Source organism: Marichromatium purpuratum 984 (assembly GCF_000224005.2).
Classification (GTDB): Bacteria; Pseudomonadota; Gammaproteobacteria; order Chromatiales; family Chromatiaceae; genus Marichromatium; species Marichromatium purpuratum.
The window spans coordinates 2256208-2313878 of the sequence record NZ_CP007031.1 but is presented as its reverse complement, the minus strand read 5'-3'; the positions used below and the strand labels follow the sequence as shown (position 1 = coordinate 2313878).

Sequence of the window (57671 nt, the reverse complement as noted above, 5' to 3'; positions counted from 1 at the left end):
TTGCCCGGCATCGGCCATGGATGATGACGGAGGCGTGCGCGAATGCGTTGGCTGCCGAATCGCGCCGGGCGCTGCGCTTGCCAGACACGCCCTCCCGTCCAGGCTGAGTGTAACAGCTTGGTCATGGATGGGGCGGGCAGGGGAAGGGGGCGGGCGGTGCCCGGCGTTTTCTCGCCGGACTCAGGCCGCGATCACTGGCGTGATGGCGGGACGGGTGCCGAGCAGCACGCCCTCGGCACGGAGACGCGCGAGGGTCGTGGCGCCGAATTCGATCACTCGCTCGGGCTCGGGGTGGCGCAGTTCGGCGGCGATGCCCAGCAGCGCTTCGCGTCCGCTCGACGATGGGGTGGTCTCGATGCGTTGCAGCAGGCGCTGGGTGACGGCGTTGATCTCGATGAAGCGCACTTGCTGGGTGCGGTCGCGCAGCACCACCAGTTGTACCGGCTCGGCGGCTGGGGTCTCGGGCTGGTGATCCGGGGCGATGCGATGGACGGGAAAGCGATAGCTCAGTGACCAGGCCAGGGGGCTGCGTACCGGCGTGGCGGCGAGCAGGTCGCCGTTGGGGTCGATGCCCTCGAGGTCGGCCTCGGCTTCGCTGTTGTGCAGCGCGATCTCGACCCATTCGTAGTGCGCCAGTTCGAGCAGGAAGGGCGGGTCGTCGGCGGTGGTGGGGCGCTGCCCGAGGAAGTCGACGAATTCGCCGGGGAGACGGTGGAACAATGGCGTGCGAGCGCGGTGTTCGACGAGAAAGGCGCGTACCAGCGCGTGCCAGTGCGCCGACTTGAGGATGCGGTGGAGCACCGGGAAGCTGCCGGCGAGCAGTGAGTCGAGGTTGTTGAAGATCAGCTCGCGATAGACGCGCATCCGCTCGGGTGCGACGTCAGTCGGCGCGTCGGCCCGTTCGGGGTCGCGCAGGTGGGCGCAGAAGGCCTGTTGGTGGGCGGCGAACTCAACCATGGGCGCGCTCCGGCAGGGCGCGGCGCTGGATCGTGGTGATCTGTGCGACCTCGTCGATGAGTTGCGCCAGGGGTGGGATGTTGAAGTCGCGCTCGAGCAGGGTGGGGAAGACGCCGAAGTGGTCGTAGGCTGCCGCCAGCAGCGACCAGACCGGGTCGATCACCGCGCTGCCGTGGGTGTCGATGCACAGCTCCGGGGAGGCGACATAGTGTCCGGCGACATGACCGTAGCGGATGCGCTCGCCGGGCAGGGCGCGGAGGAAATCGAGGGCGTCGTAGCCGTGATTGACGGCATTGACGTGGATGTTGTTGACGTCGAGCAGCAGCTCGCAATCGGCGCGTTCGAGCACCGCGCCGATGAAGTCGATCTCGGTCATTTCCTGGCCGGGCGCTGCGTAGTAGGAGACGTTCTCGACGGCGATGCGGCGCCCGAGGATGTCCTGCACCCGACTGATGCGGGCGACGACGTGAGCGATGGCTGCCTCGGTGAAGGGGATCGGCAGCAGGTCGTAGAGCTGGCCGTCGTCGCTGCAATAACTCAGGTGCTCGGAGTAGATCTCGATGTCGTGGACATCGAGGAAGTCGCCGATCGCACGCACCAGCTCCAGGTCGAGCGGCGCCGGTCCGCCGAGCGAGAGCGACAGCCCGTGACAGACGAAAGGGTGACGCTCGGTCAGGGCGCGCAGCCGTCGGGCGTTGGCCCCGCCCATGCCGACCCAATTCTCCGGAGCGATTTCATAGAAATCGACCGCCGCCGGAGGCGTGTCGAGCACGGCGCGCACGAACTCGCGCCGTAGCCCCAGACCGGCGCCGTGGATGCCCGCGGGTCCGGTGGTCATCGGCTAGCTCGCGCCGCCACACTTGCCTTCGCCGCACTTGCCTTCCATGCCCTTGTCGCCGCCGCAGTTGCCCTCGCTGTCCTTGTCGCCACCGCATTTGCCTTCGCCACACTTACCCTCGGCGTCGGCCGAGGCGAGCTGCATGTAGCCGCTATCCATCACCGTGGCGGCGAAGGGGTTCTGCTCGGCGCTGGCCGGGGCGACGGCGGCGAGGCTGCCAACCAGGGCGGCGCCGAGCAGGCCGGAGGCGGTGGTCAGGGTGGTCTTGGTCTTGATGTCGGACATGGTCTCGATCCTCGATAGTGAGTGAAGCGTCGCGTGTGCTGGTGGTCGGGCGCCTGTCGCACCGGGGACGACCGTCATATCCGACCTTTGAGGTCGGGATTAAGAGAGTGGCTGCGTTGAACGCGAATTCAACGCATGGATTTCGAGGAAATCGAGGGTGAGCGGCGCGTCTCCGCGCGAAGGCTCAGCGTGACTTGCGGGATTTTCGCGACTTGCCGGGCTTGGACGACCTGCCGATGCAGTCGAGATAGGTCGTCTCGTCGAAAGTGGCGCCGGGCTCGCGCTGCAATCGCCACATCGTCTGCGCGAGACACTCCATGACGCGGTGCTCGGCGGCGTGGGTGTCGCCGAGTCTGGCGACCAGCGTCTGGTAGCGCGCGCGAATGCCGCGCGGCTGGTCGGTGCCCAACTGGTCGAGCACCGCCATGTGCAGCCCCATGTGGAGGAAGGGGTTGGTCTCCCCGTGTTCGGGGAGGAAGTCGCGATCGAGCGCGTCGTCGCCGGCCTCGAGCAGGGCGTGGTACTCGGGGTGGGCGCGTGCGACGGCAACGATCTGCGTCTCGGTGGGGTCGAGCGGCTGCTCCTCGGCGGCCTTGCGCCAGGCGGTCACGAAGGCACTGCGATAGCTCTGTCGATCGTCGGAGAACATGGCGGGGTCTGTCCTGGCTCTTATGGTCCAACCAATAACTTTCACATAAGGACGAGGGTGAAGGGAAGCGGTCGGCCAGCCGCCAGCCGCCAGCCGCCAGCCGCCAGCCGCCAGCCGCCAGCCGCCAGCCGTCAGCCGTCAGCCGTCAGCCGTCAGCCGTCAGCCGTCAGCCGTCAGCCGTCAGCCGGAAAATTGAACCGCAAAGCCGCGAAGTGCGCAAAGACACCGATGCGTGATGACGGCGTGCGGTCGTGGACGGTGCGGGTCCGGTGCGGGTCCGCGCTGCCGTCGGATGATCGCGCCCACTGGTGGCTGGAGGCTGATCGCTGGTGGCTGGTCGCTGGTCGCTGTCGCCTGACCGCTCACCCCCCCTTTGCGTCCTTCGTGCCTTCGTGGTTCACCCCTCCCGATTTCTCCGGATACTCGCAGAGGTCGGCGATGGGGCAGGTCGGGCAGCGGGGGGCGCGGGCGGTGCAGGTGTAGCGGCCGTGGAGGATCAGCCAGTGGTGGGCGGCGTGCAGATAGGGCTCGGGCACCTGTTCGAGCAGGCCGTGCTCGACGGCGAGCGGGGTGCGCCCGGGGGCGAGACCGGTGCGGTTGGCGACGCGGAAGATGTGGGTGTCGACGGCCATGGTCGGCTCGCCGAAGGCGGTGTTGAGGACGACGTTGGCGGTCTTGCGCCCGACCCCGGGCAGGGCTTCGAGGGCGGGGCGGGTGCGTGGCACCTCGCCGTCGTGGTGCTCGATCAGCCGTTGGCAGGTGGCGATGATGTTGCGCGCCTTGGTGTTGAACAGGCCGATGCTGCGGATGTGCTCGCGCACCGCCTGCTCGCCGAGGGCGAGCATCGCCGCCGGGGTGTTGGCAGCGGCGAAGAGTCCGGCGGTGGCGCGGTTGACGCTCTTGTCGGTGGCCTGGGCGGAGAGCAGTACGGCGATCAGCAGCTCGAAGGGGCTGGCGTAGTTCAGCTCGGTGGTGGGGTGGGGGTTGGCGGCGCGCAGCCGCTCGAAGAGTTCGCGACGGGTGCTGAGGTTCATCGGGCGTGTCGGGTCGGGACGCAAAAGGCGGCCATTGTAACCGGATGCGTGACGCTGCCCGCGTGTCCGGGCTCTGTTAACCTAGCCGCATCCATTTGGCCGAGATCATCCGCTCGGGGGAGTTCCACCCATGCCGCTGCTGTTGGTGCTGTTGCTGATGCTGCCGTTCGCCGGCTGGTGTTCGGTGTCCGATGGTCAGCGTCTGCTGCCGGTGGCGCCAGACGCGCCGCGTCCGAGCCGCGCCGAGGTCGAGGCGATGGTCCCCGAGATCGCCGAGGCCCGCGGGGTCGAGGAGGCGCTGGTGCTGGCGGTGATCGCCGCCGAGTCGAACTTCAACGCCCATGCCGTCTCCCACGCCGGCGCCGTCGGGCTGATGCAGCTGATGCCGGCGACCGCCGCCGACTACGGCATCGGCTCGGTCGAGGCGCTGTTCGACGCGCGCACCAACCTGCGTGTCGGTACCCGCCACCTCAAGCGCTTGCTCAGCAAGTACGACAACGACTACGGGCGTGCAGTGATGGCCTATAACGCCGGCGAGGGCGTGGTCGACCGCACCAACAGCCGGGTGACCTATCTCGAGACCCTCAACTACACCGAGGCGGTGTTGTTGCAGTACGTCCGCAACGGCGGCCAGGCGCCGACCCAGGCGGCGCTGCGTCAGGTGCGCGCGCTGCGCGGGATGCGCAGCGCCGGGGGCGCGCGACGGCTGATGAAGCGCTATCTCGACCCCTCGCTGCTCTCGCTCAAGGTCAAGCCGACGCTCGACCTGCCCTCGCTCAGCCCCCGACTCCACGAGCCCGGCCCGGCCAGTCGGCCGATGTTTGAACTCGATACCGGGCGCTGAGTCGGCCCTCAGAGCACCGGGCCGAACATCGCCACGGCGTTGTTGACCAGATGGCGCGGCAGCGACCAGTCGGCGACCGCCGCGCGGGTGATCTCGCGCGACTGGGCGAGATAGTCCTGCTGGCGCGCGCGCAGCGCGGCGGTGAGCGTGGGGTCGTGGAAGAGGATGTTGTTCTCGTAGTTGAGTTCGAAGCTGCGGCGGTCGAGGTTGGCCGAGCCGATCAGCGCCACCGCGCCATCGAGGGTGAGCGACTTGGTGTGCAGCAGCCCGGGGACGAACTCGAAGATCCGCACCCCGGCCTCGAGCAGCCCGGCGTAGTAGCTGCGACTGGCCGCGCCGACGATCCGCGAGTCGTTGCGCGCCGGCAGGATCAGGGTGGTGGCCACGCCCCGATGGGCGGCGGCGCAGAGCGCGTCCTGCATCGATTCGTCGGGGACGTAGTAGGGGGTGGTGATGACCAGCTCGTGCCGCGCGCTGTGCATCAGCGTCTCGAACACCTCGGGCATGGCCGAGTAGCGCACCGTCGGTCCGGTGCCGATCACCTGCGCGGCGAAGCCGTCGGGGTGGGCCGGCGGCAGCGGTCGGGCGAGCAGCTCGTCGAGCGGGTCGTCGACATGGCTCATCCAGTCGCTGGCGAAGAGGTGCAGGTTGTAGCGGGCGATCGGTCCCTCGAAGCGGATCATGGCGTCGACCCAGGGGGCGTAGCGCGGTTTGACGCGGAACTCGGGGTCGGCGCAGTTCTGGCTGCCGCAGTAGGTGATGCGGTCGTCGATGACGACGATCTTGCGGTGGTTGCGCAGATCGATGCGGCCCTTGATCGGACGCATCAGCGGGTTGCCGATGGGCAGTGCCGTGGCCAGCCGTACCCCGGCCTCGCGCATCGCGCGCCAGTGGCGCGAGCGGATCATCGCACGAGACCCGAGATCATCGGCCATCGCCCGGCAGGTGACGCCGCGCGTCGCGGCGCGGGCCAGGGCGGCGGCCACCCGGGTTCCGTTGTGGTCGGGCAACCAGATGTAGAAGAGCACATGGACGTGCGCGCGTGCGGCGTCGATGTCCGCCACCAGGGTCTCGACGGTGCTGTCGGAGTCGGCCATCAGCTGGCCGCGGTTGCCGCCGACGGCGCGGTAGTTGCAGATCGACTCGCCGAGCCGGAACAGGTGGGCATGCTGCTCCGGTACCAGCGCTGGCGCGCCGGGCGGTGGGCTGGGCAGGCGCGCGAGCACCGCGCGCAGCCGGGCGACACGGCTGCGGCCGATCCCGACCTCGCCGAAGAACAGATAGGCGAGCATGCCGACCACCGGGAAGACCAGCACCACCACCACCCAAGCCACGCGCGAGGCCGGCTGGCGGTGCGGGCGCAGCAGCACGCGGCCGAGCACCGCGATCTGCAGCGACAGGTGCAGGAGATAGAGCAGGACGGTGACGATGGTGGCGGTGGTGCTCACGGGGTCCCTCGCGCGCTGTCCACGGATGAGGCGCCGGCGGGGCGCTCACGCAAAAAAGGCCAGACGACTGTCTGGCCTTTTTCGGAATCGGTCTGGTACCGGGAGCCGGACTCGAACCGGCACGGTGTTGCCACCGTCAGATTTTGAGTCTGATGCGTCTACCAATTTCGCCACCCCGGCAACGCAGCGGACAATTATAAGGCGCAATGCCCGCGGGCGCCAGTCCCTGTTAGCCGCGCTCCTCGAACCCCGCCAGCCGATAGAGCCGCTTGGCCTCCTCCGGGTCCTTGTCGACGCCGAGCCCCTCCTCGTGGAGCATCGCCAGTGTGGTCATCGAACCGACCAGGCCCTGGTCGGCGGCCTTGCGGAACCAGCGCGCCGCCTCGCCGTGGTTCTGCTCGGCGCATTCGCCCTGCATGTACATGAACCCCAGCCCGTGCTGGGCCAATCCCAGGCCGCTCTCGGCCGCAGCGCGCATATAACGATAGGCGAGTGCGCTGTTGGCGGCCATGCCAAGCCCGTTTTGCGCCATGATCGCCATCCGGTACTGGGCCTCGGGGTTGCCGCCCTCGGCCAGCGGGGCGAGCAGGCTGGTTGCGCTGGTGAACTGACGCGCCTCGAAGGCGGCGATACCGCTGGCCAGATCCATGTCCAGCCCTTGCGTGTCGTCTCGATCGCTCATGCTGAAAGACTCCGTGACTGTCCGAGCTCGGGGCCGGGACGCGCCCTGTGCTGGTTGGGCGCGTCCCCAAGGGGCAATGCTGACGCAAGCCGAGGCGTGATGCCAGCCCTGGAGACGCCTCGGTTACTGAGGATTCAGGTCTCGATCAAGGGGAGGGCGACGAAGTCGTGCCAGAGTGCGAGCAGTGGCCGATCGGCGGCTGCGAGGGCAACGCGTGGTTCGAGATCGAGCGTCTCGACCGGGGTGACGCCGCCGAGACGGTAGAGCCGCGCGGCCACGCCGGCCTCGTGTGCGATCAGTCGCCCGGCGGCGTAGTCCCACAGCTTCTGCCCACCGTGCAGATAGAGCTGGTAGCGCCCGCAGGCGAGCCAGCACCACTCCAGCGCCACCGCGCCGAGGTTGCGCTGCGAGCGGAAGCCGCCCGGGCGCAGCAGCGCCGGGATGCGCTTCGGCGGCAGGCGCTTGAAGTCGACCATGGCGATGCAGTCGCCCAATGCCGGACCGGGGGCGAAGGGGGCGATCGGGGTGCCGTCGAGCGTCGCTCCGGCGCCGCGCACCGCGCTGAAGCACTCGTCGCGCACCGGGTCGAGGACCACGCCGAGTTCCACCCGGGCGTGACGGACGAGCGCCAGGGAGATGGCGAAGCCGGGGAAGCCGCAGGCGTAGTTGCCAGTGCCGTCGATCGGATCGAGCACCCAAACGCCCTCGGGGGACTCGGTCAGGCGTGCTTGCTGCGCCGCCTCCGACATCTCCTCGCCGAGCAGCGGGATGCCTGGATACTCCGCTGCCAGCGCTTCGGTCAGGCGTTGCTGCACCGCCAGGTCGGCGCTGGTCACCAGGCTGCCGTCGCCCTTGGTGTCGGTCTCGATCCGTCCCCAGCGGGGCAGGATCTCGGTGGCGGCGACCTCGCGCAGCAGCGCGCCCAGTCGTGTCGGATCGGGACTCATGCGACCTCCTTCCTCCGTCCGTCGGTTTGGCCCGGTCTGGCCCGGATTGGTGTAATCTACGGGCCAAGTCCTTCAACTTCAGCAACAGGTACCCGTCGATGCTTCTGCAACCCGTCATCCTGTCTGGAGGCTCGGGGACACGGCTCTGGCCGCTCTCGCGCGAGGCCTACCCCAAGCAGTTCCTGCCGCTCACCGGCGAGCACACCATGCTCCAGGAGACGGTGCGCCGTCTCGACGGACTCGAGCGTGAGCATCCGCGCCACGGAGCGGGATTGGTCGATCCCATCGTCGTCTGCAACGAGGCGCATCGTTTCCTCGTCGCCGAGCAGTTCCGCGCCATGGAGCGCCGCGCCGCAGCGATCGTGCTCGAACCCGAGGGCCGCAACACTGCCCCGGCGCTGACCCTGGCCGCGCGCATCGCCACCGCCGAGGGCGCCGATCCGGTGCTGTTGGTGATGCCGGCCGATCACACCATCGCCGACGAGCCGGGGTTCCGCGCCGCAGTCTCCGATGCCTTCGCGCTGGCCAGCGACGGGGCCGTGGTCACCTTCGGTATCGTCCCCGGCAAGCCCGAGACCGGGTATGGCTATATCCGTCGTGGTCAACCCTATCACGGTGACGGGCTCGAGGGGGCGGCCTACCGGCTCGAGGCCTTCGTCGAGAAGCCCGACGCGGCCACCGCCGAGTCCTATCTGGCCAGCGGCGACTATCTCTGGAACAGCGGCATCTTCGTGCTCCGCGCCTCGCGCTGGCTGGCGCTGATCGAGCGCTTCCGCCCCGACATCGCCGAGGCGGTGACCCGCGCCTGCGCGGCGGTGAGCGATGACGGCGACTTCCAGCGCGTCGACCCGGCGCTGTTCGCCGCCTGTCCGAGCGATTCGATCGACTATGCGGTGATGGAGCGTCTCACCGCCGAGGGCGAATCGGTGCCGGCGGTGGTGCTGCCGCTCGACGTCGGTTGGTCGGACGTCGGCGCCTGGTCGGCGCTGTGGGAGGTGCGCGCGCGCGATGCCGAGGGCAATGTGTGCGACGGCGACACTTTCGTGCACGAGGCCGCCGACAACTTGCTGATCGCTCAGCACCGCATGCTCGCGGCCATCGGCGTCAACGACCTGATCGTGGTCGAGACCCCGGACGCGGTGTTGGTCGCCGACAAGGCGCACGCCCAGGATGTGAAGGCGGTGACCGAGTCGCTGCGCCGCGCCCAGCGCAACGAGTACCGCCATCACCAGCGGGTGCATCGCCCCTGGGGGGCCTACGAATCGATCGACCAGGGCGCACGCTATCAGGTCAAGCGGCTGACGGTGAAGCCGGGCGAGTCGCTCTCGCTGCAGATGCACCACCACCGCGCCGAGCACTGGATCGTCGTCTCCGGCACCGCGCGGGTGACATGCGGCGAGGAGACCTTCCTGCTCACCGAGAACCAGTCGACCTACATCCCCGTCGGCACCCGTCACCGTCTCGAGAACCCCGGCACCATCCCGCTGGAACTCATCGAGGTGCAGTCCGGCAGCTATCTCGGCGAGGACGACATCGTCCGCTACGAGGACCGCTACAACCGCGACGCCAGCGATTGCTGAGCCGGGCCGCCAGCCGTCGCCAGCCGCCGGCTTCCAGTGGAGCGCAACGCCGGCGCCGGAGTCTTGAATATCCCATTCCTTTGCGCACTTCGCGTCCTCGCGGTTCAATCCTCCCGGCTGGCGGCTGATCGCGGTTCAATCCCCTTGATCGCTGGTGTAAAATGAACGGTTTTCCAGCGAGACCTCGCCATGGGATTCAAATGCGGTATCGTCGGCCTGCCCAACGTCGGTAAGTCGACCCTCTTCAAGGCCCTGACCAAGGCCTCGATCGCGGCGGAGAACTATCCCTTCTGCACCATCGACCCCAACGTCGGCGTGGTGCCTCTGCCCGATCCCCGGCTCGACGTGATCGCCGGCATCACCAAGCCCGAGCGCGTCCTGCCGACCACCATGCAGTTCGTCGACATCGCCGGTCTGGTGGCCGGTGCCTCCAAGGGCGAGGGTCTGGGCAACAAGTTCCTCGCCAACATCCGCGAGACCGATGCCATCGCCCATGTGGTGCGCTGCTTCGTCGACGACGACGTGGTGCACGTCGCCGGCGGCGTCGACCCGCTGCGCGATATCGAGGTCATCGACACCGAACTGGCGCTCGCCGACCTCGAGTCGGTCGATCGCGCCCTCGACCGCGCCCAGCGCATGGCCAAGACCGGCGACAAGCAGGTGCTGGCGCGCAAGGCGCTGCTCGAGCGCGTGCGCGAACAGCTCGACAGCGGCGCGCCGGTGCGTGCGATGGGACTCGATGAGGACGAGCAGCAGGAGCTGCGCGACCTCTTCCTGCTCACCGCCAAGCCCACCATGTACATCGCCAATGTCGCCGAGGACGGCTTCGAGGCCAACGCCATGCTCGAGGCGGTGCGTGCTCACGCCACCGCCGAGGGGGCCGAGGTGGTGGCGGTGTGTGCCGCGATCGAGGCCGAGGTGGTCGAGCTGGAGGACGACGAGCGCGACGAGTTCCTCGCCGAGCTGGGTCTCGCCGAGCCAGGTCTCAACCGCGTGGTGCGCGCCGGCTACCAGCTGCTGGGGCTCGAGACCTATTTCACCTCTGGCCCCAAGGAAACCCGCGCCTGGACCATTCCCGCCGGTGCCAAGGCGCCGCAGGCCGCCGGGGTGATCCACACCGACTTCGAGCGCGGCTTCATCCGCGCCGAGGTGATCGCCTACGAGGACTTCGTCGCCTGCAAGGGCGAGCAGGGCGCCAAGGAAGCGGGCAAGCTGCGTTCCGAGGGCAAGGAATACGTGGTCAAGGACGGTGACATCATCCACTTCCGTTTCAACGTCTGAAAAAGTGTTGACACTCGGGATCGAGGTCTGTAACATTCTCGGTCTCTTGAGGCTACGTAGCTCAGTTGGTTAGAGCATCGCACTCATAATGCGAGGGTCCCCTGTTCGAGTCAGGGCGTAGCCACCATCTTCTGTACAGCGTGCAACGAGCCGCCCCCGTCTGTGGGGCGGCGCACCTGTTCTCACTCCCCAAGCAATCGGCGAATCCCGGCCTCGATCATAGGTCGTGAAATCGCGTGCGTCGTTCCCGATAGCGCCTCTCCTGTACGTCCAGACCGCATCCACTTGACCGCTTGACCGCTTGTTCCCTGAGCACCGGCGTGTCGGGCTCTTTCGCATCGCGTTCCATGCGTTGATCGTCGGTCCAGCGGTTTCTCTGAGGAGACAAGGCTCAGGGGATCTTCGGGGCAGGCTATGACTTGAACCAGTCCCAAATCCCAAGGGAAAACCCGGGAATGAGATCGACCCCCGCCGCCGACTTGGCGAGATAGAGCATCAGCAGTCCCATTAGGACGCTGAAGATCAGAAAGATGCCGAGAAAAGCCGCCTGGAACAACAGCCCGATCTGACGTTCGCCTCGCGATAGCTCGCGACGGTTGCGGCCCAATAGGATGACGAAGTAATAGCGGTAGTGGATGAACTTCAGGGTGCCGCGCCAATCGATCGAGTGATTGCCCCATTTGCGCCCGACAAGCGCCAATTTGAGATAGGAGAGTTGTTCCTCGGAGAAGCTCGTCTGTATCTTCGGCGGCATTCTTGCCATGAGGTGTTGCAATGCTGCGTCTTGACACAGCTCCTCGCGTCGCTGCTGGTCGGATGCTGTTTGATTCATGCGTGATCCCTTTTGCGATCTGCTTGCTGTTTCAGCGGTCATTCCTTTCCGGTCATGACAGCGGCCATTGCGCTCGATCTCTGTCGAGATGAGCCTGCCGCATGCTCGCCCTCTCTCCAGGCGCCGAGCATCCATTTGGTCGGCGTGACGGCTGGAGGTGCAGCGGTGTGTCTGTCGACACGGACAGGGATGCATCGCTCGGATCGAGGCCAACCGGAGCACAGGTCCCTCGGACTCCGATCCCTGGTGGCCAGCCATTGAGCAATGACGCATCCCCGGAATGGGCGAGTTGGCGGAGATCCTGGACAGACAGCCCCCTGGCGCGCGCCAAGGAATCTCCATGTCGGAGACGGGATGTGAGCGCCCGCGACCGATGTCCAATGACACCGATTCGTGCTGCTCGGTGGGCGTGGTGATGAACAGCGACGCTGCGGCTACTCAGGACAATCGGTTTCAGGCCTCGTGCATCCAAGGCGGTGTCGTTGACTCGCTGCCCGCGCTGGCGCACACGAGGCGATTGCGCCCGAGTCGCTTGGCCTGGTAGAGCGCCGCATCGGCGGTTGAGGTCAATACGATGCTGGAGTGATCGTCCTCGAGTTCGGCGAGTCCGGCACTGAAGGTGCACTGGAAATGGCCGCTTGCGTTGGGTAGACGCAACAGGGCGAATTGCTCGCGCAGGGCGTTCATGACCTTCTCGGCTGCGGCGATCGTGGTGTCGGGCATCAGCACCGAGAATTCCTCGCCGCCATAGCGTCCGGTGACGTCGTAGCGTCGCAGACGCTTGCGCAGCATCTGCGCCAGACTTCTGATGACCCGGTCGCCAACGGGATGGCCATAGGTGTCGTTGACCCGTTTGAAATGATCGATGTCGAGTATGGCGAGTACAAGTGGAGCGTTGCTCCTGCTCGAGCGGGCGACCTCGGTCTCGAGATGCAGATCGAAAGCGATACGGTTCAGCAGTCCCGTCAGGCTGTCCTGACGGATGAGTGCGGTGAGCGAGCGGAAGCGTGAGACACGCAGCTGGACGGCTCTCACCAGGTCGATGTCCGGGATGGGCTTGGTGAGGAAGTCGTCGGCGCCCGTTCCCATCGCGGACAGTTGCTGCTGGCGATCGGATTCGCCGGACAGAAAGACGATGGGGATGCCTGCATAGCGTTCTTCCTGCCGTACGACACGCGCGGCCTCGATGCCATTGCAGCCGGGCATGTAGAGATCCAGCAGGATCAGCTCGGGCTCGAGTGTGGCGATGCTGTCGAGCAATGCGCTCGGCTCGCTGATCGCGTGTGCGAGCATGCCCGCGTCTCTGAGCACCGCCACGTAGTAGTCTCCCAGGGGCACCGAATCGTCGAGGATCAGCACGCGATAGGGATCGGAGGGGCGCGTGCAGGTCAGCTTGTCGAGCAGGTCGGCCAGTCCATGGACGTCGATCGGTTTGGACAGACAGGCATCGGCGCCGCTGCGTACCGCGGCCAGACGGCTGTCCCAGCCCCAGTGGCTGGACACCATGATGAGGGGAAGCCCGGCGCCGGCGCGGCTTGGCGACGCGCTTGATGGGGGACCGAATATCCCCCCTTCGGGAAGGGTCGAAGACTCGGAGACGACCGCCCGAATCCGCTGCGTCTCCAACACCTCCCGAGCGCGCGATGATGACGCGCACCAGATGACATTCCAGCCGTAGTAGCCAAGCTGCTCCACCAGGTCTTCGGCGCTCGCCCGATCCTCTTCGATCAGCAGTAGGCAGGAGGGGGCCTCGACCACGGTCTCCGGCGGAGCCGGTTCGAGGCGTGTCGGCTCGACCGTTGCGGCGGTCTCGAGAACCCCCGGCTTGATCTGCAAGGCGGACTGTCTCAAGGCCTTGAGGTGAGCGCTGATGCGCTCGAACAGCTCCAGCCGGACGGATTTCTCTTCGCTCCGGCCGAGGCGATCGAGCACGTCCTCGATCTTTCTGGCCTGATCGCCAAGCCCGGGTTGCCCGAATGTCCCCGCAGTCCCTGCCAGGCTGTGCACCGACCGGTGGAATGCCTCCAGGGCGGTCGGTCGACCTGCTGTCTCGAGCACATGCGACCAGACACGCTCCAGCTCCTCGAGACGTTCGGGGAGTGCCCCGATGAAGCGCTCCCGCATTCGGCGCAGTCTCTCGCCTCGGCTCGTCTGAGATGTCGACATGAGCGGCTCCACGATGGTTTGACAAGAGATGAGGTCAGGCTGCCGAATGCCCCAGGAGGGCACGAATCTCATCGCCCAGGCACATCGGGTCGAATGGCTTGGAGATCACCCCCAGCGCCCCCAGTGCCTCGAGCTGCTCGCGCTCTTTCTGCTGGACCTTGGCGGTCATGAAGATGACCGGGGTTTGGGCCAGATGGGGTAGCCGCCGCAGCCGTTGGAGCGTGCTCGGACCGTCCATGCCCGGCATCATGACGTCGAGCAGGATGAGGTCCGGTGCGAGTCCGGGCGCGCCCCCCAGCGCCTCGTCCCCGGATGCGCACTGGGTCAGCCGAAAATCCTCCTCCAGCGCGAATTCGACGATCTGCCGGATGTCGGGCTCGTCCTCGATGTGCAGGATATGCAGTGTCATGACGTGCTCCTGAGGCTCGGATCATCCTCGTTTGTCGGTGGGGGGACATCGGCGCGGCCTCCGCTCCACTCGGGCAGGTCGAAGTAGAAGGTCGTGCCCCCGCCTTCCCTTGAGGTATAGCCGATGTGTCCATGGTGTCGCTCCAGGATCGCCTTGGTGATCGAGAGCCCCAGACCCGTTCCGCCCTTTTCGCGGGTATCGGAGCTGTCGGCCTGGGCGAAGCGCTGGAAGATGTGGTCCTTGAAGGAGTCGGGAATGCCTGGACCCTGATCCTCGACCAGGGCGCGGAATCCTTGTCCGTGACGCCGCAGTCCGATCTGGACCTCCCCGCCTCGAGGCGAGTATTTGACCGCGTTGGAGATGAGGTTGGCGAAGACCTGTAGCATGCGATTGTCGTCGGCCACCACAGGCGCGCGCTCGAGTTCCAGGCGACCCGAGAGCTTCACCTGGAGCTGGCGGGCATAGCCCTCGTTGGCCTCCACTGCCTGGCGGGCGAGGGCGGCGAGGTCGGTGGGGTGGAGATCGAAGTGCATGCGCCCGGAGGCGATCTTCTCGAGGTCGAGGATGTCGTCGATGAGCAGGGTCAGGCGCGCGCTGTTGCGCTCGGCCATCTCGAGCATGGCGCGAACCTTCTCGGGCAGGGCCTCGGCGTAGCGACCGACCACCAGTCCGAGCGCGCCGCGGATGGAGGTGACGGGCGTGCGCAGCTCGTGACTGACGGTCGAGATCAGCTCGCTCTTCATGCGTTCGAGCTGCTTGCGCTCGGTGATGTCGCGGATCATGCCGATGAAGAAGGGCCGGTCGCCGCGCTCGATGCGCGAGACCGCCAGTTCCATGGGGAAGACGGTGCCGTCCTTGCGTCGTCCCTTGAGTTCGCGGGTGACGCCGATGACCCGTTCGTCCCCGGTGCGCAGATAGTGGTTCATGTAGCCGTCGTGGGCGCTGTGATAGGGCTCTGGCATCAGCATGCTGAGGTTGCCGCCCACCACCTCGGCGGCGGTATAGCCGAAGATGCGTTCGGCGGCCGGGTTGAAGGAGGTCACCGTACCCTCTGGACCGGCGGTGACGATGCCGTCGATCACATTGTCGAGAATGGCCTGGGTGTGCTGCGATTGGTCCCTGAGCGCGAACTCCGCCCGCCTGCGTGCGGTGATGTCGGTAAAAACCGCATAGACCTGGTACACCTCGGCGCCGGAGGCGTCCTGTCTGGGGTAGGCGTCGACCTGGATCCAGCGCCAGGGGGTGGCGCGGGCGTGACGGACCCCCATCACCACGCCGGTGACGGGTGCGCCGAGACGCAGGGTCTGGATGACCGGGTGATCGGTGCTGGAAAAGGCGCGTCCGTCCTCGCGAACGACCTGCCAGAGCGAGTCGATCGAGGTGAGTTCCCGCATCTGCTCCAGGGGGGCGCCGAGGATGCGTTGGGCGGCCGGATTGGCATCCAGGATGCGGCCCTCGGCGCCATGGATGACCACCCCCTGGCCCAGGTGCAGGAAGACCGAGCGGAAGCGCTCCTCGGACTCTTGGCGCCGCGCCGTCATCTCTTCGGCCAGCGCCAGCGCCTGAGCGCGTCGGTCCAGCAGCAGCCGGGTCACGGCGAACAGGGCCAGACTGATACCGATACCCAGTCCCAGCACCAGCCAGATGGTCGCCAGGTCGGTCTCGGCCGCGAAGCCCGATCGACTGTAGAGGCTCAGGGTCCAGGTGCGGCCGTAGGCCTGAATCCGCTGCAGGCCCGTGTGGCTCGGGTTCGGTTCCGGGGCGCGCTGCTCGGCGGAGTCGTACATGAGAGCGTCCGGATCGGTGCCATCGCCATCGTAGATCCTGAAGTCGATCGTCAGGCTACGCTTGCCGAGGATCCCGGCCATGAGGTCGTCGACCCGATAGGGGCTGTAGACGAAACCCCGCAGCGCCGCCCAGCGCTCCGCCGCCGTGTCCAGGGGCAGACCGGGCCGGTAGAGAGGGACGTACATGAGGAAGCCGGCCTGCTCCTTGCCGTGGGTCTCCTGCACCAGCCGGACCTTGCCCGAGATGGTGGTGGCGTCGGTGTCCACGGCCGACTGCATGGCCGCGCGCCGGGTCTGCTGCGAGAACATGTCGTAGCCGAAGGCCGCCAGGTTGCGCCCGGAGAAGGGCTCCAGATAGACGATGGCGGTATAGAGTGCGCGCTCGCCGGGTGGCTTGAGCCGATAGTCCGGGAAGCCCTCGGCGCGCACGGCGGCGACATGGGCGGCCAACTGGTCGGGACGGACGACCTGACTGTAGCCGACGCCGAGGATGCCGGGATAATTCTCCGTCAGCCGCAGGCGCTCCACATAGGTGCGCCACTCCTGGCGGGATACCGCCTCGCTGGCGTCGAAGAGTCCGGCGCCGCCGAGCAGGATCTGCTCGTGGTCGTGCAGACGCTCGTCGATCGCCTCGCGGATCTCTTGGCTAAGGAGATGAAACTGCCGATCGGCGATCAGTTGGCGCTGTTCGATCAGCCCCTGCCAGGCCAGCAGGACCGGCAGCAGCGCCGCCAGCAGCACGATCCAGGCGAGATAGCGGCGGCTGTTCGTGCCCTTGGTCCGCGCGGGGCGGGTGGGGTGCTTCGGGGTGGGGCGGGTTCTGTCTTGCATCCTGGTGTCCGCACGTTGCGATGGTCCGTTCCAGACGAACAGGGCTTTGTTGTCTCCGGGCATATGGCGTGCAGAACCAACCCTGCACCAGGCCGCTGTCCAGTCGCTCCACCCGGCGTCAGCCACCTTCCGGTCGGTGCGGGGATAGCGGCGCGTGCTGCCCTCCATCAGCACGGAATGCGGATGGCGGGCGCCGATCGCAAGACGCGACAGGTTGTGTCTCGAGGGGGCTGCGGCTTGTTGCCATGATCGTCGGTGAGGCGATGAAACGCTCATCGCAACACAGTGTCGAGACGGGCGCTATGGCTCCCCGCCCTGAACAGTGGGGGACTTTTCACGCCATTGCACGCAGGCCTGGCGCAGCAGCTCGATGCTTGTCTCGGCGACGTTCGGCAGCTCGAGCAAGCTGGTTGCGAGCGCCTCGCGATCCTTTTCCTTGGCGGCCTTTTCGATCTCTTGTGCCAGTCGTTGGAGGCGCAGTGCGCCAAAGCTGCCCGCGCCGCTCTTCAGGCTATGTGCCTCGTTTTGTATTCGGCCCGTATCTTCGCTGATCCGCTGGTCGATCAGGGTCGCAACACGCTCGGTGCTCTCTTTCAGGAACATGCCGATGAGTTCGGGCACCAGCTCCGGGGCGGTGTTGTCGGCGAGCTGATCGAGGACGCGTGGATCGAGATGGGGGAGAGGGGGCTCCACGCCCAGTGCGGTGGGCGAAGCGCCGGGATCCTCGGGCGGCGAGGGGGGGCGCCTGGCGGGCTGCAGGGACAACCATTTGGCGATCATGCGACGCAGATTGCCGATGTCGATCGGCTTGGAGAGGAAGTCGTTCATCCCGGCACTGAAACAGCGTTCCCTGTCCTCGGCGAAGGCGTTGGCGGTCATGGCAATGATCGTGGTCTCGCGGTTCGGCGAGTCCCCTGCGCGAATCCGGCGCGTCGCCTCGAGTCCGTCCATCAGTGGCATCGAGATGTCCATGAGGATGAGGTCGAACCTCGACTCCTCGGCACACTCGATCGCCTCCTCTCCGCTCCAGGCGACCACGACCTCGTGTTTCGACTTCTGCAGGATCGCTGTTGCGACCGCGACGTTGCTCGGGCTGTCTTCGACCAGGAGGATGCGCGCCGGTCGCGTCCCCCGCGGATCTGGGGCTCTGGGCTGCTGTGCCGCCTCTGTGGTGGGCGCGGCTGCGGACGCCACGCTTCCCAGGGCCTCGGCCAGATAGGCGAGGAGGCTGTAGAGACGGGCGGGCTTGCGGACGACGGAGCGGAAGCCCAGACGCTTCGAGACATCGATGGCCCCGACCTCGCCCATGGGGGCGAGGCGGACGAAGCGCAGCAGCGGGTATCTGTTCGGGAGTCGTTTCACGTAGTCGACGTCGGCGGCCTGGGCGGCTCCAGAGGGCGTGTCCAGGAGCACCAGGGGCGCGTCTTCGGGATCGAGCCGCTGTAGCGCCGCCTCGAGGTCCGGCGCCCGGTCGAAGGCTTGGCTGGCGATGCCGTAGCGCTCGAGCTGCTCGACGATCCCCTTGAGCAGCACGGGATTTGCCGAGAACACGTCAACCGTACGGTGGCGCAGATGTCCGAGGATCTCGGCGAGGTCGGCGTCGTGAGCGCCCCGTCCGGAGACGGGGAGTTCGGCGGTGAAGCGTGCGCCCTCGCCCTCGCGGCTTCGGCACTCGAGGTGGCCGCCCATCAGTTCGATCAGACGCAGGCTGATCGTCAGGCCCAGGCCGCTTCCCTGATAGCGTCGGGTCGGGCTGTTGTCAGCCTGCACGAACTCTTCGAACAGGGTGCGCTGCTGCGCCTCGGAGATACCGATGCCGGTGTCCTCGACCTCCAGCAGCAGCGTCCCCCGAGACGCGTCGGTCGAGCGGCGGTAATCCAGCCCGATCCTGATGCCGCCCGAGTCCGTGAACTTGACGGCATTGCCGACCAGGTTGGTGAGAACCTGCTTGGTCCTCAGGATGTCCCCGTGGTATTCGGACGGTATCCCGGACGCGGCGACCACGACGACCTCGACCCCTTTGCTCTGGGCCTCGGCGCTGAACAGTGAGGCAACGGTGTTGACGATATCGATGGCACGGAACCATTGGCGCTCGAGGGTCAGCTTGCCCGCCTCGATCTTGGAGAAGTCCAGGACGTTGTTCAGCAGCGCGAGCAGGAGCTGTCCGCCGTTGACCGCCGCGGTTGCGAACTGGCGTTGCTCGGCGTCCAGGTCAGACTCCAGCAGCAGGTTGTTCATGTTGATGATGGAGTTCAGCGGGGTACGGATCTCATGGCTCATGGTGGCCAGGAAACGGCTCTTCGCCTCGCTGGCGGCCTCGGCCTGGCGCCGTGCATTCTTGAGCGACTCCTCGTTGCGCTTGCGCTCGGTGATGTCGACGAAGTGCGCGACATAGTTGGTCGTTGCGCCCGTAGCGTCCTTGACCGCGGTGATGCTGAGCGATTCCGGGTAGATGGTGCCGTCCTTGCGCCTGTTGTAGAGTTCGCCGCGCCAGCCGCCTCGCCGCGCGATGTTTCCCCACATCGCCTGATAGAAGGCGCGGTCATGCCGCCCGGAGGAGAGGATGCGCGGGTTGCGCCCCAGGACCTCGGCCTCCGAGTAGCCGGTGATGCGGGTGAAGGCCTCGTTGATGCGCAGGATCTCGCCGTCCCGGTTGGTGATGAAGATCGCCTCGTCGGCCTCCAGCGCCTGGGCGGCGAGCTTGAGTTCCTGCTCGACGCGCTGTCGGTCGGTGATGTCGCGGATGAAGGAGGTGAAGATCAGGTCGTCCTCGGTCGCGATGGGGGCGATGTTGAGTTCGATCGGAAAGGTGTGGCCGTCCTTGTGCAGCGCGCTGAGTTCGATCCGCCGGTTGATCACCCGGCCGACGCCGCTGGCGAGATAGCGCTCCATGCCCTGTTCGTGTGCCGCGCGGTAGGCCGGCGGGATGAGCAGCTCCGACATCGAGGCACCGATCGCCTCGTGTGCGGCATAGCCGAAGATGTGCTCGGCGTTGCCGTTGAACTCGATGATGCGCCCATCGGCATCGACGGTGACGATGGCGTCGAGCGAGGCCGCCAGCGTCGCCGCATTCTTCGCCTCGCCCTGCGTCGTGGCACGGGCCAGTTCGCGCGAGTCCTGGAGCGCGACGCTGAGTTGTTCGTAGGTCTCCGCCAGTCGCCCGGACATGCGGTTGAAGGATCGGGTCAGGCGGGCGACCTCATCGCGCCCTTGCACCGGGATCTGGAGGCCGGGGCCGCGGCGGGTCACCTCCTCCGCGCCGTCGTGGAGCCGCTGGAGTCGACGCGTCAGGATGGTCCCCAGGACGAAGGAGAAGATTGCGACCAGGACCACCTCGATCGCGGCGATGGCGCTGGACCAGCGTTGCGCGCTCGCCAGGACCGTATGGATGTGGTCGGCCGAGAAGCCCATCTCGACCTGTCCGATCGGCTGCGTGCCGACCCGAATCTCCGCCCTGGCATCGAACACCGGGTCGTCGGCCCGCCGTTGATGGTGGTCGGGGGCGGCGTGCTCCAATGCACTCGGCGCCCCGCCTTCGGCAAGCACCATGCCCTGGCCGTACACCCGTACGTAGACCACTTCCGGGGTGTCGAGGATCTCTTGCAGTGCCGACTCGATGGTCGCCAGGTCGGTGGTGATGACGGCATCCTTGATGGTCGCCGCAAAGAAGTGCGTCAGGGTGAACGCGTGTTGAGCGAGCTGGGTCTCGTTGGACGCGCGCAGGAAGCTCAGGCCACTGACGATGAGGATGACCAGCAGAATGCTCTCGATGAGCGCGATGCCGAGGATGGTCTTGAGGCGAAAGCTCAAGGTCGTTCTCCCGTCAGCTCCTCGAGCTGCTCGATGCCGAGGGCGCGGATATCGTCCCGGTGCGTGTCCCGCGCGGGTGCGATGCCGTTGCAGTCGACGGTCGCGCGCAAGGTCCTTACCGTCTTATCCTGATCCATGTCCGCGCGGGCCGAGGCGACTGCGGCGGCCCAGTGCGCCGCGAGGCGTGGATGCGCGGCGAAGGCCTTGGACGAGAGGAAGGCGAGGGTGCCGATCGATCGCATGCTGATCTCCTGGTACGCACATTCAGGGCACCCCTGGGGTGCGGTCGGTCGGGTCAGGGGCGGTGGCACCTTTGATCTTCTGTGCCACGGCCGTGGCCTTTTCCGCATCTCCTGCCGAGACGTGTTGCCTGATGGTTGCGATCCGCACCGATAGATCGCCAAGGAATGTCCTGGCCACCAAGTGCATGATGGTTTCGTCCTGATCCGAGAGGTGCTGAAACCGCTACAGATCGAGCACGGGCGTCTCGGCGTCTGACCCAGGCGGTTTGATCGCTGTGTCTCTTGAATCAGTGGAGTTGTTTATCTCGGCGCGCGGAGCAGGTTCGTGAGTCCCGGTTGTCGACAGTGGCGTCGTGCTGCTGGCGGGTTCAGACGAGGAGCTTTCTCAGTATGACCCTGTTGCCGGTGCCATCCGTCTCGTAGTCGACGCCGTCCATCCATTGGCGCATGATCCACCAGCCGCGTCCGCTCTCGGCCAGCGGATCAGGTTCGGTCTCTGGGGGCATTTCGGCCATGGCCTTGCCGCGGTCGCCGACCTGGATGCTCAGGCCCGCGTCACCGAGCATCCAGCGGATCTCGACGCTGTGGCCCGATTTGCGTCCATAGGCATGGATGATGGCGTTGTTCACCGCCTCGATGGTGCAGGTCTGGACCTGATAGGCGGCCATCTCGTCGAGCCCGGCGTCCAGACAGAGTGCGCGGATGCAGGTGCCGACGAGAGAGGCCATCTCCAGCCGACTGTCGATCTGCACGAGCAGTGTCTTTGCGCTATCGGTCATGACGCGAGTCCGCCCCGGATGTGTCTGTCGCCATCTTGGCGAAGGCCCTGTCGACGTCAGGGCTGAAGTCCATGACTTGATTCAGCCGCATCATCTCGATCAGCCCCATGAGCGGCGGGCTGAGTCCGCTGATGACGAATGCGGCCGCTTGCGTCTTGAGCTGGCGCGCGAGCAAGACGAGTTCGCCGATCGCGGAGCTGTCGATGAAGTCGAGCTGACGCATGTCCATCACCAGGGGGTGGACGACGCGCATCCGCTGGCGGACCTCCGCGAAGGCCTGGGGCGCCGATGCGGCGGTCAGCTGCTTGATCTGCAGCTGAAGCAGGTAACCGCGGTCGTCCTCGTGCTCGAGCCAATATCTCACGTCGTTCACCTCGATGATTGGGGCGCGTCCAGCTCGGCGGCCAGCATGGAGATGTCGTCGGCGAGTGTCGGGCTCTCGCCATTCGCCGGTCGTCTCCAGCGCTCGAGTGCCTCCTGAATCTGGAGGATGGCCTCGTCCAGGCTGGCGCCCCGGGCGAGCCGCAGCGTCTCTGCCAGCCGTTCGAGTCCGAATGGCGAGCGGTCCGGGGCGAAGCACTCGGTGACGCCGTCGGAGTAGAGCAGGAGCCGGTCGCCGGGCTGGAGCTGGAAATCGACGGCCTCGTAATCCGCGTCGGCGATGAGCCCGACGGGGAGTCCGCCTCCGCCCAGGGTCTCGACGCGGCCTTCGCGCCGGTAGAGCAGGGGATAGGGATGTCCGGCCTGGCACAGCGACCCCTTGCCGGTGTGGGTGTCGATGACGGCATAGACCATGGTGCAGTAGATCATATTCCGATCATGGACCTGGAAACCCTGGTTGAGTCGGGTGACGACGGCGACCGGATCGGTGAGGGACTCCTGGGGCGCGATGGCCTCGGCCGTTGCGAACCCCGAGGAGACGGTCATGGCGGGGTGAGAATCGGTCGGCGGCTGGAGCTGCGCCTTGCCGCTGGTGCCCGGGTGCGGGGAGAGCAGCTGCGTCAGGTGGACCGAGAACATCGCGGCCGGTACCCCGTGACCGGAGACGTCGATCAGATAGAGGGCGAGATGGCGCTCGTCGAGCCTGAAGAAATTGAAGATGTCCCCGGCCAGTTGCTCGGCCGGCGCCATGGCCCAGGCCAGGCGCAGCGGCAGGCCGGTCTCGCTGGAGGCGGGCAGCAGGCTGCGCTGCACGGCGGCCGCGGCATCCAGGTCGCGCTGGACATGGGCCTGGCTGGCCTGCAGCGCCTCGTTGACCCGACTGAGTTCGGCGTTCTTGGTCTTGAGCGCCTGCTCCAGTTGCAGCACGCGCTCGCCTGCCTTGATGCGGACCTGCAGCTCCTTGGCATTGACCGGTTTGTTGATGAAGTCGTCCGCCCCGGCGTCGAAGGCGGTATAGATGTCCTCGGTTTGATCCTTGCCCGTGAGCAGGATGAGATAGACATAGTGGGAAAAGCCGGCCGCCCTGAGCCGGTGACAGAGTTCCAGCCCGTTCAGACGCGGCATCACCCAGTCGCAGATCGCCATGCCGATGGGCTCGTGCTGGAGCCGTGTCCAGGCCTCCTCTCCGTCGGCGGCCTCGAGGACCTCGTGTCCCCATTTCTGCAGCATGACGCTCAGCGTGCGTCGCATCCAGGCCTCGTCGTCGACGACCAGTATCTTCATCGGCTCAGTCCTCGCGGTCCTGACTCAGGGTTGCCCGCACATAGGCCGCGACCGGGGCATGCAGCGGTAGCCGGAGGGCCTCCTCGGGGGTGCGAAAACCGGCCCAGATCACCTCGCGTCCGTCCAGGCAGACGGGCGGAGGACTGTCCAGGCGCAGATCGAAGACCCGGATATGGTCTCGCTTGTGCTCGGTCAGGCTCAGCGTCTGGAACGACTCGTGCAGGGCGTCAGTCGACACAGCGATGCCGACCTCTTCGCACAGCTCGCGTCTCGCCGCCTCGACGGCGTGCTCGCCGCGCTTGATGCCGCCTGCGGGCAGCGTATGGACACCCTTGTAGCTGTTGCGGATCAGCAGCAGCTGCCCGTCGTGCCAAACGGCGACATAGGCCCCCTCGGTGCGGGGTCTGCGCACGAAATCGACCCCCAGCATGAGCCGGTAGCCGACCCGGTACAGCGCCCGGATCATGAGGTCCAGCGGCCTGTCGGCGGCATGGATGTCGTTCGGGCGGCTCATCGCATCGCATCCGTCTCGGGTTGGGCGAGCAGCGCGAGCGCCTCCTGGCGGGTCCGGGCGTGCAGGAACAGGGTCGTGAGCCGGGTGATCTCCATCAGCTGGCGCACGGGCGGTTGCATCTCGCAGAGGGCCAGGCGTCTGCCCTGGCTGGCGAAACGACGCTGCAGCTTGAACAGCAGCCCAAGCCCGGTGCTGTCGATGAACTGCAGGTCGCTCAGGTCGAGTAGCAGGTCCGTCCCGCCCAGCTCGGCGCCGAAGGCGTCGAGGTCGAGCCGGGCGGCGCGATCGGCGTCCAGCCGGCCGCTCAGGCGGGCGACGCCGATCCCGTCGATCGGGCGCTCCGGTTCGAGCAGCGCGGTGCCCCGCGAGCCGGTGGTGCCTTGGGGGGCGGGCGGCGGCTGGTCATGGCGCTCGGTGAAGAGGTCCCAGGTGCGTGTCATCTTGAGCAGGCTCGCGACCGGCGTGTGCTCCAGCCCCTCGGCGCGCACGCGACGTCGGGTGTTCTGCCGCGTCTTCCAGATTCGCGCCAGGTATCCGAGTGCGGTCGAGTCGAGGAAGCGGGTGGCGCTGAAGTCGACGATCAGGGCATCGGTCGCGTCCTGGTCCGGCATCGATTGCTGCGATCGGACCCAGTCGGCGTCCACGATCTCGGGGAGCACCAGACGCCGCGCCCCGTCCTCCGGTGGGTTGGTGTTCGTACCCGGCGAGGCGGTCTGGTCGATGTCGCCTGGTCGATGCTGGAGACGGCGGCGGAAGCGCCAGTGCTGGAAGCGGTCGTGCAACACCAGCGGGAGACTCATGACCGCCAGCTTGCTGAACCCGACGGCATAGCGCCTCCACAGTCGTTTCGGATCCTGGGCGATGCGGTAGATCCATTCCAGACCGGTGCGCTGCATCCAGACCGGCGCCCGTGAGACCCGCCCGACGATGAACTCGAAGGTCCCGCCGATGCCGATGCCAACCCCGACCTTGAGCCGATGACGGTTGCGCTGGAACCAGACCTCCTGCTTGGGATTGCCGAAGGCGATGAGCAGCACGTCGGGCTCGGCCGCGTTGATGCGGGCCACCGTGTCCGCATCCTGCTCCTCGGCTTCCAGCATGGCCTCGCCCTCGGTGTGGACGAAGGGCGAGTGGACGCCGGCGATCCGCAGGCCCGGGTTCAGCTCGACCAGCCGGTCGGCCGCCTGCTGACCGATGTCCCCGCGACCGCCGAGCAGATACAGCCGATGGCCGCTTTGCGCCATGGCGCTCGCCAGCGCCGGGGCCAGGTCGGCCCCGGTCACCCGTCGCTCGATCGGCGTGCCGAGCAGCCTGGCGAGCCAGACCACCGGCATGCCGTCGGCGGTGACCAGGTCGGCGCGGCGCAGGATCTCCAGCAGCTCCGGATGTCGTGGGGACGACCAGGGCGTCCAGCCGAGCGCATTGGTCAGGAAGTCGACGTTCACCGTCACGATCTGGCGCGGGCGGCCATCGGTGCGGTAGGCATCGGCCAGCTCCAGCGTCCGTCGCACGGCCTGCTCGAGGGTCAGGTCATCGATGGGGATGCCGAGCACCAGGGCCACGCGATTGGATGGGGACTGGGGCATGACCGGGTCCTCGTGCCGGGGGGCGCTCATCGTGCGAAATCCCTCCAGGGCGCGGGCTTGCCGACGAGCGTTTCGATGCGGCGTACGTCCTCGGTGAAGTGCTCGGCCAGCCGGCGGCGCGTCTGCGGCGTGGGACCGGCCGCCGCGGCGGGTTTGTCGGGACGCACGTTGAGCTGGTCGTACCAGTAATCGATGATCCCCCGGGTGCGCGGCGGAACCCGGTCCCACACCGCTCGGAACAGGGTGTTGCGCTTGAGCCATTCGCGCCACTCGGCGGGGATCAGCAGTCGCCCGCCGCCCTTGTGATAGACCTTCCCGAGGTTCGGCGGCTGGAAGTCGGCGGGCAGGCCGAGGAAGGTCAGGACGGCGTCCACGGCCTTCTGTGGCGCCTGTTGCATGTCTTCCATGTAGAGCACCAGGAGCTGGTCCTTGGGGAAGTGCTGCAGGAAGCGATCGAGCGCGCGCGCGTATTCGCTCCACACGAAATAATAGCGGGTGACCTCCTCGTTGGCCTGGCTGTAGCCCTCGGCATAGTCCGGCGGGATGGCCTCGCGGTCGCGCGCCAGGGCGTCGGGTTGCAGCAGCGCCTCGGCCGCCTGTGCGAAGTCCCGCGATTCCATGCCGCGGCGCAGCGACATGGTGAAGTGCGAAAAGGCGCGATCGATGGGGTTGCGCAGGATGGCGACGAGGCGAATGTCCGGGTTCGCCGCGGCAATGCGTCCGGGGACGCGCGGATCGGTCATGTACTGCGGGCTGGCCGTGCCCCAGAGCCGATCGCTGTCCGCTTCCTGAAAATGGTGTTCCACGAGCGCGGGCCAACCCGCCGCGTAGAGGTCGTCGCGGCTGAAGAAGGGCAGCTCCTTGTCCGGGGGCAGATAGAGACGCGGATGTTTCTCCAGATAGCGGAAGAGCGAGGTGGTGCCCGATTTCTGGGCGCCGATGATGCAGAAATCGAGCGGCTTGGGTGTCGTCATCGTCATGGTCCCTGATCTGAGTCGGCTGCATCGAGCTGGCGCAGCGAGCGGAGTGAAAAGCCGAGCGAGAGCAGATTCTTGAGCATGAGACCGGCGCTGTAGGCCAGGGTCACCCCCAGTACGCCGGCGATGGTGCCGCCGAGGATCATGGCGACGGACATGGCCAGCCCGGTCGCCAGCAGGATGCGAAGCTCCGTGCGCTCCCGGTGCATCATGTTGAGCAGATAGCCCACCAGCCCGGTCGCCGCGTTGACCAGCTGACCGGCGGTCATGATCCAGAGCAGCGGCCTGGCGTCGCGGAACTCCGCTCCGAAGATGCCGAGGAGAGGATCGGCGAACAGGGTGAAGGCGAGCAGGGGCGGCAGGAACAGCAGCAGCGAGAACTGCTGGCTGCGTTTCAGCAGCAGGCGCAGCCGAGCCGGGTCCTTCAGCTCGTAGGCCGCGGCGAACTGCGGACCGAGGATGGCTGCCAACGTGACCAGGATGACGGTGGTCAGGCTGATGAGCCGAAAGGCGACGCCGAACTGTCCCAGCTCCTCGACGCTGGCGAAATGCGGCAGCACCAGGATGGGTAGATTGACATAGGCGACATTGAGTAGCGTGCCCCCCCACAGTGGCCACAGCGCCGGGCTGATGACCGGCGGCGCTCTCCCGCCCTCGCCGCCGAGTCGGCGGCTGACGCCTCGCCACAGTGCGACGGCCACCAGAAAGGCGCAGCCGACGGATGCCGCGTGCAGCCACAGCAGGCTCTGGTCTTGCAGTCTGTCGAGGAAAACCAGCGCCGGCAAGGCCGACAGCAGTATCAGCGGGATGGTCGCCGCCTCGGCGAAGAGACCGCGCTGCGTCGCTCCGGCCGCCTTGAGCGTTTCGGCGAGGATGCGCAGGCCGACGAAGGCCAGCGCCCCCACGGCGGCGATGCGCAGGGACGGGGCCAGGTCCACGTCCCCGGCGACGAGCTGGGCCATGGGCCGCGCCCCGAACCACGGGACCAACATCACCGCCGCGCCGCCGAGCATGACGAGTGCCAGGGCGCGGCGCACAAAGGCATCGGCCGAGGCCCCCTGTCCGCGTGCCCCGAGTGCTGCGACCGTGCGCATGGCGTAGACGGGCATGCCGATGCTGATGGCATCGGCGAAGAGCACCAGCCAGGTGACGTAGAGGGTGTAGAGCCCCATGCCCTCGGCGCCCAGCAGACGGGCGATGACCACGCTCATGGCGATCTGCAGGCCCAGTCCGAGGCCGCGCACCGTCAGGGCCGAGACTGTCTTGCGCAGGATGCGGGGCGGGATTCTCATGAGCGCGATTCCCTGGCGAATGGTTGTGGGCAACCGCCGCCCTTTGCTGGACGAGGCCTTCCATGCTGTTGAAACCATGCGTGTATGCGCAAGGTATGGTCTCACTGCGGAGTTTTGAAGGCGGGAAGGTCAGGGTGCTCGATGAGCGCGTGTGCAGCGGGCGGGAGGTGGCTGGATTCGGTCGCGAGCCCGCCGGATGGCGAGGGCTCCGATCAACCATTCGTGGATTTCGCCCGGTATGCCGCCATCGCCTTGCGAATCTTGCGTACCAGCACGCTGCCGATCGCGACGGCGATCCCCAGACCGAACCCTCCGAACAGCCCGAGCAAGGTCAAGCGCTTGACCGATGGGCTGAATTTGTGTTCGGGCGGCACCGCGGCGTCCAGCACCTGCAGGACATAGTTGTCGCGTGCTCGGGCGAGCACCTCGAGGGCGGTCTCCGCCTCGATCATGCGATAGAGGGATTTCTCGACCTCGACGACCCGGGTGTCCTTCAGCTGTTCCAGCAGAAAAGCCCGCTTGCGCCGGCTCTCGGTGATGGTCTGTTCGCGCATGTAATCGTTGAAGGCCTGCACATAGTCGTTCGCCCACTCGGCGGCGATCCTGGGGTCTTGCCAGCGGATGTAGAGTCGCAGGAGATCGTTCTCGGGGTTGTGGACCAGGCTGCGGACCTGCTCGCTGAAGATCTTGAAGGCCAGGTCGATATCGGGCGTGAAACCTTCGATCCATTGCTGCTGCTCGCGGTCCCAGTGCTCGGCGAACAGGTGTGGCAGGAGGTCGTGACGCTGGATGAAGTCGATGCCGAAGGAGCGGCTGCGCATCTTCGCCATCACGATGTGGCGGTAGTTCTCGTTGGCGGTGCGCAGCACGAAGCTGTGCTCCATCAGGGTCAGCGCCTCCGGGGCGCGCCTGTTGTCCGGCGAGATGCCGCCGGGGTCGTCCGGCTGGCGCAGGGCGAGCTGGACCGATGCCTCGTAGCGGTCCGGCATCGTCTTGGCCATGCCGTAGGCGGCGATGGCGCAGAGGAGGGCGAAGAGCATGATCCAGTGCTTGTTGCGAAAGACCGTGACCAGGTACTCGATCAGGTCGATCTCGTCCTCGAGTCCGAACGGCAGCGGTTGGGGCGCCGGCGCAGGCTGGATGTCCGGTTTCGGCGCGGGCTGGATGTCCGGTTTCTTGTGCGCGTTCGACGCGGCCATGGCTGGATCAGTCGAAGAGTCCGACGGTGTTGAGACTGGCGGCCGTAATACCGAGATGGTAGAGGATCTGGGTCCAGGATTGCGCGACCTCCAGCTTGTTCATGCGATCGACGTTGAGCGGGACGTAGATGGTGGCGCCCGGGGTGACGCTGACGCGCCCGGTGCGATGCGTCCAGTCCCCGCCGCGAACCGAGACGATCTCGCCGTTGGCCTGCATCACGAAGACGTGATCGCGCCGGGCGAGCACCGTGGTGCCGCCGCTGAGATCGACGTAGTCGGCGCTGCTCAGCCCCTTGCGATAGAGGTGCGAGGTCGGGTGGTAGACCTCGCCGACCACCGTGACCTCTTCCTGCATCCCGGTCACGGTCAGCTTGTCGCCGTCCTGGAGCTGGATGTTGGCCTCGCCCGAGCAGCGCATGGCCCGGTCGAGATCGATCACCATGCGCCCGATGGCCTCCTGCTTCTTCAATTGCTTGATCACCTTGATGAGTTCCTGCTTGCGCTCGCCGGCCGGGGTCTTTTCGTCGTTTTTGACGCCGAAGGAGAGCGAGAGATTGACCAGCAGGTCGTCGAGATTGTTCTGGATCCGGTCCAGCGCCTCCTGCTGCTGCTTGCGCACCCGCTCGCGAATGAAGACGGCACCGAATGGATAGGCGCCCTCGGTGAGTCCGCCGGCACGCTTGATAACCTGACAGAGCGTCTCGCCGCGGGTGATGGGATATTCGCCGGGAAAGCGGACTTCGCCGGCGAGGGTGACGTTGGCGCGTCCCAGCCAGTTGGGCTTGCGGTGCAGGACCAGCTCGTCGTGCGGCTCGAGGATGCGTCCGCTCTCGGCATCCAGCGCGACCTCGGCGAGGTCGATCTGGCGGTGCTGGACGGCCCGGTACTCGCCCTGCAGCAGCTCGAAACTGGTCAGCTCCGCAGAGAGCCCGTAGGCCTCTTCGCTCAGCCCGCCCGCGGCGCGCAGCAGGTCGGCGACGCGCATGCCGGGCTCGAGCGGATAGCGTCCGGGGTGGCGGACCTCGCCGCGCACGTAGATGACCGGGGAGGCCTCGCCATAGGGCGTCTGCTGCACCAGCAGATCCATGTCGTCGGCGATGATCCCGGTGCGCTCGCCTTGTCGGTCGAAGACGTAGACGGTGTCTTCCGGGTAGATCAGCAGGTTCTCGCTGCCGTGCGGCGCGGCGTGGGCGCGATCCAGACTGAAGGACAGGAACTGGAGTCGGCCGCCGGTGTAGTGCTTGCGGGCGACCAGCCCGTAGCGCCGGTCCGCCTCCTCCGAGACCCCGCCGGCGAAGCCGATGACGTCGAGCAGACGGGCCTCGGCGGCGAGCGGGAAGGTACCGGTGGCGCGGACCTGACCGCGGACATCGACCACCATGGGCGGGTAGCGGCCGGGCTCGGCCTGGGTGCGCAGGTCACGTACCAGATTGGCGACGCGCTGCGAGCGCGGTACCGCGAGATCGAAGACGATCACCTCGTCGCGTGGTTGCAACACGAGATCGGCTCGACCACCCGGACGGCGCAGGATGCTTGCGATGTCGAGATAGCCGATCTGGATGCGCCGCGTCTGCGGGCTCTCGCGCCGCAGCAGGCCATAGGAGACGTCGGCGTTCGGTCTGAGGATGCGCGGCGAGGTCAGCAGGCTGGAGACGCGCATGCCGGGTCGGTGCTGGAAGCCGCCGGGGCGCAATACGTGGCCGCTGAGCAGCACCACGCCGTCCATCGAGGGGGTCACCGGGAAGATGCGCAGGATGTCGCCCGGTCGGGTCAGGGTGGCCCGGCCGCTCGTCTCGTCCAGCGGGGTATCGACCAGGGTGTAGCGGTCGCCGTCCTGGATGCGCTCGATCTGGGCATCGGCCAGCGAGGCGGTCGGGAGCAGTCCGCCGGCCAGCTCGAGCAGCTCTTCGACGCGGCGTGGGCGGCGCAGCTCGTAGATCGCCGGACGCTGGACCTCACCGGCGACGCCGACGGTGGGTCCGATCGGCGGCACGAAGATGACGTCGCGATGCTGAAGCTGAACGTCGCCCGAGGTGTCTCCGCCGAGCAGGACGTCGTAGAGATCGAGCGTGGCGCTCACCTGGCCGGCGCGCTTGAGTTCGATCCTGCGCAGGGTTCCGGTGCGCTTGACGCCGCCCGAGGTGATCAGCGTGTTCAGCAGGGTCGTCAGTCCGCTGACGCTGTAATTGCCGGGTTTGACCACCTCGCCGACGACCAGGACCTGGATGGTGCGCAACGCCCCCATGGTGGTCACGGCCTTGGCGCCGACGATCTGCTGCTCGAAACGGACGCGCAGCAGGTCGCGGACCTCGTCGAAGCGCAGTCCACCGACCTGGATGGGGCCGAGTTCGGGGACCAGCAGTCGGCCGTCACGGGTGACGACCAGGCTGTACTCCACGTTGAGCTTGCCGTAGACCTGGACCACCAGGGTGTCGCCCGGACCGATGACATAATCGCTCGGGACCGGCAGGTCGGTGACCGGGGCGAAGGTGGTGGGTGTCTGGTCGAAGAGGTCGTAGCCGAACTGTTTCAGCTCGGGTTGCAGGATCTGCTTCTGGATCTTTTCCTCCAGACTGACCTCGTCGAGCTTCTCGGCGGCGCGTTCTTCGATGGCCGAGACCGGCTCCTCCGGTTGCAGGAGCGGTGACGCCTCGGGGATCGTCGTGGGGGTGAGTGGCTGCTCCAGGGGCTCGTCGTCGCCATCGGGTGCCGCCTGCATCCGCTCGACGACCTGCTGCTCGTCGAGCGCCTCGAGGATCGGTAGCTGCTGACCCTGTGCGAGACCCGACAGCCCCCCCAGGAGGAGGAGCATCGGGCCGAGGCGGAGCAGTCGCGCGAGTCGGGTCGACATGAGCGGTTCCATCGGGTCTCCCGGGTCTAGAGGCGCGAGGGCGGGGGCAATGCCCGGCCTTCGCGGACGATCTCGTCGGGGAGCAGGTGCATCAGCGCCTTCTGGTCGAAGGGACAGCCCTCCCAATTGATCCGGGTGCCTGGACGAGTGCCCGGGCACCTGTCCCTGTAGTCCTGGATACCGTCTCCGTCGGTATCCGGTGGGTCGCCGTAGAAGAGTCTCAGGGCATGGGCGGCCATGGTCTCGGAGGTTGCGATATCGACGTCGCGCACGGCGCTCCCACAGCTGTCGAAGCGGCGCAGCTTGAAGCAGGCGGAGGCGTCGCCGACGGTGACGAGATGCACGCAGAGTCGATGGCCCCTGCGCGCCTGCATGCGCTCGATCAGACGTACCGTGTCCTCGTCGAGGCGGTCGGCGCGGCTCAAGAGGATCAGGGCCGTTTCGCCGCCCGTGCCGGTCAGTTGGGACTCGACGTCGGTCAGTGCATCGGTCAGCTTGGGACGCCAGCCATCCCGATCGCTGAGTCGCTCGACGTGGAGCTGGATCGGACGGGTGGTCAACCGACCGTCGAACCCGGGGTGGGAGAGTGTCGCCTTCAGCCGGTTCGCGAGCGCGCGCGCGAGGCCGGCGCGGGTCTCGAAGGGAGGCGGCGCCTCTTCGCGCATGGTTCCGCCATCGTCGATGAGCACGACGGCGGAGTGGACGCGGACCGGACGCTCCTTGCGCGCCGCGAGCGCCCTGGCCGAGATGGTGGACTCATCCTCGAGGAGCGGGCGCACGCGTGTCTCGGCGTTCGCATAGGCGTCTTCGGTGACGACCTGCTTCGCGCGGATCGGGCCGGAGGACGAGCAACCGGTCGTCAGGATCATGGCGGCGAGCGCTGCATAGATGATGGAGCGGACAGACATCGAAGATCCCTGGGCGAGTCCTTTCGCTCATTCGAGCTGGCCCAGAATTCTCGCATAATCCGCCGGCTCTATCCCGAGATTGGACTGGATCAGTACGGCCGGGTAGCGATCCGGGATATCCCGCAAGAATCCCAGCAGATCCTCTCGGCTCGAGATTGGATGATGCCAGGAACAGTAGCTGAGTTCGGTGTCGGTGAGGAAATGCCCCGAGTGCGCTCCAAGCACATGTTCGGCGAAAATGCCATAGAGTTCATACTCAGAAAAATCAAGGGTATTGGCCAATACCCTCTGCCAGGAGCGTCCGGCCTGCGCGGCGATCCGCGAGGTGAGCTGTTCGAGGGTATCGCGGCGCCAGACGACGAGCTGGCTGATGTAGTCGTGCTGTTGGAATCCCTCCCCGGATAGCCCGAAGAGCTTGCCGGCGAAGCGATACCAGGCGCGGTGCCTGGGATCGGCGATGTCCTCAGGCTTGCGCGGGCCGGCATAGAGCCTGGCTCGGCCCTGTGCATCGAGGACGTCGGCGCAGTCGAAGGGACGGATGAAGACGACGTCCGAGTCGGCGAAGACGAAGAGATCGGCATCGATGGCCTCGGCGACCGAGAGCTTGACGATCTGTTGCAGGATCCAGCCGCGCACCGGCAGTCCGTGCAGATTCAGCCACCACTTGCGGCTGAACGGGATCTTGTGCAGCCAGCCGGGCAGGATCTCCTCCTTCAGCAACAGCCGTGTGCGCGCTGTGACGAGCCTGGAGAAGAGTGCCTGGTCCTGACGGTCGACGATGATGAGGTGTTCGTCATGACCGCAGAGGAAACGCTCGACGCTGTCGCAGAGAATGCGACAACGGTCGAAATCCGGGGCATAGCTGGGTGTGATCAAGGCGATCCTGGACATGTCTCTCCTCATGGCTCGATCGATGCGCGGCCGGGCCGAAAAGGTGGCTCGATCGAACGGATTGACCATAGAAAAAATCGATTCCCGGAACGGCCTCGATTCGATGTGTCGGGTCTCGGATGTCGGCGAGGCTATCGCATCAAGATTTCCTGGTTCGTTGATTCAATGCATTGATGTGCTCAATGTGCGGATCCACCTGTGAAGCGTGGATCCTCGAGGATCGATCAATGGCCGGTCAGGGCTCGATCGATCGACGTCTCGGGCCGTGGTGACGGGCCTCCCCGGCCAGCCGCAGGGATCGGACGGCCGGCGTGTCGCTGAACGACGAGGCGGTCATCCAACGGCACTTGCTGATGTCTTGATGCGATCGCCCTGCGGATTTCGACCGTCAGGATTAGACTCGGTACCAGGATCCCCGCGATCCCGAATGGCGAGTCGAGCGTCATTCGCAAGCGACTCGTCGGGATGCCACGGACCTGTCCCCGCCTCACCCTTGATTTTCGTACACAATGCCGTGTAAATCACAGTGCCAACCACAGTGCGACTCTCGGTCAAGAGCATCGTCGGTTTCCTGTTCATCCTGATCTTCTTCGCTGGCTATCAGGGCGGAAAGTATTTCGCGAACAACCGCTTTCAGGAGGTCGGGCTGGCTCTGACCTTCCTGCTCTTCTTCTACGGCGCGGTCTTCACCGCGCTGACCGATCGGACCATTCGCTGGTCGTGGTGGTTCTGGTCGGCACCCCTGATCGTCGGTTATGTGATGCTGAGTTCATCGGCCGCATTCGCCCTCAATGCGGGGGTCCCCATCATGCCGAGCCTGTTCGCCTCGCGTGAGTTCCTGATCCTGTTCCTGGCGCCGACCCTCTATTTCCTCTACAGGCTCGGCTTTGCGGTCGAGGATATGCACAGGCTGTTCGTCACCAGCCTCGTCATCATCATCCTCAACTATATCCTCAGTTATCACAGGGTCGATCTGGAGGCCGCCTATTTCTCCACGGGGTACATGTCCTATCTGGTCACCTATGATGAATGGCGCGGCTATCGGCTCAAGCCGCCGACCTTCGCCCTCATCATCCTGACCTGTTATGCATCGATCCGTCTCTTCCAGGATGGGAGTGCGCTGCGCAAGCTGCTGTGGGTCGTGCCGCTCCTGCTCGTCGGCTATGTCTGGTCGCTGATCATGGCCCGCTCGCAGATGGCCACGGTCGCCATGGCGATGCTGCTCTATCCGATCTTCCTCAGTCGTCCGAACCGCGCCAATCTGCTGGTGCTGGTGGTGCCGGTCGGACTCATGCTGCTTCTGGCCGCCGGTTCGACGCTGGTCGATGCCTTCATGAACGCCGAGGGCGCCGATGTCCGCGCCAAGGCCTATGTCATCGCCTGGCAGACGGCGCTGGAGCATCCAGTCATCGGATTCGGCCAATCGAGCGGCTACAGCAAGACCTATCAGGATGTCTTCGGCCCCAAGTTCTTTCCGGACGACCTCGGAATCGTCGGGACGGCGTTCAAGTATGGTTTCCTCGGGGTGTTTCTCTATCTGTTCGCCAATTTCTATGTGCTGTCTCGCCTGATCAAGACCAACTGGTATTACCGAAAGCGGCACGGTGTCCATCACCCCCTGATCTGGTCGTTGTTGATGATGATGACGGCGCTGACGCTGAATCTGATCCTCAATCCGGGGCTGGCCTATATGCAGGGGCTGACCACGGCGGCCTTCGCGGTCGGGATCACCGCCTGTCTGTACGAGGACATGGGGCTGGTGTCGCGCGCGCGGCGTGTGGTCGCGACCACCTCATAGCGTCTTGAGTCGGCGCTTGCCGAGCAGGATTGCGAGGATCAGCCAGCACTTGTCCCACTGACCGCGCCGGGCGCGGCGCAGGGCCTGGACGATCGACGAGAGATAGACGCTCGGCAGGCCGAGCGGAAAGTGCTTCCGGGTGATCCGGAGCTTGTTGCGAAAGATGTAGAAGTCCGATCGGAGCGTCGAGGTGCGCTCCCCCGTCGGCGTCCCGACGCTCCGGCCCTCCTTGTGATAGAGACGGGCGTCGTCGGCGTAGCAGAGCGCGTATCGACCCCTGGCCTCCAGCACCCAGTCGATCTCCTCGTAATAGAGGAAATAGCGCTCGTCCATGAGTCCGACCTCGTCGAGATAGCGTCCGGGCAGTAGCCAGGAGCAGCCGACGATGTAGTCCAAGCGCCGCTCGTAGGCGGCGGGATCGATCGGCGTCTCGTCGGGCAGGAAGCGGCCGAGGGACTGCGAGGCGATCGCCGTCCAGCGGTTGAAGCGGCTGCCGCCGAGCGCCTGCACGACCCCGGGGTCGTCGTAGAAGAGCACGCGCGAGCCGCAGCTGGCGGGGCGCGGCTCGCGCTCCAGGCGGCGCACCATGTTGGCAAGACAGTCCGGCTCCACCACGGTGTCGTTGTTCAGCAGCCAGACATAGTCGGCGTCACCGCGTGCCCGGGCGTGGCGCAGACCGACGTTGTTGCCGCCGGCAAAGCCCAGGTTGTCGCCGGTGTCGACCAGCAGCAGGGGCGGGTCGGTCGCCAGCTCGGCGCGCTCGGCGCTCGCCCGGTCGAGGCGGGCGAAGTCGATCGGCTTCGGCAGCGGCGGATCGCTCAGACGGCGCAGCGGCGAGTCCGCCGGTAGGCTGAAGGGCACGCGGCCCGATGCCCAGTCCGCCAGCCGTTCGAGCGAGCCGTCCGCCGAGGCGTTGTCGCAGAGCACCACGCGGTAGTCGTCGTAATGCTGGCGGAAGACGGACTCCAGACACTCGATGCTGTCGGCCCAGCCGTTCCAGTTGACCAGGACGATATAGACCTTGGCGCTCATCACCGGCGTCCTCCGAGCAGGGTGTCGAGTTCGCGCTGCATGTCGCGCAGCAGCGGCCCCCAACTGTAGCTCTCCTCGATCAGCGCGCGGGAGGCGCCGGCCATCGCCTCCCAGCGCGCGCGGTCGGTGAGCAGGGTGTCGATCGCGGCGATCGTCTCCGGGGCGGTGTCGGCGATGGCGGCATGACGCATGTGCTCGATCTCCAGCCCCTCGCTGCCGACCGAGGTCGTCACCGTCGGCAGCCCGCGTCCCATGCCGCTCAGGACCTTGACCTTGATGCCGGCGCCGAAGCGCAGCGGGGCGATGAAGACGCGGCTGCGCTGGAACAGGGGTTCCAGGTCCGCGACGAACCCGAGCAGCTCGACCCTGGGGTCCGCCGCCGCGGCGTGCTGCAGTCTGGGGTCGGGATTTCTGCCGGCGATCTGGATGCGTGCGTCCGGGTGCCTTCGTCCGACCTTCGGCCAGACCGTCTCGAGGAACCAGAGCAGTCCGTCGACATTCGCCTCCCAGGTCAGGGTGCCGACATAGAGCAGGATGGGCTGGGTGCTGGCGTAGTCGAGCGGCGGTCGGCCCAGGGTCGTTTCGTCGCCGAGGTGATAGGTCACGCGGCACTTCGCGCGATCCGCGCCGGCCTCGACCAGGCTGTCGATGTCGTTGGGCGAGGCGAAGACCAGATCGGCGCGGCGGCAGGCCGCCAGCTCGTAACGGCGTACCCGCAGGGATTCCAGATGGCTCGCCAGGCGCATCGCCGGGTTGGCGCCGCTCTCGGCATAGCGCTTCCACATCAGGAAATAGGCGTTGTGCTCGTGCAGGACGACCGGCCCGGCATAGTCCCTGGGGACGTATTGGAAGACCTCGTAGTGGTCGCAGAAGATGAGGTCGTAGCGCGGGGCCATGGCGCTGATCGCGCGCGCGAGCTGTTCGGAGCGCGTGCGCAGCACATTGAGCGGGATGCGCCGGAGGTAGCTGGCGATGAGCGTGCGCGCGGTGCGCGGGACCTTGACCGGCTCGCTGACCAGCTCGACGAGCCGCGCCTGGCGTCGGAAGTCCGCCACATGGACCTCGTCGTCGCCCTTGAGCGCGCAGGCCAGCCCGAGGTCGGCGTGCGCGCCCAGGTGTTCGACCAGCTTCCAGCTCTTGATGCGGCCACCGCTGTGCGGCGGGTAGGGCAGTTCCGGGGTGAGGAAGAGGATCGAGGGCATGGAACGGTCTCCCTGGCTGGGCCGCCTCTGTGCCGGTCGCCGTGTACAGGTGGGGCTCCTGTCGCGACAGGACTGCTACATGGCGCCGCTGTCCTTGTTGAAGACGACGAGGATGGTCTTGAGCATCAGCTTGATGTCATACCAGAGGCTCCAGTTGCGCTGATAGCGCAGGTCGAGCCGGATGATGTCCTCGAAGCTCTTGATCGACGAGCGACCGTTGACCTGCCACTCGCCGGTGATGCCCGGCTTGACGTCGAGCCGGCGCCACTCGGGGACGTCGTACTGGTCGATCTCGTCCGGGGTCGGCGGGCGTGTGCCGACCAGGCTCATGGAGCCCTGCAGCACGTTCCAGAACTGTGGCAGCTCGTCCAGACTGGTGCGGCGCAGAAAGCGACCCACCTTGGTGATGCGCGGGTCGTTCTCCGCCTTGAAGATGGCCCCCTCGGCCTCGTTCCGGATCTCGCCCCTGCGCGCCTCGGCATCCGGGACCATCGAGCGGAACTTCCACAGCTTGAAACGTCTGCCCATCCAGCCGCAGCGGGTCTGGTTGAACAGGACGGGGCCGGGGCTGTCGCGCTTGATGGCGATCGCGATGGGGATGAAGAGCAGGGCGGTGATGCCCAGGCCGACGAGCGAGCCGAGGACGTCGATGACGCGCTTTGCCTTGGAGCGGACCGATGGGTGGGTGACGGGCAGGAGAGCGGCATCGATCGTGCGCGTTTTCTCCTGGTTCGCGCCGTCCGATTCGATCGTCAGCACCTTGTCCAGCCCGGTCATGGCCAGCACTGACCTGACCTCCGGGCGTAGCTCGGTGATGACGAGCGCGATGCCGTTGGCCTGGGTCATCTTCATGCAGTTGGCCAGCGCGCCGATCCCGCTGCTGTCGAGGAAGCTGGTCTTGGAAAAGTCGAGCACCACCTTCATGGGGCGCTCGGATGCCTCGCAGAGCGAGTGGACGGCATTTCTAAAGGGTACGGCTTCGACGACCGACAGCTCCTTCGAAACGAGGACTCTGCAGATGCCGTCGCCGGTTGAGATCGGAAATCCATTGCTCTGGTCGCCATCTTGAGTTTGCATCGTATCCCTATTGATTCTATCGGTAACGATTGAACAACGTGATGCGTCCTGTCTCTATTGTGAAACCCACAAATAGCTGTAATCCCGGAAGGAGAGACCTGAAGGGCGCGCTCGGCACCCGGTTGAATCAATCCATGATTGATTTGGTGGCTTGACGGAGCAGTGCAAGAGCAGCGCATCGGCGCGATGCGTAAAAGACCCTGCCGACTCGTGTCGATCCGGCGGTGTGCGGTGAGCCTTGCGGCGGCGCTGGTGATTGGGGGTGATTCCAATCGCGTTCGGCTGCGTCTGCAGGTGTCGTTCGAGAGGGCGATCTCAGGGTGTGGTCGGCCCGCCTGAATCCTCTTCTACATTGACGCCCGGGCGATACAAGATCCGTTCGACGCCTTTCGGTCGGTGCTTGGGCTCCGGTGCCCGGACCGCTTTCGGGGAGGGCTCCGAGTCGGTGAAGGGGCTTTCCCGTCACCGCATCATGTGCCCGGAATCAGGCAAGAAGGCCTCTCTCAAGGCGAGGCAGATAGGATGCGCGGACAGGGGATGGTCTGGATAAAAGGTGTGGGACATGAATCTCGACAGCGATACCGGCGTTGTCGACGAGGCTGTGCACCGGTTGCGCCTGACGATCGACGCGGCGCGTGGTCTCGCACCTCGTCGCCCTCGACACGAGCCGTTGCGAGGCGTGTCTGCCCGAGGTTGGCGTGCCGGGCGAGATCAAGAGCCTGGTGGATGCCCTCAACGACATACCGACGCATCTCGGGCCAGGAGTTGATCGTCAGTCCATGTCTAGCCTTTGGAGGCGACGTTCGAGGGTCTCACGACTGAGGACACGCGTGATGCGGATATCCCGCATCCGCCTCGATCATCTCATCCGCAAGGGTTGGATCCAAACGGCGCACCGTCGTGGCATCGACCTCGGCTGCGAGCGCGCGAATCGAGCAATCGAGCGCCGGATGGTGCAGGTCGTCGACCAGGTCGAGCAGCGGGATCAGCACGAAGGCGCGACCGCGGATGCGCGGATGGGGCACCTTGAGCGCGGGTTCGTCGAGGAGCAGATCGTCGTAGAAGAGCAGGTCGATGTCGATCAACCGCGGCCCCCACGGGGTGCCCTCGACCCGACCGAGCGCGCGTTCCAGGGCCTTGAGCCGGAGCAGCAGCGTCGGCGCGTCGAGTCTGGTTTCGCCGCGCACGCAGAGGTTGTAGAAATCGCGCTGATCGGTGAGCCCCCAGGGTTCGGTTTCATAGACCGGCGAGAGGACCCGCGTATCCAGCACCTCGGCGAGGTGCGCGACCGCACGCTCGAGGTTGCCGAGTCGGTCGCCCAGATTGGTGCCGAGACTCAGATAGACGGTTGCCATGATGAACAGCCTTGAAGGAGGGGCAGGGACGGTCGATCCAGTGGAGGGTCGAGCGCATCGAGGCGGGTTCAAGGCCGGCGGATCCCCAGTCTCCGCCGGCTCGATGGCTCGCTAGCGATAGACCGGGAACCGCTCGGTCAGTCCCGACACATGCTCGCGTACCCGGGCGATGACCGCGGCGTCCTGCGGCGCATCGAGCACGTCGGCGATCAGGTTGCCGACGAGCTTGGCCTCTTCGGCGCCGAACCCGCGCGTGGTCATGGCCGGGGTGCCGATGCGGATGCCCGAGGTGACGAAGGGCTTCTCGGGGTCGTTGGGGATGGCGTTCTTGTTGACCGTGATGTGCGCCTCGCCGAGCAGCCGCTCGGCCTCCTTGCCGGTGAGGCCCTTGGCACGCAGGTCGACGAGCATCAGATGGCTCTCGGTGCGCCCGGAGACGATGCGCAGGCCGCGCGCGATCAGGGTCTCGGCGAGCACGGCGGCGTTGGTCACGACCTGCTGCTGATAGGTCTTGAACTCGGGCGTCATCGCCTCCCTGAAGGCGACCGCCTTGCCGGCGATGACGTGCATCAGTGGGCCGCCCTGGATGCCGGGGAAGATGGCCGAGTTGATGGCCTTGGCGTACGCCTCGCGCATCAGGATGACGCCGCCGCGCGGGCCGCGCAGGCTCTTGTGCGTGGTGGTGGTGACGAAGTCGGCGTGCGGCACCGGGTTCGGATAGACGCCGGCGGCGATCAGCCCCGCGTAGTGGGCCATGTCGACCATGAAATAGGCGCCGATCTCGCGGGCCACGCGGGCGATGCGCGCGAAGTCGATGCGCAGGGCGAAGGCCGAGGCCCCGGCGATGATGAGCTTGGGTTTGTGCTCGCGCGCCTGGCGCTCCAGCGCCTCGTAGTCGATGTCCTCCTCGGCGTTGAGACCGTAGCTGACCACCCGGAACCACTTGCCGCTCATGTTGAGCGCCATGCCGTGGGTCAGGTGCCCGCCTTCGGCCAGGCTCATGCCCATGATGGTGTCGCCGGGCTTGAGCATGGCGAAGAACACGCCCTGGTTGGCCTGGGAGCCCGAGTTGGGCTGCACGTTGGCCGCCTCGGCGCCGAACAGGGTCTTGACCCGATCGATCGCGAGCTGCTCGACGACGTCGACATGCTCGCAGCCGCCGTAATAGCGCTTGCCCGGATAGCCCTCGGCGTACTTGTTGGTGAGCTGCGAACCCTGAGCGGCCATCACCGCCGGAGAGGTGTAGTTCTCCGAGGCGATCAGCTCGATGTGATCCTCCTGGCGCCGGTTCTCCTGCTCGATGACGGCGGAGACCTCCGGGTCGATGCGGTCGAGTCGGTATTGGGTGCGATCAAACATGTTTGTTCTCTTTGTGAGAGCCTCCAGCCTCCAACCTCCAGCCTCCAGCGGCCAGCCGGGAGCCAGTGGCCGAATCGGGCGGCGACTTCTGGCCGCTGGTGGCTGACAGCGTCATGGGAGCCACCAGCTTCCAGCCTCCCGCCGGGAGCCATCGGCCGAACTGGGCGGCAAACTCTGGCTGGCGGCTGGCGACTCGAATCAGCCCAGGCTCGCCCGCAGGGTCTTGGCCGCTGAGACCATGTTGGTCAGGGCCGGGATGACCTCGTTCCACTGGCGGGTCTTGAGGCCGCAGTCGGGGTTCACCCAGAGACGCTCGGCCGGGATGCGCTCGGCGGCCTTGCGCATCAGCGCGACCATCTGTTCTTCGGCCGGGATGTTGGGCGAGTGGATGTCATAGACGCCGGGACCGATCTCGTTCGGGTACTTGAAGTCGTCGAAGACGTCGAGCAGCTCCATGTCCGAGCGCGAGGTCTCGATGGTGATGGCATCGGCGTCCATGTCGGCGATCGCGGCGATGATGTCGTTGAACTCCGAGTAGCACATGTGGGTGTGGATCTGGGTCTCGTCCGCGACGCCGTTGGCGGTGATGCGGAAGGACTCGATCGCCCAGCCGAGATAGTCATCCCATTGCGACTTGCGCAGCGGCAGGCCCTCGCGCAGCGCCGCCTCGTCGATCTGGATCACGCGCACCCCGGCCCGCTCCAGGTCCAGTACCTCCTCGCGGATGGCCAGGGCCAGCTGGCGGCAGGTGACCGAGCGCGGCTGGTCGTCGCGCACGAAGGACCAGTTGAGGATGGTCACCGGACCGGTGAGCATGCCCTTCATGGGTTTGTCGGTCAGCGACTGGGCGTAGGTGATCCAGTCGACCGTCATCGCCTTGGGACGACTGATGTCGCCGAAGAGGATCGGCGGCTTGACGCAGCGCGAGCCGTAGGACTGCACCCAGCCGAATTGGCTGAAGGCGTAGCCGTCGAGCTGCTCGCCGAAGTACTCGACCATGTCGTTGCGCTCGGGCTCGCCGTGGACGAAGACGTCCAGTCCCAGCGCCTCCTGCTCGCGCACGCAGCGGGCGATCTCGCCGCGCATCGCCTCGACATAGGCCGCCTCCTCGATGTCGCCGGCCTTGAACTGACGGCGGGTCTGACGGATCTCGGCGGTCTGCGGGAAGGAGCCGATGGTGGTGGTGGGGAACTTGGGCAGCTGGAGCCGCTCGGCCTGCTTGGCGGCGCGCTCGGCATAGGGGCTGTTGCGCTCTCCGAGCCGGGCGTCGATCTTGGCGAGCGCGGCCTTGACCGCGGGGTTGTTGACGCGCGGTGAGCTGCGGCGTGCCGCGATGGCGGCGCGGTTGGCGGCCAGCTCGGCCTGGACCGTATGACGTCCCTGGTTCAGTGCGCCGGCCAGGACGCGCAGCTCGTCGAGCTTCTGCCGGGCGAAGGCGAGCCAGGACTGGATCTCGGCATCGAGCTTCTGTTCGCTGTCGAGATCCACCGGCACGTGCAGCAGCGAGCAGGAGGGTGCGATCCACAGACGCTCACCGAGCTGCGCCTGGATCGGCTCCAGCCACTCGAGCACCCCGTTCAGATCGGTCTTCCAGATGTTGCGTCCGTCGATCACCCCGAGCGAGAGAATCTTGCTCGAGGGCAGCAGGTTCAGCAGCGGCACCAGGTCCTCGCGTCCGCGCACGACATCGATGTGCAGGCCCGCCACCGGCAGGTTGGCGGCCAGATAGCGCTGTTCCTGGAGTTCGCCGAAATAGGTCGCCAGCAACAGCTTGACCGGCGCGCTCTTGAGTTCGTGATAGGCGATCTCGAAGGCATGACGCCAGGGCTCCTCAAGCTCGGTGACCAGGATGGGCTCATCGATCTGCACCCAGTCGGCGCCGTGCTCGGCCAGCGTGTTCAGCAGCTCGGCGTAGACCGGCAGCAGGCGCTCGAGCAGCGCCAACGGATCCGAGCCGTCCTTGGTCTTGCCGAGTGCGAGATAGGTCACCGGGCCGATCACCACCGGCTTGGCCCGCACGCCCTGTGCCTTGGCCTCGGCCAACTGTTCGAGCAGACGCGAGGCGTCGAGCTCGAACCGGGTGTCGGCGGTCAGCTCGGGGACGATGTAGTGATAGTTGGTGTCGAACCACTTGGTCATCTCACCGGCGGCGACGCCGCCGGTGCAGCCGGCCTGCTCCTCGGCCGCCGGGGCCGAGCGACCGCGCGCGACGCGGAAATAGGTGTCGAGTGCATCGCCGGCGAGACCGCGCACACGCTCGGGCAGGTTGCCCAGCGTGAAGCTCATGTCGAGCATCTGGTCGTAGAAGGCGAAGTCGCCGACCGGGACCAGGTCCAGTCCGGTCTGGTCCTCCCAGTGCTGTGCGCGGAGCTGGCTGCCGACGGCCTTGAGGTCCTCGATCGAGGACTGGCCCTTCCAATAGGACTCGAGCGCGAACTTCAGCTGACGCTTGGCGCCGATGCGGGGAAAACCGAGGTTGTGGGTGATGGCCATGTCGAGTGTCCTGATCGATGGAGAAGGAATGCGGCCATTCTCACCAGCTCGACACATGAAATATAATGGTATTTTCTCATCTAAGCATGCATATTGCTCATGGATTGCCCTGATGACACAACTCGAGCGCTCCCATCTGGCCATCGTTCGCGCCGTCGACCAGCAGGGCTCGCTGACCGCCGCCGCCGAGCAGCTCAACCTGACCCAGTCGGCCCTGAGCCATGCGGTGCGCAAGCTGGAGAACCAGCTCGGCGTGGCGCTCTGGACCCGGGAGGGACGCCGCTTGCGCCCGACGCAGGCCGGGGAGTATCTGCTCTCGGTGGCCGATCGCCTGCTGCCGCAGCTCACCCACGCGGAGGCACGCCTGCGTCAGTTCGCCCTGGGTGAGCGCGGGACGCTTCGCATCGGCATCGAGTGCCACCCCTGCTACCAGTGGCTGCTCAAGGTGGTCTCGCCCTACCTGGCCGCCTGGCCGGACGTGGACGTGGACGTGAAGCAGGAGTTCCAGTTCGGCGGCATCGGCGCGCTCTTCGCGCATGAGATCGATCTGCTGGTGACGCCCGACCCGCTCTATGAGACGGGATTGCACTTCGAGCCGGTGCTCGACTACGAGCAGGTGCTGGTGGTGGGGCCGCAGCACGCCTTGCGCACGGCCCCCTTCGTGCAGCCCGAGCAGCTCGCCCGCGAGACCCTGATCACCTATCCCATCGCCATCGACCGGCTCGACATCTACACCCGGTTCCTGTTGCCGGTCGGCATCCGGCCCAAGCGCCACAAGCCGATCGAGACCACCGACATCATGCTGCAGATGGTGGCCAGTGGACGTGGTGTCGCGGCCCTGCCGCGCTGGCTGGTCGATGAGTACGCGCCCAAGCTCGAACTGACCGCGGTACGGCTCGGCATGAAGGGGATCGCCAAGCAGATCTTTCTCGGCATTCGCGCGGCCGATGCCGACACCCGCTATCTGAGCGCCTTCGTCGAGCTTGCGCGCAAACATCGCGATCAAGAAGAGCGACGCTGAGGCGCTCCTCAGGATTCCGGTCGACCGGCGATCAGACCTTGGCGGGCCCGACACGCGCTGCGCTGTTCGTCTCGTGCGCCGATGACGCCTGTCGGCCGGAGTCATCTCTCGGAGCAAGTCGGCGGACAAGGAGCGGGTGGTGCTGGCCGCCGACTCCATGCTCCACGAGGAGTGAGTCCGCCCGCTCGGGGCTGGTTGCATGTGGCTCGTCCACACACCATCTCAATGCCTGTCAAACCGGCGGCGGGGCTTGCCGAATCGCTTGCAAGCCACTTCATGTGGCTCGATTTGCCCGGATCCGCCGCCGTCGATACGTGCCACGCCACGCGAGAGAAGACGGGGCGCACCTGTCCGGATCGTCGATGGCGTTGATCGTCCCCGGCGCTCGCCTCGAGGCTGACGGTGCATCATATCCAAACCCGCCAAAGGCACTTCCCCCATGCGACGCATCCTCGTCCTGTTCGCTCATCCGTCTCTCGAACGCTCCGAGGTCAATCGCCCATTGATGCTGGCCACGTCCGGGGTCGAGGGCGTGACCCTGGTCGATCTGTATGCCGAATATCCTGATTTCCAGATCGACGTCGATCACGAGCAGCAGCGCCTGCTGGACCATGACGTCATCGTCTTCATGCATCCGCTCTACTGGTACTCGACGCCATCGATCCTGAAGGAATGGCAGGATCTGGTGCTGGAGTACGGCTTCGCCTACGGCTCACAGGGGACGGCGCTGCATGGCAAGCTCTTCTTCGACGCCCTGACCGCGGGCGGACCCGAGGCGGCCTATCGGGCCGAGGGCTTCAACCACTTCACCATTCGCGAGCTGTTGCACCCGCTGGAGCAGACCGCGCGCTTGTGCGGCATGCGCTATCTGCCTCCCTTTGCGCTGTTCGGCGCGCGCACGGCGGTAGAGGAGCGGCTTGTCGATGCCCACGTGGCCGACTGGGTACGCCTGTTGAGAGCCTTGCGCGACGCGCGCATCGATCTCGATGCCGCCAGTGATCTGCCGAGGCTCAACGTCGATCTCGACGCCATCCTCGCGGAGGGCTGAGTCATGGAGGGGCTTCTGTTCCAGGCCTTCGTGTATCTCTGCGCGGCGGTCGTCGCCGTTCCGATCGCCAAGCGGCTTGGCCTGGGCTCGGTGCTCGGCTACCTGATTGCCGGTATCGTCATCGGCCCGGTCATCGGGCTGGTGGGCTCGGAGACCGAGGAGATCCAGCATTTCGCTGAATTCGGCGTCGTCATGATGCTGTTTCTGGTCGGGTTGGAGCTGGAGCCTCGACTCCTCTGGGAGATGCGCTCACGATTGCTCGGTCTCGGCGGCTTGCAGGTCATGCTCACCGCCGTCCTGATCGCGCTCATCGCCCTTGGGTTGGGCGCCGATTGGCGCCTTGCCGTCGCCATCGGGCTGATCTTCTCGCTGTCGTCCACGGCCATCGTTCTGCAGACATTGAGCGAGAAGGGGTTGACTGCCATCGACGGCGGGCGGGCGAGTTTCTCGGTGTTGCTGTTCCAGGACATCGCGGTGATCCCCATGCTCGCGCTGATTCCGCTGCTTGCGCTGCCGGAACTGGCCGGGCACGGGATCGATGCGGTCGCCACCCATGGACATGACGCAGGCGACCATGCGGCGTCCATGAGTCTGGTCGCCGATCTCCCCGGCTGGGCCCATGCCGGTGTGGTGCTCGGGGCGGTGGCGCTGGTCCTGTTCGGCGGGCACTTCCTGTCCCGGCCGCTGTTTCGCTTCATTGCCGCGTCGCGTCTTCGCGAGATCTTCACCGCGGCGGCACTGCTGCTGGTGATCGGCATCGCCCTGTTGATGACGCTGGTGGAGCTGTCGCCGGCGCTGGGGACCTTTCTCGCCGGCGTGGTGCTGGCCAACAGCGAGTTCCGTCACGAACTCGAGTCCGATATCGAGCCGTTCAAGGGGTTGTTGCTCGGGTTGTTCTTCATCACCGTGGGCGCCGGGATCGATTTCGGCATCCTGTTCGGCGATCTCGCGACGGTGCTCGGCCTTACTCTCGGCGTGATGCTGGTCAAGGGCGGCGTGCTGCTTGCGCTGGCCCGTGCGTTCAAGCTCGATTCCCGCGATGGTTGGCTGTTCACGCTGGCGCTCGCGCAGGCGGGCGAGTTCGGGTTCGTGCTGTTGAGCTTCACGGTACAGACTGCCGTGATTCCGTCGGAGCTGGCCAAAACGCTGTCGCTGGTGATCGCCTTGTCGATGCTGCTGACCCCGGCACTGTTCATCCTCTACGATCAGCTGGTCCTGCCGCGACTGCGTAGCGACGGTACCGGGCAGGCCGATGCCATTGATGAGCAGGGCGCCGTGGTCATCGCCGGCAATGGTCGCTTCGGGCAGATCGTCAATCGTCTGTTGGTGGCCGCCGGCGTGCGCACCGTGGTCCTTGACCATGAGGCGGCAGTGGTCGACATGCTGCGCAAGTTCGGGATCAAGAGCTACTACGGCGATGCCTCGCGTCCCGATCTGCTCGAGGCCGCCGGCATCGCCGAGGCGTCGGCCTTCGTCATCGCCATCGACGACCATGACCGCGCGATACGGATGGTCGAGCATGTGCGCCGGCACTTTCCGCATGTGCCCGTCCTCGCCCGTGCCTTCGACGTCAATCATCTCTATCTGCTGCGCAGGGCCGGCGTCCACCTGGCCGAGCGCGAACTGTTTGAAGCCTCGTTGAAACTGGGCGGCGAGACACTCAAGGTGCTCGGGACACACCCGTTCAAGGTCGAGAAGATGGTGCGCAGCTTTCGCGAGCATGATGTGGTCGGGCTCGACCAGCTCTACGACCTCTGGGGCGAGAATCCGGACATGGCCCGCAATCGCGCCTTGCTCGCGCAGGCGAAGGCGCATCGCGAGACATTGGCAGAGATGATGGAGGTGGATCGGCTCCAGCTACACGACCGCACGGAACGCGGGTGGACGCCGCCGCCGAAGGGATATACCAAAGACCTGGGCACGGATCACTCGTCCTGAGCGATCGAGAACGCGCTGATCGCGATCTGCCCCAGACGCAACCGAGGCCTTCGGGTCCCGGTGCGCCGCGCCCCGACGCCGACCCTCGATGTGAAGCGCCGCGCCTCGGCCTGGCCGGGAGGCGAGCCGCAATCGGGTGCGCCCGCCTGAGCCGGGTGGGGCTTTCGTCGCCGATGCCATGGGGTGGCGACTGGTCTCGCAGCTGCTGATCCACAAGTGCAACGGCAACCAGCTGCCGACAGCACTCCGATCCAGCGCGCATGACTTCTACGATCGGCGCATCGTCGATATCGACGATGCCTTGCCGAAGCAATGAGGCGCATGAGACGCGGCGCGTCCGACGACGACGGGGCGCTGACACGCGGTGCCGCCTGGTCGATGGCACGCGCGCCCGGATGATCCTCTTATCAAGGGGCTCGTGTTCGAGGACCCGCTGTCGGGGCGGGGTGACGGCAAGAGCGCCCGCGCGCTCATTGCCGGGCCCGGACCCTCGCTCGTCGGCGCCCTGCCCGGGCGCTTCGATCATCCGCGGGCGGCTGCTGTCGTCAACCCATGACGATCGGCAAGGGCAGGGTTGGACGCCTACTGATCGGCGTCTTTGACCCAGGCCCGCACCGCATCCGAACTCGGTACCCCGCCGCTGTGGACCACCGTGTCGTCGATGACGACCGCAGGCGTTGACATGACGCCATGGCCCAGGATCTCGGCCATGTCCGTGATCTTCTCGAGCTGGATGTCCACGCCGGCCTCCGCCGCAGCCTGCGCGATGATCTTGGCGGTGACCTCACAGTTGCGGCAGCCGCCGCCCAGCACCTTGAATGTCTTCATGTCTCGACTCCTCAAACGATCAGATTGAAGCCCCACCCGACCAGGGTGAAGGCGACGGCCAGCACCGTGGCGAACAGCGCCAGGGCTGGCCAGCGGATGACCTTGCGCAGGATCAGCAGCTCCGGCAGCGAGAGCGCCGCAACACTCATCATCAGCGCCAGGGTGGTGCCGATCGCCACGCCCTTGGTCAGCATCGCCTCGGCCACCGGGATGACGCCGGTGGCGTTGGCATAGAGCGGGATGCCCAGCAGCACCGCCGCCGGCACGCTAAACCAGTCCTCCCCGCCCAGGTGCTCGGTCACCCAGGCGGCGGGGACGAAGCCGTGGAAGAGGGCGCCGACGCCGATGCCGAGCAGCACCCAGCGCCAGATCCGCCCGACGATCTCGCGTACCTCGCCGAGCGCGTAGCGGTGGCGCCCACGCAGGCTGGTGTCGGGCTCGGCCCTGGCCGTCTCGCCCATGCGGATCTTCCACACATAGTCCTCGACCCAGCGTTCGGGCCGGAAGGCCTGCATGGCGAGACCGCCGAACCAGGCCACGAGCAGCCCGGCGAGCACATAGAGCGCCGCGAGCTTCCAGCCCAGGACACCGACCAGGACGACGGCGGCGACCTCGTTGATCATCGGGCTGGCGATGAGAAAGGAGAAGGTCACCCCGAGCGGGATGCCGGCCTCGACGAAACCGATGAACAGCGGCACCGACGAGCACGAGCAGAAGGGCGTCACCGCGCCCAGGGTGACGGCCATGCCGCGCGCCTGCCAGTCCGGGCGGCCACGCACGAAGGCGCGCACCCGCTCCGGTGAGAGCATGGCGCGTAACAGCCCCATGACATAGATCACCAACACCAGCAGGACGAAGATCTTGGCCACGTCCATGACGAAGAACTGCACCGCCGCGCCGCTGCGCGAGGCCGGCTCCAGCCCGAGCAGGGTGAAGGCGACCAGGTTGCCGAGTTGCTCAAACATGGGGGCCTGCTCCCGGTGAGCGGTGGGGATGGATATGGAGAGGAATGTTCATGCCTGTCTCTGCATGTGAAGAAAGGAACCACCAGGACCCGCTTGTCCGTCGTCGTCGGTCATGCGGCTAGCCTCGCCACTGCAGGCTATAAGCTGGTCGCTGGTCGCTGGTCGCTGGTTGCTGGTCGCTGGTTGCTGGTTGCTGGTCGCTGGTTGCTGGTTGCTGGTTGCTGGCGCGGCTGGCGGCTGGCTTCACGACCGCACCCGTGGCCCGCGCTCGTACCAGCCCCGGGTGCGGTTGACCACCCGTACCACCAGCAGCATCACCGGCACCTCGATCAGCACCCCGACCACGGTCGCGAGCGCGGCGCCGGACTCGAAGCCGAACAGCGCGATGGCCGCGGCGACGGCCAGCTCGAAGAAGTTGGAGGCGCCGATCAGCGCCGAGGGACAGGCGACGCTGTGACGCTCGCCGACGACGCGATTGAGCCAGTAGGCCAGCGCCGAGTTGAAGAAGACCTGGATGAGGATCGGTACCGCCAGCAGCAGGATGATCAGCGGCGCGTCGATGATCGCCTGTCCCTGGAAGGCGAACAGCAGCACCAGGGTGGCGAGCAGCGCGAGGATCGAGGCGTGGCCGAGGGTCTCGAGGGTGGCCTCGAAGCGCGCGCTGCCGTGGCGCAGCAGTCGGCGCCGCCACCACTGGGCGATGATCACCGGCACCACGATATAGAGCGCCACCGAGGTCAGCAGCGTCTCCCAGGGCACCAGGATCGACGACAGCCCCAGCAACAGCCCGACGATGGGGGCGAAGGCGAACACCATGATGGCGTCGTTGAGCGCTACCTGCGAGAGGGTGAAGTAGGGATCGCCCCCGGTCAGCCGGCTCCACACGAAGACCATCGCGGTACAGGGCGCGGCGGCGAGCAGGATGAGCCCGGCGACATAGGCGTCGAGCTGCTCGGCCGGCAGCCAGGGCGCGAACAGCCCGCGGATGAACAGCCAGGCGAGCAGCGCCATGGAGAAGGGCTTGACCGCCCAGTTGACGAACAGGGTGACGCCGATGCCGCGCCAGTGCGTGCGCACCTGATGGAGGGCGCCGAAGTCGATCTTCATCAGCATCGGGATGATCATCACCCAGATCAGCAGACCCACCGGGATGTTGACCTGGGCGACCTCCAGTCCGCCGAGCAACTGGAAGGGCGCCGGCGCCCATTGCCCGAGCCCGATGCCGATGAGGATGCAGAGCCCGACCCAGAGGGTCAGACCGCGCTCGAAGAGGCTCATCGGCGCGCCGCTCGCCTGTGTGGCGGAGACCTCGCACGGTACCGACATGACTTACTCCGATGGTGGCGTGATGGTGAGCCCCAGCGCCTTGGCCACCGCCGGCACCAGGCGCGCGCGGATCTGGTCGCGGACGGCGATGAAGGCGTCCAGCGGCTCGCCGTGGGGGTCGTGGAAGGGGAGGTGGAGCCGGGGGAGCGGGCGCGGGAAGATCGGGCACTGCTCGCGGGCGTTGTCGCAGACGCTGACTACCAGATCGAAGGGCTGGTCGAGCAGGGTCTCGACCGCCTTGGGATGGAGCCCCGCGGTCGGCAGCCCGGCCTCGGCGAGCGCGGCGATGGCCCCCTCGGCGACCCGGGGCTGTGGCCGGGTGCCGGCGGAGAGGGCGCGCACCCGACCGGCGAGATCGTGATTGAGCAGCACCTCGGCCATCTGCGAGCGGCAGGCGTTGCCGGTACAGAGCACGAGCACGGTCTTGGCGGTGGCGTTCATGCAGGGATCCTCGATCTGATCCTTGGTGCCCGGTGTCGGGCGGGTGTCATGGCGGTTGGGGCGTGCGATCGCGGTTTCGTAATATCTACCAAATCATATATTTGGTTTTGTGCATGTCGCTGTGCGGATCCTGGCCGTCCCCGACGGCGACAGCGGGGCGGCTATCGGTGACGATGCGATGCCTGTCGGTGCCAGTCAGGCGCAGCGCGGCGCCGAGGGGCGTCCCGGCATGCTCGCCAGGTTGGCGGCGTCACTGCTGAAGGGGGCCTGTCCGCGCACCGCCGCGGCGGTCTCGTCGAGCACTCGGCACGCCCAGTCGGGCAGCGCCGGGTGGACGCGGTAGTAGACCCAGAGTCCGGCGCGCCGGTCGGCGACCAGCCCCAGCTCGCGCAACTGGGCGAGATGGCGCGAGACGTGTGGTTGCGCCGAGCCGGTGGCGTGGGTCAGCTCGCAGACGCACAGCTCGCCCTGTTCGCGCAACAGCACCAGGCAACGCAGTCGGGTGTCGTTGGCCAGAGCGGCGAAGAAGGCCGTGGGTTTTGTTTCCATGGGCTTTAATATACGTTATTCGTTATATTTGTAAAGCGGTATATTTTGCGCCCAGGAGATGCTCTGGCCGCGTTCGGACGATCGCTTGCTGAACATGCGCTGGCGCGAGGCGAACCTCGGCGTGCTGACCGCGTCACCGTGTGTGCTGCCGGTGTCGGCGCACCGGGCGCGGCAGGTGCTCGCTCAAGACATGCCCGTCGACGATGGTGTCGTGGCGGGGATGGTGTTCGGCTGTTCCGGCGTGGCGCTAGGGTCGGGGGCGTAGCGAGCGATGGAGTCGAGCGCGGTGGCGAGGGCGCTCTGCAGCGCTGCCGTCGCCGCTGTGTGCGCATGGTCGTCCGCGTCCTGCTCCTCGACCTCGGCGGCGCGCGCGGCGACCTCGGCGAGTCCGAGGTTCGCGGCGATGCCGCGGAGCTTGTGCGCCGTCTGCCGCGCTACCTCCGGCTCGGCCTCGGCGATGCGTTGGGCGGTGTCGCCGTGCTCGCGGGCGAAGGCGCGCAGATAGCGCCGATAGGTGTCGGAGTCCTTCCAGACGGCCAGGCTGGAGTCGACCGTCAAGCCCGGTAGGCTCGGGCCGTGGTCGGCCGGGTTCGGTTCCATATCGATCTCGTGCGCCGTATCGTCGTCGGCCCGGCGTACCGCATCCGGGGGCGCCAGGCGCAGGATGACGGCTACCACCTCTTCGACATCGAATGGCTTGCCGATGAAACCGTCCATCCCTGCCGTTCGGGCCGCGTGCTGCTGCGTATGCATGGTACCTGCGGTGATCGCGACCACGGGTAGTTGCGACAGGGTCGGGTTGCGGCGGATACGTCGGGTGGCCTCGTGCCCGTCCATGTGTGGCATCTGTACGTCCATCAGCACCAGATCGACCGCCTCGGGGTGGGCGGCGAGCCGATCGAGCGCCTGCTGGCCCTCGTCGGCGAGACTGATCTGCGCGCCCTCGTCGGCGAGGATGCGTTGGGCGACCTCACGGTTGGTCTGGCTGTCGTCGACGACCAGCAGCCTTAGCCCGGCGAGTCGGCGCGCTCGGGTCGGCGTGTCACGCGAGGCGTCGGGCGTGCCGAGGCGCCGCGCACGCGTTCGCGCGACGGTGTCGTACAGTGCCGAGGGCGCGAGTGGCTCGACCAGCACCGCCTCGACCAGTTCGGCGTCCGGTTCTGCCCGTGTCTGTTCGGTGGGGTGCGTGGTGAGCGCGAACAGCAACGGTCGGCGCGCCTCGGGTAGGGCCGCGTGGATCGCCCGCGCGGTGGCGGCTCCGCGGCGCGTGGGCGCTCGCCAGTCGAGCAGTACGGCGGTCTCCGGGCCCTGCAGTGTCGGGTCGTCGCGGAGCCAGTGCAGCGCAGTTTCGGCGGAGTCCGTCGCGCGCCCCGTCCACCCTAGGGCGGCGGTCGTTGCCAACAGGCCGTCGCGCACGCAAGGCGGTTGGGCGATGAGCAGCAGCCGTGTCCGTAGTGGCGCGCGCTCGGGTAAGGTGTCGGCCGCCAGGCGCGAGAAGGAGAGTTCAAACCAGAAGGTGCTGCCGACGCCGGGCCGGCTCTCCAGCCCCATGCGCCCACCCATCAACTCGACCAGTCGGCGCGAGATCACCAGCCCCAGCCCGGAGCCGCCGAAGCGGCGAGTGGTGGAGACGTCGGCCTGGCCGAAGGGTTGGAACAGGCGTGTCCGAGTCGCGAGATCGATGCCGATCCCGGTGTCCTTGACGCTGAAGCGCAGCCAGACCCGGGTGTCGGTGGTCTCGATCGGGTCGACACGGACCTCGACCGATCCCGAATCGGTGAACTTGATGGCGTTGTTGGCGAGATTGGTCAGCACCTGACCGAGTCGCAGCGCGTCGCCACACAACGGCCACTCGCTGCACGACGGCGGGACGATGGCGAGATTGAGCGCCGTGCGCTTGGTGGTGGCGGTCATGAGGGTGGCGAGGTTGTCCAGCACCGTCGTCAGCCGGAACGGCGCCTGCTCGATCTCGATCTTGCCCGATTCGATCCTGGAGACGTCGAGGACGTCGTTGAGGATCGCCAGCAGGCTGCGGCCGGAGCGATGGATCTTGTGTGCCAAGTCGCGTGCCTCACCCGGCAACGACTGGTGCTCCAAAAGGTAGGCGAGCCCGAGCACGGCGTTCAACGGGGTGCGGATCTCGTGACTCATGTTGGCGAGGAAGATCGATTTCGCCTGGGTGGCGGCCTCGGCCTGTTCCTTGGCCTGGGTGAGTTCGCGGGTACGCGCGTCGACCAGTTGCTCCAACTGGGTCTGGTGCGCGCGCAGCTCCGCTTCCAACCGGGTGCGTTCGGTGATGTCGCGGATCACGCTGATCAAGGTCTCGGTCTCGCCGATCGGCGCCCCTTGGGAACTGACCTCCACCGGGAAGACGTGGCCGTCGCGGCGGCGGTGTGCAGTCTCGAACAATAGTCCGCGGGCGTGGGCCTTGGCCATCTGTGTGGGGATGATCGAGTGGGTGGTGGAGGCGCGCAGGTCGTGGATGGTCAGTCGTAGCAGTTCGTCTCGGGAGTAGCCGTAGGCCTTCACCGCGGCCTCGTTGACCTCCAGCAAGCGACCGTCGACGCGGCGCATGAAGAGGATGATGTCGCGACTGTGGCGGGCGAGCAGTTCAAAGTGACCAAGCATCTCCTCGGCACGCGCGTGACGCTCGACCTCGGCGCCGCGCTCGGCGGCGAGCCGCCGGGCCGCGTGTGCCTGCTCCAGCGCGCGGGTGAGCACCACCGTCATGCTGAGGCCGGCCACCAGCACGGTGGTCGCCACCGGGTCGACGCCGGCGGTGGCGTGACGCGCGACCAGGGTTTGCCACAACACCAGGGTGAGGGCCGCGGGTGCAACGGCGCCGAGCACCGTCGTCCGCCCCCGCGCCGCGTCCCCGCGCAGTCCGAGCAAGCTGGCGCCACCGGCGCCGAGCAGCAGGAAGGCGCAGGCTGCGTACGGCGCCATGTGCGCGGCCCGGAGGTGTGCTGGGTCGAGTCCGCGGCTGAGGAGAGCGAAGGCGCCGAGCCCGGAGAGCGCGCCGGCGCACACCCCGGCGAGCAACTGCCTCCAGGGTGGTCCGGCGTCGCTCGGTGGCAGCACCACGAGTGCGCAGAGGAGCAGGGCGAGCGCGGCGTCCGGCGGTGGGGCGGCGGCGCCGGGCTCGACCCCCAGGGCATGACCGAGCAGTGTCAGGACACCGACCAGGCCGACCAGGACGGCGGAGGTTGAGGGAGTGCGCTGGCGTCCGTCGGCCGCTGCCCACAGTGCCAGGCCACAGAGCAACACTCCCAGCGCGGTGCCCGGGCGCATCGTCTCCGCTGGTGCCGGCAATGCTGGCGCGCCGGGTGGGTGGGGCAGCCAGCCGAGGACCGCCGTCGCCCCCAGCACGACCACCAGGAGCGCGGCCGCTCGCGCCACGAGCCCCGGGAGCGGTGAGGCGATGGGCTCGGGTCGTGGCATGAACGGGTCTCCACTGTCGGTCTGCCCGGTGTGGCGCCCGATGTGGGTCGAGGTCGTCGGGCCGGACGTGATGGTCATCGTGCGTCGCCGGTCCGTGGCCGCTCTGCGGTGGTGCGTGGGCAGCCCGCCGGTGGGCACGGAGAGCAGGAGCGGTGTCGTCTGGGGGAGGGGGGAGAGTCCCCGTCACGCCAAGGGCGGCGATGACCGCCGCCCGCCGTCGCCGTCTCCCCCTCGTCGGCGGGGTGAGCGATAGGTGATGGTCGAGGGAGAGGTAAACAAGCGGAGCGCGTCACGGTTTGGTACTGCCACGATCGGATTGTCCTGGGCGGAGTCGTCAGACGCGTCGTCCGTTCGCGCGGGCGGGCCATGCAATGACCGCGCGCGGATAGTACTGGTGGTGGCAGCGGTGCGCCAGTCGTCTGGCGGCATCGTGCACGATGCGTCGTACCCGATGCCGCCGGGCTCAGGAGGTGGTCGCCGGCGTCGCGCGTGGACGTGGAGGGGCGGCGGCGAGCACCGCGGCGATCTCGGCGAGCGCTTCGGGGTTGGCCAGGGCGTGGGCGTTGTCGTCGCCCGTCTCTCCCCGCAGCATGCGCGCGACCGCCAGCTCCACCTTCTTGCCGCTGCGGGTGTAGGGCACCTGAGAGACGGCGAGGATGCGCGCCGGGACGTGACGCGGGCTGGCGTTGGCGCGGATGCGCTGGCGGATGGTCTGGATCATCGCGGCGTCGAGCGCGTGACCCTCGGCCATCACCACCAGCAACAGCACCTCGACGTCGCCGTCGGGCAGGGGGGCGCCGACCACCAGGCTGTCGGCGATCTCGGGCAGGGTCTCGACCTGGCGATAAAGCTCGGCGGTGCCGATACGCACCCCGCCGGGGTTGAGGGTGGCGTCGGCGCGACCGTGGATGATGGCGCCGCCGTGCGCGGTGAACTCGACGAAATCACCGTGCGCCCAGACCCCGGGGAAGCGGCTGAAATAGGCCTCGCGATAGCGGCTGCCGTCGGCGTCGTCCCAGAACCCCACCGGCATGCACGGCAGTGGGCTGAGACAGACCAGCTCGCCGCGCGCGCCCTCGGTGTCGCGCCCCTCGGGGTCGAAGGCGCGTACGTCGACGCCGAGCAGCCGACAGGGGATCTCGCCGCGGCGTACCGCCACCAGCGGGCTGCCGCCGACGAAGCAGCCGCAGATATCGGTGCCGCCGGAGATCGAGCTGAGCATCAGCTCGCGCCCGAGTGCCTCGTAGACCCAGTCGTAGTCCTCGGCAAGCAGCGGCGAGCCGGTGGAGAAGAGCACGCGCAGCGCCGCGAGATCGTGCTCGGCGCCCGGGGTCAGCCCCTGTTTGCGACAGTTGCCGAGATACTTGGCGCTGGTGCCGAAGTGGCTCACCCGCTCCTGTGCCAGCAGTGCCCACAGCCGCTCGAGCGAGGGCTGCGCCGGCGAGCCGTCGTAGAGCACCAGCCGCGCCCCGGTGAGCAGCGCCGAGGCCATCCAGTTCCACATCATCCAGCCGGTGGTGGTGAAGTAGCAGAGGCTGTCGCCGGGGCCGAGGTCGGCGTGCAGCAGCAGCTCCTTGCTGTGGTTGAGCAGCATCCCCGCGGCGCCGTGGACGATGCACTTGGGCACCCCGGTGGTGCCCGAGGAGTAGAGGATGTAGACCGGGTGGTCAGGCGGCAGCTGGACGAACTCGGGGAGGGCGCCGGCGTGCGCGGCCAGGGCCTGCTCCCAGGGGACGAAGACCGGGTCGTCGGGGTGCGCGCTCCCGGGCAGCAGGGCGATCGAGAGCACCCGCTCCAGCCTCGGCAGCGCCGCGGCGAGGGCGCGGTTCTGCGCGCCGCGGTCGTGGTCGCGGCCCTGATAGCGGTAGCCGGTGACCGTCAGCAGCACCTTGGGGCGGATCTGGCCGAAGCGATCGAGGATCGCGGCGGTGCCGAAGTCCGGCGAGGCCGAACTCCAGATCGCCCCCAGCCCGGTGGTGGCGAGCATCGCCACCAGCGCCTCGTGGGTGTTGGCGACCACCCCGGCGACCCGGTCGCCGACGCCGACGCCCTGGGCGCGCAGCCAGCCCTGCAGGGCGCCGACCTGGGCGAGCAGGGCGCCGCGCCCGAGCCGCACGGTCGCGCGCGATTCGCCGACCTCGGTCACGCACTCCTGGCTATCGGGGTGGCGCAGGGCGTGACGCAGCAGGTTCTCGGCGAAATTGAGCCGCGCGCCCTCGAACCAGCCGCGCGGCGGCAGCCCGGGGTCGGCCAGCACCCGGGTGTAGCCGCGCGAGGCGATCACCCCGGTGAAACGCCACAGGCTCTCCCAGAACGCCTCGGTCTGGGTGATCGACCACTGGTGCAGTGCCCCATAGTCGCTGAAGCTGCCGTAGCCCTCGCGCGCGAGCCAGTCGCGATAGCGCGCCATGGTGCTGTCGTTGAGCGCATGCGCATCCGGTTGCCAGAGGATCTCCGCCCGTTCCGTCGTCATTGCCTCGACCTCCCTGTAGGATCATCGATCGCGAGTATTAA

46 protein-coding genes and 2 tRNA genes are annotated in these 57671 nt (G+C 66.9%); 9 read left to right on the top strand and 39 right to left on the bottom strand.

What is annotated here, in order from left to right; genetic code table 11:
• Window positions 1-180: 180 nt before the first annotated feature.
• The 5 genes from MARPU_RS10150 to nth all read right to left on the bottom strand — a co-directional run bounded on the left by MARPU_RS10150 (window position 181) and on the right by nth (window position 3763).
• Window positions 181-957 carry an HvfC family RiPP maturation protein gene (locus MARPU_RS10150; RefSeq protein ID WP_005224287.1) on the bottom strand — a complete coding sequence of 259 codons (777 nt, stop codon included), beginning with the start codon at window positions 955-957 and terminating at the stop codon, window positions 181-183.
• Complete coding sequence (locus MARPU_RS10145; protein WP_005224286.1) at window positions 950-1795, bottom strand: HvfB family MNIO-type RiPP peptide maturase; 846 nt, start codon at window positions 1793-1795, stop codon at window positions 950-952. The genes MARPU_RS10150 and MARPU_RS10145 overlap by 8 nt, the downstream gene beginning before the upstream one ends.
• A 3-nt stretch (window positions 1796-1798) precedes the next feature.
• Complete coding sequence (locus MARPU_RS10140) at window positions 1799-2080, bottom strand: HvfA family oxazolone/thioamide-modified RiPP metallophore (protein ID WP_005224285.1); 282 nt, start codon at window positions 2078-2080, stop codon at window positions 1799-1801.
• A 184-nt stretch (window positions 2081-2264) separates the two neighbouring features.
• A complete protein-coding gene (locus tag MARPU_RS10135) occupies window positions 2265-2729 on the bottom strand; it encodes a DUF1841 family protein (protein ID WP_005224284.1) in 465 nt (154 codons plus the stop codon).
• A 362-nt stretch (window positions 2730-3091) separates the two neighbouring features.
• Window positions 3092-3763, bottom strand: coding sequence for an endonuclease III (gene nth, locus MARPU_RS10130; RefSeq protein ID WP_005224283.1), 672 nt, complete (start codon window positions 3761-3763; stop codon window positions 3092-3094).
• 130 nt (window positions 3764-3893) lie between these two features.
• On the opposite strand from nth, the gene MARPU_RS10125 reads away from it, so the two are divergent.
• Window positions 3894-4607 (top strand): lytic transglycosylase domain-containing protein, encoded by a 714-nt coding sequence (locus MARPU_RS10125; protein WP_005224282.1) that lies wholly within the window; start codon window positions 3894-3896, stop codon window positions 4605-4607.
• An 8-nt stretch (window positions 4608-4615) separates the two neighbouring features.
• Here the strand turns inward: MARPU_RS10125 and cls are convergent, their stop codons facing one another.
• The 4 genes from cls to MARPU_RS10105 all read right to left on the bottom strand — a co-directional run bounded on the left by cls (window position 4616) and on the right by MARPU_RS10105 (window position 7684).
• Complete coding sequence (gene cls / locus MARPU_RS10120; RefSeq protein WP_005224281.1) at window positions 4616-6055, bottom strand: cardiolipin synthase; 1440 nt, start codon at window positions 6053-6055, stop codon at window positions 4616-4618.
• Between the two features lie 93 nt (window positions 6056-6148).
• Window positions 6149-6235, bottom strand: a tRNA-Leu gene (locus tag MARPU_RS10115).
• 49 nt (window positions 6236-6284) lie between these two features.
• Complete coding sequence (locus tag MARPU_RS10110; RefSeq protein WP_005224280.1) at window positions 6285-6737, bottom strand: tetratricopeptide repeat protein; 453 nt, start codon at window positions 6735-6737, stop codon at window positions 6285-6287.
• Window positions 6738-6871: 134 nt separating this feature from the next.
• Window positions 6872-7684: an inositol monophosphatase family protein gene (locus MARPU_RS10105; protein WP_005224279.1), complete on the bottom strand. Its 813-nt coding sequence runs from the start codon at window positions 7682-7684 to the stop codon at window positions 6872-6874.
• Window positions 7685-7782: 98 nt separating this feature from the next.
• Between MARPU_RS10105 and MARPU_RS10100 the strand changes: the two genes are divergently transcribed.
• The 3 genes from MARPU_RS10100 to MARPU_RS10090 all read left to right on the top strand — a co-directional run bounded on the left by MARPU_RS10100 (window position 7783) and on the right by MARPU_RS10090 (window position 10672).
• On the top strand, window positions 7783-9264 hold the full coding sequence (locus MARPU_RS10100) for a mannose-1-phosphate guanylyltransferase/mannose-6-phosphate isomerase (protein ID WP_005224278.1): 1482 nt from the start codon (window positions 7783-7785) through the stop codon (window positions 9262-9264).
• 189 nt (window positions 9265-9453) lie between these two features.
• The gene (gene ychF, locus MARPU_RS10095; RefSeq protein WP_005224277.1) at window positions 9454-10545 is read left to right on the top strand and encodes a redox-regulated ATPase YchF; all 1092 of its coding nucleotides are present in this window, start codon (window positions 9454-9456) and stop codon (window positions 10543-10545) included.
• Window positions 10546-10595: 50 nt separating this feature from the next.
• Window positions 10596-10672: transfer RNA gene (locus MARPU_RS10090), tRNA-Met, on the top strand.
• A 285-nt stretch (window positions 10673-10957) separates the two neighbouring features.
• Here MARPU_RS10090 and MARPU_RS10085 read toward each other — a convergent pair.
• From MARPU_RS10085 to MARPU_RS10005, 17 genes are all read right to left on the bottom strand, one after another.
• Window positions 10958-11377, bottom strand: coding sequence for a hypothetical protein (locus MARPU_RS10085; RefSeq protein ID WP_005224276.1), 420 nt, complete (start codon window positions 11375-11377; stop codon window positions 10958-10960).
• Window positions 11378-11830: 453 nt separating this feature from the next.
• Complete coding sequence (locus MARPU_RS10080; protein ID WP_025275269.1) at window positions 11831-13501, bottom strand: diguanylate cyclase; 1671 nt, start codon at window positions 13499-13501, stop codon at window positions 11831-11833.
• 76 nt (window positions 13502-13577) lie between these two features.
• On the bottom strand, window positions 13578-13952 hold the full coding sequence (locus MARPU_RS10075) for a response regulator (protein ID WP_005224274.1): 375 nt from the start codon (window positions 13950-13952) through the stop codon (window positions 13578-13580).
• Entirely contained in the window at window positions 13949-16570 is a 2622-nt protein-coding gene (locus tag MARPU_RS10070) for a CHASE domain-containing protein (protein WP_005224273.1), read from the bottom strand. Before MARPU_RS10070 ends, MARPU_RS10075 begins: the two co-directional genes overlap by 4 nt.
• 300 nt (window positions 16571-16870) lie before the next feature.
• Window positions 16871-20134 carry a PAS domain S-box protein gene (locus tag MARPU_RS10065; protein WP_156929261.1) on the bottom strand — a complete coding sequence of 1088 codons (3264 nt, stop codon included), beginning with the start codon at window positions 20132-20134 and terminating at the stop codon, window positions 16871-16873.
• Between the two features lie 242 nt (window positions 20135-20376).
• The gene (locus tag MARPU_RS10060; protein WP_005224271.1) at window positions 20377-20622 is read right to left on the bottom strand and encodes a hypothetical protein; all 246 of its coding nucleotides are present in this window, start codon (window positions 20620-20622) and stop codon (window positions 20377-20379) included.
• A 368-nt stretch (window positions 20623-20990) separates the two neighbouring features.
• Window positions 20991-21401, bottom strand: coding sequence for an ATP-binding protein (locus tag MARPU_RS10055; RefSeq protein ID WP_005224270.1), 411 nt, complete (start codon window positions 21399-21401; stop codon window positions 20991-20993).
• Window positions 21391-21765 (bottom strand): STAS domain-containing protein, encoded by a 375-nt coding sequence (locus MARPU_RS17905; protein WP_005224269.1) that lies wholly within the window; start codon window positions 21763-21765, stop codon window positions 21391-21393. The genes MARPU_RS10055 and MARPU_RS17905 overlap by 11 nt, the downstream gene beginning before the upstream one ends.
• 5 nt (window positions 21766-21770) lie before the next feature.
• The gene (locus MARPU_RS10045; protein ID WP_005224268.1) at window positions 21771-23066 is read right to left on the bottom strand and encodes a PP2C family protein-serine/threonine phosphatase; all 1296 of its coding nucleotides are present in this window, start codon (window positions 23064-23066) and stop codon (window positions 21771-21773) included.
• A gap of 4 nt (window positions 23067-23070) precedes the next feature.
• The gene (locus MARPU_RS10040) at window positions 23071-23580 is read right to left on the bottom strand and encodes an NUDIX hydrolase (RefSeq protein ID WP_005224267.1); all 510 of its coding nucleotides are present in this window, start codon (window positions 23578-23580) and stop codon (window positions 23071-23073) included.
• The gene (locus tag MARPU_RS16730) at window positions 23577-25166 is read right to left on the bottom strand and encodes a WecB/TagA/CpsF family glycosyltransferase (RefSeq protein ID WP_198015471.1); all 1590 of its coding nucleotides are present in this window, start codon (window positions 25164-25166) and stop codon (window positions 23577-23579) included. Before MARPU_RS16730 ends, MARPU_RS10040 begins: the two co-directional genes overlap by 4 nt.
• Before the next feature lie 26 nt (window positions 25167-25192).
• Window positions 25193-26140: a sulfotransferase family protein gene (locus MARPU_RS17665; RefSeq protein ID WP_005224265.1), complete on the bottom strand. Its 948-nt coding sequence runs from the start codon at window positions 26138-26140 to the stop codon at window positions 25193-25195.
• Window positions 26141-26142: 2 nt separating this feature from the next.
• A complete protein-coding gene (locus MARPU_RS17660; protein ID WP_005224264.1) occupies window positions 26143-27435 on the bottom strand; it encodes a lipopolysaccharide biosynthesis protein in 1293 nt (430 codons plus the stop codon).
• Between the two features lie 212 nt (window positions 27436-27647).
• Window positions 27648-28634, bottom strand: coding sequence for a Wzz/FepE/Etk N-terminal domain-containing protein (locus MARPU_RS10020; protein WP_005224263.1), 987 nt, complete (start codon window positions 28632-28634; stop codon window positions 27648-27650).
• Between the two features lie 7 nt (window positions 28635-28641).
• Window positions 28642-31497: an SLBB domain-containing protein gene (locus tag MARPU_RS10015; RefSeq protein ID WP_005224262.1), complete on the bottom strand. Its 2856-nt coding sequence runs from the start codon at window positions 31495-31497 to the stop codon at window positions 28642-28644.
• 14 nt (window positions 31498-31511) lie between these two features.
• Entirely contained in the window at window positions 31512-32354 is an 843-nt protein-coding gene (locus tag MARPU_RS10010; RefSeq protein ID WP_156929258.1) for a hypothetical protein, read from the bottom strand.
• Window positions 32355-32420: 66 nt separating this feature from the next.
• Complete coding sequence (locus tag MARPU_RS10005) at window positions 32421-33284, bottom strand: DUF6492 family protein (RefSeq protein WP_005224260.1); 864 nt, start codon at window positions 33282-33284, stop codon at window positions 32421-32423.
• Window positions 33285-33810: 526 nt separating this feature from the next.
• On the opposite strand from MARPU_RS10005, the gene MARPU_RS10000 reads away from it, so the two are divergent.
• Window positions 33811-35082: a hypothetical protein gene (locus MARPU_RS10000; RefSeq protein WP_156929257.1), complete on the top strand. Its 1272-nt coding sequence runs from the start codon at window positions 33811-33813 to the stop codon at window positions 35080-35082.
• Here MARPU_RS10000 and MARPU_RS17900 read toward each other — a convergent pair.
• From MARPU_RS17900 to metE, 6 genes are all read right to left on the bottom strand, one after another.
• Entirely contained in the window at window positions 35077-36114 is a 1038-nt protein-coding gene (locus tag MARPU_RS17900) for a glycosyltransferase family 2 protein (protein ID WP_005224258.1), read from the bottom strand. The two genes, MARPU_RS10000 and MARPU_RS17900, sit on opposite strands and share 6 nt — an antisense overlap.
• Window positions 36114-37316 (bottom strand): glycosyltransferase family 4 protein, encoded by a 1203-nt coding sequence (locus MARPU_RS09990; RefSeq protein WP_005224257.1) that lies wholly within the window; start codon window positions 37314-37316, stop codon window positions 36114-36116. Before MARPU_RS09990 ends, MARPU_RS17900 begins: the two co-directional genes overlap by 1 nt.
• Window positions 37317-37391: 75 nt before the next feature.
• On the bottom strand, window positions 37392-38393 hold the full coding sequence (locus MARPU_RS09985; protein ID WP_005224256.1) for an exopolysaccharide biosynthesis polyprenyl glycosylphosphotransferase: 1002 nt from the start codon (window positions 38391-38393) through the stop codon (window positions 37392-37394).
• 812 nt (window positions 38394-39205) lie between these two features.
• The gene (gene folK, locus MARPU_RS09980) at window positions 39206-39748 is read right to left on the bottom strand and encodes a 2-amino-4-hydroxy-6-hydroxymethyldihydropteridine diphosphokinase (RefSeq protein WP_005224255.1); all 543 of its coding nucleotides are present in this window, start codon (window positions 39746-39748) and stop codon (window positions 39206-39208) included.
• A gap of 111 nt (window positions 39749-39859) precedes the next feature.
• Window positions 39860-41107 (bottom strand): serine hydroxymethyltransferase, encoded by a 1248-nt coding sequence (gene glyA, locus MARPU_RS09975; protein ID WP_005224254.1) that lies wholly within the window; start codon window positions 41105-41107, stop codon window positions 39860-39862.
• Window positions 41108-41305: 198 nt separating this feature from the next.
• Window positions 41306-43600, bottom strand: coding sequence for a 5-methyltetrahydropteroyltriglutamate--homocysteine S-methyltransferase (metE, locus tag MARPU_RS09970; RefSeq protein ID WP_005224253.1), 2295 nt, complete (start codon window positions 43598-43600; stop codon window positions 41306-41308).
• 112 nt (window positions 43601-43712) lie between these two features.
• Between metE and MARPU_RS09965 the strand changes: the two genes are divergently transcribed.
• The 4 genes from MARPU_RS09965 (at window position 43713) to MARPU_RS17650 (ending at window position 47923) form a co-directional block, all read left to right on the top strand.
• The gene (locus tag MARPU_RS09965) at window positions 43713-44621 is read left to right on the top strand and encodes a LysR family transcriptional regulator (protein ID WP_005224252.1); all 909 of its coding nucleotides are present in this window, start codon (window positions 43713-43715) and stop codon (window positions 44619-44621) included.
• Window positions 44622-45060: 439 nt separating this feature from the next.
• A complete protein-coding gene (locus MARPU_RS09960; RefSeq protein ID WP_005224251.1) occupies window positions 45061-45669 on the top strand; it encodes an NAD(P)H-dependent oxidoreductase in 609 nt (202 codons plus the stop codon).
• Window positions 45670-45672: 3 nt separating this feature from the next.
• Window positions 45673-47607 carry a monovalent cation:proton antiporter-2 (CPA2) family protein gene (locus MARPU_RS09955; RefSeq protein WP_005224250.1) on the top strand — a complete coding sequence of 645 codons (1935 nt, stop codon included), beginning with the start codon at window positions 45673-45675 and terminating at the stop codon, window positions 47605-47607.
• A gap of 136 nt (window positions 47608-47743) precedes the next feature.
• Complete coding sequence (locus MARPU_RS17650) at window positions 47744-47923, top strand: hypothetical protein (RefSeq protein WP_025275265.1); 180 nt, start codon at window positions 47744-47746, stop codon at window positions 47921-47923.
• Between the two features lie 266 nt (window positions 47924-48189).
• Here MARPU_RS17650 and MARPU_RS09950 read toward each other — a convergent pair whose 3' ends face one another.
• The 7 genes from MARPU_RS09950 to MARPU_RS09920 form a co-directional block, all read right to left on the bottom strand.
• Window positions 48190-48435: a thioredoxin family protein gene (locus MARPU_RS09950; protein WP_005224249.1), complete on the bottom strand. Its 246-nt coding sequence runs from the start codon at window positions 48433-48435 to the stop codon at window positions 48190-48192.
• A gap of 11 nt (window positions 48436-48446) precedes the next feature.
• Entirely contained in the window at window positions 48447-49400 is a 954-nt protein-coding gene (locus tag MARPU_RS09945) for a permease (protein ID WP_005224248.1), read from the bottom strand.
• Between the two features lie 243 nt (window positions 49401-49643).
• Entirely contained in the window at window positions 49644-50726 is a 1083-nt protein-coding gene (gene arsB, locus MARPU_RS09940) for an ACR3 family arsenite efflux transporter (protein ID WP_005224247.1), read from the bottom strand.
• Window positions 50727-50729: 3 nt separating this feature from the next.
• Window positions 50730-51167 (bottom strand): arsenate reductase ArsC, encoded by a 438-nt coding sequence (locus MARPU_RS09935; protein WP_005224246.1) that lies wholly within the window; start codon window positions 51165-51167, stop codon window positions 50730-50732.
• A 195-nt stretch (window positions 51168-51362) separates the two neighbouring features.
• On the bottom strand, window positions 51363-51716 hold the full coding sequence (locus MARPU_RS09930; RefSeq protein WP_005224245.1) for a metalloregulator ArsR/SmtB family transcription factor: 354 nt from the start codon (window positions 51714-51716) through the stop codon (window positions 51363-51365).
• 183 nt (window positions 51717-51899) lie between these two features.
• Entirely contained in the window at window positions 51900-55157 is a 3258-nt protein-coding gene (locus MARPU_RS16725; protein ID WP_005224244.1) for a response regulator, read from the bottom strand.
• 463 nt (window positions 55158-55620) lie between these two features.
• Complete coding sequence (locus MARPU_RS09920; protein ID WP_005224243.1) at window positions 55621-57630, bottom strand: acetoacetate--CoA ligase; 2010 nt, start codon at window positions 57628-57630, stop codon at window positions 55621-55623.
• Window positions 57631-57671: the final 41 nt, after the last annotated feature.

Coding starts and splice junctions, on each gene's coding strand:
- MARPU_RS10105 (WP_005224279.1), bottom strand. CDS start 7,684: ATGAGTCCCGATCCGACACGACTGGGCGCGCTGCTGCGCGAGGTCGCC.
- MARPU_RS09920 (WP_005224243.1), bottom strand. CDS start 57,630: ATGACGACGGAACGGGCGGAGATCCTCTGGCAACCGGATGCGCATGCG.
- arsB (WP_005224247.1), bottom strand. CDS start 50,726: ATGTCGGTACCGTGCGAGGTCTCCGCCACACAGGCGAGCGGCGCGCCG.
- MARPU_RS10040 (WP_005224267.1), bottom strand. CDS start 23,580: ATGAGCCGCCCGAACGACATCCATGCCGCCGACAGGCCGCTGGACCTC.
- MARPU_RS09960 (WP_005224251.1), top strand. CDS start 45,061: ATGCGACGCATCCTCGTCCTGTTCGCTCATCCGTCTCTCGAACGCTCC.
- MARPU_RS09935 (WP_005224246.1), bottom strand. CDS start 51,167: ATGAACGCCACCGCCAAGACCGTGCTCGTGCTCTGTACCGGCAACGCC.
- MARPU_RS09955 (WP_005224250.1), top strand. CDS start 45,673: ATGGAGGGGCTTCTGTTCCAGGCCTTCGTGTATCTCTGCGCGGCGGTC.
- MARPU_RS10080 (WP_025275269.1), bottom strand. CDS start 13,501: ATGCGGGAGCGCTTCATCGGGGCACTCCCCGAACGTCTCGAGGAGCTG.
- MARPU_RS10070 (WP_005224273.1), bottom strand. CDS start 16,570: ATGCAAGACAGAACCCGCCCCACCCCGAAGCACCCCACCCGCCCCGCG.
- MARPU_RS10125 (WP_005224282.1), top strand. CDS start 3,894: ATGCCGCTGCTGTTGGTGCTGTTGCTGATGCTGCCGTTCGCCGGCTGG.
- MARPU_RS09945 (WP_005224248.1), bottom strand. CDS start 49,400: ATGTTTGAGCAACTCGGCAACCTGGTCGCCTTCACCCTGCTCGGGCTG.
- MARPU_RS16725 (WP_005224244.1), bottom strand. CDS start 55,157: ATGCCACGACCCGAGCCCATCGCCTCACCGCTCCCGGGGCTCGTGGCG.
- MARPU_RS10010 (WP_156929258.1), bottom strand. CDS start 32,354: ATGATCCTGACGACCGGTTGCTCGTCCTCCGGCCCGATCCGCGCGAAG.
- MARPU_RS17900 (WP_005224258.1), bottom strand. CDS start 36,114: ATGAGCGCCAAGGTCTATATCGTCCTGGTCAACTGGAACGGCTGGGCC.
- glyA (WP_005224254.1), bottom strand. CDS start 41,107: ATGTTTGATCGCACCCAATACCGACTCGACCGCATCGACCCGGAGGTC.
- MARPU_RS10085 (WP_005224276.1), bottom strand. CDS start 11,377: ATGAATCAAACAGCATCCGACCAGCAGCGACGCGAGGAGCTGTGTCAA.
- MARPU_RS09985 (WP_005224256.1), bottom strand. CDS start 38,393: ATGCAAACTCAAGATGGCGACCAGAGCAATGGATTTCCGATCTCAACC.
- MARPU_RS10135 (WP_005224284.1), bottom strand. CDS start 2,729: ATGTTCTCCGACGATCGACAGAGCTATCGCAGTGCCTTCGTGACCGCC.
- ychF (WP_005224277.1), top strand. CDS start 9,454: ATGGGATTCAAATGCGGTATCGTCGGCCTGCCCAACGTCGGTAAGTCG.
- MARPU_RS10100 (WP_005224278.1), top strand. CDS start 7,783: ATGCTTCTGCAACCCGTCATCCTGTCTGGAGGCTCGGGGACACGGCTC.
- MARPU_RS10055 (WP_005224270.1), bottom strand. CDS start 21,401: ATGACCGATAGCGCAAAGACACTGCTCGTGCAGATCGACAGTCGGCTG.
- MARPU_RS16730 (WP_198015471.1), bottom strand. CDS start 25,166: ATGCCCCAGTCCCCATCCAATCGCGTGGCCCTGGTGCTCGGCATCCCC.
- nth (WP_005224283.1), bottom strand. CDS start 3,763: ATGAACCTCAGCACCCGTCGCGAACTCTTCGAGCGGCTGCGCGCCGCC.
- MARPU_RS10110 (WP_005224280.1), bottom strand. CDS start 6,737: ATGAGCGATCGAGACGACACGCAAGGGCTGGACATGGATCTGGCCAGC.
- MARPU_RS10145 (WP_005224286.1), bottom strand. CDS start 1,795: ATGACCACCGGACCCGCGGGCATCCACGGCGCCGGTCTGGGGCTACGG.
- MARPU_RS10005 (WP_005224260.1), bottom strand. CDS start 33,284: ATGTCCAGGATCGCCTTGATCACACCCAGCTATGCCCCGGATTTCGAC.
- MARPU_RS10045 (WP_005224268.1), bottom strand. CDS start 23,066: ATGAAGATACTGGTCGTCGACGACGAGGCCTGGATGCGACGCACGCTG.
- MARPU_RS10060 (WP_005224271.1), bottom strand. CDS start 20,622: ATGCGATCGATCGGCACCCTCGCCTTCCTCTCGTCCAAGGCCTTCGCC.
- MARPU_RS10150 (WP_005224287.1), bottom strand. CDS start 957: ATGGTTGAGTTCGCCGCCCACCAACAGGCCTTCTGCGCCCACCTGCGC.
- metE (WP_005224253.1), bottom strand. CDS start 43,600: ATGGCCATCACCCACAACCTCGGTTTTCCCCGCATCGGCGCCAAGCGT.
- MARPU_RS10140 (WP_005224285.1), bottom strand. CDS start 2,080: ATGTCCGACATCAAGACCAAGACCACCCTGACCACCGCCTCCGGCCTG.
- MARPU_RS09950 (WP_005224249.1), bottom strand. CDS start 48,435: ATGAAGACATTCAAGGTGCTGGGCGGCGGCTGCCGCAACTGTGAGGTC.
- MARPU_RS17665 (WP_005224265.1), bottom strand. CDS start 26,140: ATGACGACACCCAAGCCGCTCGATTTCTGCATCATCGGCGCCCAGAAA.
- MARPU_RS17660 (WP_005224264.1), bottom strand. CDS start 27,435: ATGAGAATCCCGCCCCGCATCCTGCGCAAGACAGTCTCGGCCCTGACG.
- MARPU_RS09990 (WP_005224257.1), bottom strand. CDS start 37,316: ATGCCCTCGATCCTCTTCCTCACCCCGGAACTGCCCTACCCGCCGCAC.
- MARPU_RS10075 (WP_005224274.1), bottom strand. CDS start 13,952: ATGACACTGCATATCCTGCACATCGAGGACGAGCCCGACATCCGGCAG.
- folK (WP_005224255.1), bottom strand. CDS start 39,748: ATGGCAACCGTCTATCTGAGTCTCGGCACCAATCTGGGCGACCGACTC.
- MARPU_RS10020 (WP_005224263.1), bottom strand. CDS start 28,634: ATGGCCGCGTCGAACGCGCACAAGAAACCGGACATCCAGCCCGCGCCG.
- MARPU_RS09965 (WP_005224252.1), top strand. CDS start 43,713: ATGACACAACTCGAGCGCTCCCATCTGGCCATCGTTCGCGCCGTCGAC.
- MARPU_RS09930 (WP_005224245.1), bottom strand. CDS start 51,716: ATGGAAACAAAACCCACGGCCTTCTTCGCCGCTCTGGCCAACGACACC.
- MARPU_RS10015 (WP_005224262.1), bottom strand. CDS start 31,497: ATGGAACCGCTCATGTCGACCCGACTCGCGCGACTGCTCCGCCTCGGC.